Source organism: Fontibacter flavus (genome assembly GCF_042432905.1).
Taxonomy (GTDB): Bacteria; Bacteroidota; Bacteroidia; order Cytophagales; family Cyclobacteriaceae; genus Fontibacter; species Fontibacter flavus.
In genome coordinates this window covers 1-42622 of sequence record NZ_JBHLWI010000019.1, presented here as the reverse complement: position 1 = coordinate 42622, position 42622 = coordinate 1, and the positions used below count along the sequence as shown (strand labels likewise).

At 39.9% G+C, this 42622-nt stretch carries 30 protein-coding genes and 2 tRNA genes; 14 read left to right on the top strand and 18 right to left on the bottom strand.

The window, feature by feature from the left end; all coding sequences use genetic code 11:
* Positions 1-123 precede the first annotated feature (123 nt).
* Positions 124-480 carry a hypothetical protein gene (locus ACFFIP_RS07815; RefSeq protein ID WP_382387044.1) on the bottom strand — a complete coding sequence of 119 codons (357 nt, stop codon included), beginning with the start codon at positions 478-480 and terminating at the stop codon, positions 124-126.
* A gap of 91 nt (positions 481-571) precedes the next feature.
* On the opposite strand from ACFFIP_RS07815, the gene ACFFIP_RS07810 reads away from it, so the two are divergent.
* Positions 572-1714, top strand: coding sequence for a cysteine desulfurase family protein (locus ACFFIP_RS07810; protein WP_382387043.1), 1143 nt, complete (start codon positions 572-574; stop codon positions 1712-1714).
* Between the two features lie 88 nt (positions 1715-1802).
* Here ACFFIP_RS07810 and ACFFIP_RS07805 read toward each other — a convergent pair whose 3' ends face one another.
* Both ACFFIP_RS07805 and ACFFIP_RS07800 read right to left on the bottom strand, forming a co-directional pair.
* The gene (locus ACFFIP_RS07805) at positions 1803-2399 is read right to left on the bottom strand and encodes a nucleotidyltransferase family protein (RefSeq protein WP_382387042.1); all 597 of its coding nucleotides are present in this window, start codon (positions 2397-2399) and stop codon (positions 1803-1805) included.
* A complete protein-coding gene (locus ACFFIP_RS07800) occupies positions 2396-3517 on the bottom strand; it encodes an XdhC family protein (protein WP_382387041.1) in 1122 nt (373 codons plus the stop codon). Before ACFFIP_RS07800 ends, ACFFIP_RS07805 begins: the two co-directional genes overlap by 4 nt.
* 156 nt (positions 3518-3673) lie before the next feature.
* On the opposite strand from ACFFIP_RS07800, the gene ACFFIP_RS07795 reads away from it, so the two are divergent.
* The 3 genes from ACFFIP_RS07795 (at position 3674) to ACFFIP_RS07785 (ending at position 5955) form a co-directional block, all read left to right on the top strand.
* The gene (locus ACFFIP_RS07795; RefSeq protein ID WP_382387040.1) at positions 3674-4132 is read left to right on the top strand and encodes a cold-shock protein; all 459 of its coding nucleotides are present in this window, start codon (positions 3674-3676) and stop codon (positions 4130-4132) included.
* Between the two features lie 202 nt (positions 4133-4334).
* Positions 4335-4823, top strand: a complete 489-nt coding sequence (locus ACFFIP_RS07790; RefSeq protein WP_382387039.1) for a hypothetical protein — start codon at positions 4335-4337, stop codon at positions 4821-4823.
* A 58-nt stretch (positions 4824-4881) separates the two neighbouring features.
* On the top strand, positions 4882-5955 hold the full coding sequence (locus tag ACFFIP_RS07785) for a hypothetical protein (protein WP_382387038.1): 1074 nt from the start codon (positions 4882-4884) through the stop codon (positions 5953-5955).
* Positions 5956-6050: 95 nt separating this feature from the next.
* Here ACFFIP_RS07785 and ACFFIP_RS07780 read toward each other — a convergent pair whose 3' ends face one another.
* From ACFFIP_RS07780 to ACFFIP_RS07760, 5 genes are read right to left on the bottom strand one after another with little or no spacing between them, the layout of a single operon-like run.
* Positions 6051-6935 carry a glycoside hydrolase family 17 protein gene (locus tag ACFFIP_RS07780; protein ID WP_382387037.1) on the bottom strand — a complete coding sequence of 295 codons (885 nt, stop codon included), beginning with the start codon at positions 6933-6935 and terminating at the stop codon, positions 6051-6053.
* Between the two features lie 2 nt (positions 6936-6937).
* Positions 6938-9271: an MFS transporter gene (locus ACFFIP_RS07775; protein ID WP_382387035.1), complete on the bottom strand. Its 2334-nt coding sequence runs from the start codon at positions 9269-9271 to the stop codon at positions 6938-6940.
* 49 nt (positions 9272-9320) lie between these two features.
* Positions 9321-10592 carry a glycoside hydrolase family 17 protein gene (locus tag ACFFIP_RS07770; RefSeq protein WP_382387034.1) on the bottom strand — a complete coding sequence of 424 codons (1272 nt, stop codon included), beginning with the start codon at positions 10590-10592 and terminating at the stop codon, positions 9321-9323.
* Between the two features lie 19 nt (positions 10593-10611).
* Positions 10612-12372 (bottom strand): glycoside hydrolase family 3 protein, encoded by a 1761-nt coding sequence (locus ACFFIP_RS07765; RefSeq protein ID WP_382387033.1) that lies wholly within the window; start codon positions 12370-12372, stop codon positions 10612-10614.
* Positions 12373-12397: 25 nt separating this feature from the next.
* On the bottom strand, positions 12398-15829 hold the full coding sequence (locus ACFFIP_RS07760) for a 1,3-beta-D-glucan phosphorylase, GH149 family (protein ID WP_382387031.1): 3432 nt from the start codon (positions 15827-15829) through the stop codon (positions 12398-12400).
* A 598-nt stretch (positions 15830-16427) separates the two neighbouring features.
* Here ACFFIP_RS07760 and ACFFIP_RS07755 point away from each other — a divergent pair.
* A complete protein-coding gene (locus ACFFIP_RS07755) occupies positions 16428-17897 on the top strand; it encodes an SLC13 family permease (RefSeq protein WP_382387030.1) in 1470 nt (489 codons plus the stop codon).
* 170 nt (positions 17898-18067) lie between these two features.
* Here the strand turns inward: ACFFIP_RS07755 and ACFFIP_RS07750 are convergent, their stop codons facing one another.
* On the bottom strand, positions 18068-18826 hold the full coding sequence (locus ACFFIP_RS07750) for a 3-keto-disaccharide hydrolase (RefSeq protein WP_382387029.1): 759 nt from the start codon (positions 18824-18826) through the stop codon (positions 18068-18070).
* Positions 18827-18947: 121 nt separating this feature from the next.
* Between ACFFIP_RS07750 and ACFFIP_RS07745 the strand changes: the two genes are divergently transcribed.
* Positions 18948-21488 carry a M14 family zinc carboxypeptidase gene (locus ACFFIP_RS07745; RefSeq protein ID WP_382387028.1) on the top strand — a complete coding sequence of 847 codons (2541 nt, stop codon included), beginning with the start codon at positions 18948-18950 and terminating at the stop codon, positions 21486-21488.
* Between the two features lie 130 nt (positions 21489-21618).
* Positions 21619-23823, top strand: a complete 2205-nt coding sequence (locus ACFFIP_RS07740) for a B12-binding domain-containing radical SAM protein (RefSeq protein ID WP_382387027.1) — start codon at positions 21619-21621, stop codon at positions 23821-23823.
* 114 nt (positions 23824-23937) lie between these two features.
* Here ACFFIP_RS07740 and ACFFIP_RS07735 read toward each other — a convergent pair.
* Together ACFFIP_RS07735 and ACFFIP_RS07730 are read right to left on the bottom strand one after the other, a co-directional pair.
* Positions 23938-24009: transfer RNA gene (locus ACFFIP_RS07735), tRNA-Glu, on the bottom strand.
* 39 nt (positions 24010-24048) lie between these two features.
* Positions 24049-24120, bottom strand: a tRNA-Glu gene (locus tag ACFFIP_RS07730).
* A 194-nt stretch (positions 24121-24314) separates the two neighbouring features.
* On the opposite strand from ACFFIP_RS07730, the gene gap reads away from it, so the two are divergent.
* Complete coding sequence (gap, locus tag ACFFIP_RS07725; protein ID WP_382387026.1) at positions 24315-25307, top strand: type I glyceraldehyde-3-phosphate dehydrogenase; 993 nt, start codon at positions 24315-24317, stop codon at positions 25305-25307.
* 8 nt (positions 25308-25315) lie between these two features.
* Here gap and ACFFIP_RS07720 read toward each other — a convergent pair whose 3' ends face one another.
* The 3 genes from ACFFIP_RS07720 to ACFFIP_RS07710 are packed head-to-tail and all read right to left on the bottom strand — an operon-like array spanning position 25316 to position 28451.
* Positions 25316-25681 (bottom strand): hypothetical protein, encoded by a 366-nt coding sequence (locus ACFFIP_RS07720; protein ID WP_382387025.1) that lies wholly within the window; start codon positions 25679-25681, stop codon positions 25316-25318.
* Positions 25682-25689: 8 nt separating this feature from the next.
* Positions 25690-26904 carry a BaiN/RdsA family NAD(P)/FAD-dependent oxidoreductase gene (locus tag ACFFIP_RS07715; protein ID WP_382387024.1) on the bottom strand — a complete coding sequence of 405 codons (1215 nt, stop codon included), beginning with the start codon at positions 26902-26904 and terminating at the stop codon, positions 25690-25692.
* Positions 26905-26909: 5 nt separating this feature from the next.
* Positions 26910-28451 (bottom strand): helicase HerA-like domain-containing protein, encoded by a 1542-nt coding sequence (locus ACFFIP_RS07710; RefSeq protein ID WP_382387023.1) that lies wholly within the window; start codon positions 28449-28451, stop codon positions 26910-26912.
* A 98-nt stretch (positions 28452-28549) separates the two neighbouring features.
* On the opposite strand from ACFFIP_RS07710, the gene ACFFIP_RS07705 reads away from it, so the two are divergent.
* The 4 genes from ACFFIP_RS07705 to ACFFIP_RS07690 are packed head-to-tail and all read left to right on the top strand — an operon-like array spanning position 28550 to position 32787.
* Complete coding sequence (locus ACFFIP_RS07705) at positions 28550-29641, top strand: DUF2891 domain-containing protein (RefSeq protein WP_382387022.1); 1092 nt, start codon at positions 28550-28552, stop codon at positions 29639-29641.
* A complete protein-coding gene (locus ACFFIP_RS07700; protein WP_382387021.1) occupies positions 29638-30861 on the top strand; it encodes an Nramp family divalent metal transporter in 1224 nt (407 codons plus the stop codon). The genes ACFFIP_RS07705 and ACFFIP_RS07700 overlap by 4 nt, the downstream gene beginning before the upstream one ends.
* A gap of 56 nt (positions 30862-30917) precedes the next feature.
* Positions 30918-31307: a hypothetical protein gene (locus ACFFIP_RS07695; protein WP_382387020.1), complete on the top strand. Its 390-nt coding sequence runs from the start codon at positions 30918-30920 to the stop codon at positions 31305-31307.
* Between the two features lie 40 nt (positions 31308-31347).
* On the top strand, positions 31348-32787 hold the full coding sequence (locus ACFFIP_RS07690; RefSeq protein WP_382387019.1) for a glycoside hydrolase family 30 protein: 1440 nt from the start codon (positions 31348-31350) through the stop codon (positions 32785-32787).
* On the opposite strand, the gene ACFFIP_RS07685 is transcribed toward ACFFIP_RS07690, so the two are convergent.
* Positions 32788-34152 (bottom strand): exonuclease domain-containing protein, encoded by a 1365-nt coding sequence (locus ACFFIP_RS07685; RefSeq protein WP_382387018.1) that lies wholly within the window; start codon positions 34150-34152, stop codon positions 32788-32790.
* A 187-nt stretch (positions 34153-34339) separates the two neighbouring features.
* Between ACFFIP_RS07685 and ACFFIP_RS07680 the strand changes: the two genes are divergently transcribed.
* On the top strand, positions 34340-35536 hold the full coding sequence (locus ACFFIP_RS07680; protein ID WP_382387017.1) for a Gfo/Idh/MocA family protein: 1197 nt from the start codon (positions 34340-34342) through the stop codon (positions 35534-35536).
* Between the two features lie 214 nt (positions 35537-35750).
* Here ACFFIP_RS07680 and ACFFIP_RS07675 read toward each other — a convergent pair whose 3' ends face one another.
* Both ACFFIP_RS07675 and ACFFIP_RS07670 read right to left on the bottom strand, forming a co-directional pair.
* Complete coding sequence (locus tag ACFFIP_RS07675; RefSeq protein WP_382387016.1) at positions 35751-37331, bottom strand: NAD(P)/FAD-dependent oxidoreductase; 1581 nt, start codon at positions 37329-37331, stop codon at positions 35751-35753.
* A 219-nt stretch (positions 37332-37550) separates the two neighbouring features.
* Positions 37551-38513: a tryptophan 2,3-dioxygenase family protein gene (locus tag ACFFIP_RS07670; RefSeq protein ID WP_382387015.1), complete on the bottom strand. Its 963-nt coding sequence runs from the start codon at positions 38511-38513 to the stop codon at positions 37551-37553.
* A gap of 118 nt (positions 38514-38631) precedes the next feature.
* Between ACFFIP_RS07670 and ACFFIP_RS07665 the strand changes: the two genes are divergently transcribed.
* Positions 38632-39840 (top strand): acyl-CoA dehydrogenase family protein, encoded by a 1209-nt coding sequence (locus tag ACFFIP_RS07665; protein WP_382387014.1) that lies wholly within the window; start codon positions 38632-38634, stop codon positions 39838-39840.
* Positions 39841-40551: 711 nt separating this feature from the next.
* On the opposite strand, the gene ACFFIP_RS07660 is transcribed toward ACFFIP_RS07665, so the two are convergent.
* A partial coding sequence (locus ACFFIP_RS07660; RefSeq protein ID WP_382387013.1) for an MBG domain-containing protein occupies positions 40552-42622 on the bottom strand: 2071 nt, incomplete at its 5' end.

Genomic DNA, 42622 nt, shown 5'->3' with positions numbered 1-42622 from the left:
AGTCGACCAGTATTATACGTGTCAAGGAAAAAATCTAATCAAAAATCCCCAATCATGACTTTAGATTTTCAAAATCAAAAAATTGCAGCATAAAAAAGGCTGCCCTTTTCGGACAGCCCCTTTTTAAATGTCATCCATTTCCCTTTCTGGCCAATAGGGACCCTTCAGCTGAAGGCTAGAATTTTCCTGTTTTATCTCAAAATTCAAGTCCATTTTCTCCTTTTTTTGATCATGGATATTCAAGCAGGCATTGAAATGGACCAAATCAAATTCCACTGTAAATTTTCCAGTGAACTTGGAGATAAAATCAATACTTCCATCTAATATCACATTTTCAGCAACAGCCCCTTCCCTTTTGTAATAATAGGAGAGAAAAATACCGAGTTCTTTTTTGTTTTTTTCTAAAATTGAACGAATAAAATTTTCTGAACATTGTTCAATTTTATTTTCTGCTAAGATAAATTCCCATGATTCCTGCATAATCAAAATTAAACATTTTGTGTTTCATATTTTTTCTGTTTGGCAGAAAAGCTGAAAGCACTTACCTTAGAAATGAAATGATTTGAAGATTATGAATTATCCCATCTACCTGGATTATAATGCCACTACACCTTGTTTAGAAGAAGTTGTTGAAACCATGTTGCCCTGGTTTGGTCAGCATTTTGGCAACGCATCAAGCAAAAGCCACCCTTATGGCTGGGTGGCAGAAGAAGCCGTAGAAGCAGCTAGAGAACATATAGCCAATTTGATAGGTGCAAAATCCAAGGAATTAATTTTTACATCAGGAGCAACAGAGGCGATCAATTTGGCCATTAAGGGCATTTTTGAATATTATCATCCTGAACACCAACATTATATCACCTGTCAAACGGAACATAAAGCAGTATTGGATACCTTTAAAAGTCTGGAGAAAAAAGGAACTGAAGTTACTTATCTTCCTGTAAATCAATATGGTGAGATCAGTGTTGAAGAATTAGAGGCATCCATAAAGCCATATACCAAAATGATAGCTTTGATGTGGGCGAATAACGAAACAGGGCTAATCCATCCCATGGATCAAGTCAAAAAAATTGCTGAAAAACATCATTTGATATTATTGACAGATGCGGTGCAGGCGGCAGGGAAAATTCCAATTGATGTGAATGGCGTACATTTAATGGCTATATCTGCTCATAAGATGTATGGTCCAAAGGGCGTAGGCGTTTTATATATTAGACATAATCATCCTTTACCCAAACCTTTGCCACTGATTGAAGGAGGAGGGCATGAAAAGGGCTTTAGGAGTGGTACTTTGAATGTACCAGGGATAGTCGGAATGGGGAAAGCCGCCGAAATAGCAGGTAGGAAGATGATGTCAGAAAGTTTACGGACTGAAAAGTTGCGGGAACAGCTTGAGCAAGGCATTCTGATGATTCCCGGGACAAGCTTGAATGGAAGCCCTGCTAGTCGATTGCCTCATGTAAGCAATATTGCATTTGAGGGTGTCGAAGGGGAGGAACTGCTTAGAAAAATCAATAAGTTCGTTGCAGTGAGTTCAGGTTCTGCCTGTAGCAGTATTTCTCCAAAACCTTCTCATGTACTTACTGCCATGGGTTTGGCTTCTGAATTGGGTAGGTCCTCTATTCGTTTTAGCTTGGGGATGAATACCTCTGAACAGGATATTTTAAATTGTATCGAACATGTTCAGAAGGTGATGCAGGAATTGAGAGGGTAGGAAAGAGGGGAAGACGCAAGAAGGAAGACTCAAGAGCCAAGTTGCAGGACGCTTGATGTTCAGGAATATTTTAGAAATTTAAGATGTTTTATTGGCTATTTATCAATTTTGCATAGTCTTCAGGAGTATCTATGTCCACAGCTCCTTTTGGAAAATCAACCTTTTCTATATCGTCTAAATGTTTATAGATAATCTTTTTAGCACCTTCCTTGCTTTTGAGTTCCAATAGTTCATTAAAGTACTTTTGATCAAAAAGTACCGGTACACCAAATGTATCCTGATATGTAGAAGTGATGATTCCTTTTTTTGAATTTAAATACTTGTTTATTAATAAGTTGATTGTATTTGGTTCGATAAAAGGTTGATCTGAAATCATCAGAATGACTGCGTCAAATTTCTGTTGTTGAAGCAGGTGTCTCAAGCCGGTTTGCATGGATGAAGCCATTCCAGAATTCCAATCATTATTGATAACTACCTCATATGGAGCAAGGTTGATTTCTTGCTGAATTTGATTCAGGTTAGCTCCAAGTACCAACACCATTTGATCAGCCATAGAACCATGAGCAGCATGCAGTGAAATTTCCAGTAAGGTTTTTTCTTTGAATTTTAGTAATTGCTTAGCTTGTCCTAAGCGGGAAGAGGAACCTGCAGCAAGAATTATAATTCCTATTTTATTGCTGCTCATCTTTCTTCTTCATGAATTGGACCTTCTTTTTCCCGTAGATGCATCCCTGTCTTTTGGGAAAGGACAGCTTTGATTTCGGCAATGGCAGAGAGCGCGATTTCTTCAGATCCTTCAGCTCCGATATCAAGGCCTAAAGGACCGTAAATATTGGATTCATTTATTAGTAATCCTTGATTTTTAAGTCTCTCAAGGAGTTTTAATGTTTTTTTCTTTGGTCCCAGGATACCAATATAGGGAAGGTTTAAGTCTTGGAGATCCTTTAAAATAACCGCTTCATATTCAAAATTGTGGGTCATCAATAAGGCCACGGTGTTACTGTCTGCTGAAATTTGTTTCACAGCTTCATCCGCAGGAGCTACAATGATTTTGGAAGCCTGAGGATATCTTGATTCAGTGGCCTGGTTTTTCCTCCCATCAATCAAAGTCAAAGTCCATCCTAATAAATCCGTCATTTTAGCAATGGGCAAAGTGTCGTTGCCCGCACCAAAAAGCAAAACCTGTACAGGTGGTTTGATACATTCATAAAAGACATAAATATCGTCCCATTCTGGATAGTGACAGATTAATTTCGTGGTTTGTGCAATATTTTTTTTCAATTCTGACTGAATAAACTCAAAAAGATGATGGTCCAGTACTGAAGAATTCCCTAAAAACTGACCGTTTTTATACAAAATAATGGTTCCTATTTGTTGGGATTTGGCATTTTTTAAGGAAAATAGGGTTGTTAGAAATGTTGTTTGTCTATCCTCCAAAGCCTTTTTGAGCAATTCAATCGGGTTATTTACATCATCCTTGTTGATAGGCTCAATCAATACCTGAATAATGCCGTTACAGCCTAGACCGATTCCAAATTTCTGATCATCTTCATCAGTGGTATCATAAGTAACCACCATTGATTTTTGTTGAAAGATGACAGATTGTGCTTTTCTCAGGGCATCTCCCTCAAGACATCCACCACTGATCGCTCCTGTGAGTTCTCCGTCTTCTGTTACGAGCATGCGGGCACCGGGACGTCTGTATGCAGAGCCATCTACCTTCACTACTGTAGCTAAAGCAGCTTTCTGATTTCTGGAAACACATATATAGTAGGCCTGAATGATCTGATATAATTCTTTCATAATTGGTATGCTTGGAGACGAAACTACTTAAAAAAATGAAAAGCTTAAAGGGGAAAGTGCCAGAAGTCCATGATTTCAATCAAAAGGAGTGATGCTGAAAAATTGTTTGGGCGATAAAATAGGAATTTCTCAAAAAAACCTAGTATTTTGTATTATATGGCAAAATCAAGAGAAACCTTTAACAAAAAAGAGAAGGAAAAATTAAGACAGAAAAAGAAGCAGGAGAAAATTGACCGAAAAGAATCCCGTAAATCAAACACAGATAAATCCACAGATTTTGAAGATATGATTGCTTATGTGGATGAATTTGGAAACATTACCTCAACGCCTCCGGATCCTACCAAAAAGAGAAAAGAAATAGATGCGGACAGCATTGACATCGGAGTACCTAAAGCCTCTAAAATTGAAGAGGATGCAGAAGGAAGAAAAGGCAAAGTGACTTTTTTCAATTCCTCAAAAGGATATGGATTTATCAAAGACGAACAAACTCAGGAAAGTATTTTTGTACACCTTTCCGGATGTATAGATCAGATTAAGGAGAATGACAAAGTCACTTTTCAAACTGAAAAGACACAGAAAGGCCTGAGTGCTATTGAAGTCAAACTGGTAAAGTAATTCAAGTCTCCTTACCCTAATATTTCTCTAACTTTCATGTTTTACAATTGATCATTATCCTCAGGGATACATGATCAATATGTAAACTGAAATGCATGACTATCGATTCATGAAAATGATTCTGATGGTCTTTCTTTGTCTTTATTTTTTGAATACTATCCGATTTGTAGCTTAACTTTATAAGTTCAATGCACTCTATTTTATGAAAATTGCAAGCCTTTCGGAAATCAAAAAAGAACTGAGTTACCTTAATGAACAAGAGTTGATGTCGATGATTCTTGAGCTTAGTAAATTCAGTCGTGAAAATAAAGCCTTCCTATATTTCAAACTATTTGAAAGGAACAATCCGCGATTATTTGTTGAAATGGTGCAGGAAGAATTGGAGATGGAGTTTATGAAAGCCAATACCAAGCACTACCATTACGCTAAGAAATCTGCACAGGCAATACGTAGAAAACTTAATAAAAACCTGAAACTGACCAAAGACAAGACCGCTCAAATTGAACTGATTATTTATTTTTGCCAACAGATGAAGCTGTATGGGTATCTTAATTTTCATCACCCTGTGATTGACAACCTATACAAAGTTCAGATAGGCAAGGTGGAAAAATTGATCTCAGGATTACATGAAGACCTTCAATATGATTTCCAGTTGATGCTTGAAGAACTAAAGGCTCCTATGGTAAATTGATGTTTAGAACCAATTAGTAAGATTTGCTGTATATACTATTGTGAAAATCTTTATAGTAATGTTTACCTTTTTTTTGGTCTTGTATCAACCCGCTTTTGGGCAAAAGGTGTATGTTGGTTTGTCATCTCAGTCAAAAGAAATTTCCGATAAGCGTTATCAGATCGATGAAGTGATTGACCTTAGAATCAAAAAAGGGAAAATAGGAGATGTACACGATATTAACGGTAAACTTCAGGCGGTTGAATTGAAGGAAGGTTTAGATGATGAAGCCAGGCAATTTTTTAAACGTAGAGTTAATCCCCTAGGGCAAAATGTTCAAAATATACAGGTCAGAATTTTTGAATTGAACCTTGTTGAAAAAGCTGGTTTGAAAAATAAAGTTTATGAAGGTGATGTTCAGTTAGTGATTGGATTTTTTAAAAAGGGAGAATTTGAACCTTTCCATTTGGTGGATTTTACGGGTTCCATTCAGTATAGAAGATCTCCAAACCGGTTGGATATAATACCAGAGGTGGTCAATAAGATTTTTCTGAATGCTTCGGAATACTTTGATACCTGGATGAATATGCAGGTGATGAACAATCCCAATTTGGCTACAGAGGTTCAGTTGGAAATCATCGATCGTGTTAAGGCCAGTCATCAGGACACCGTTTATTATGACCCAAACCACCCTTTGGTTTGGGAGGATTTTGCTGATCAACCCAGGGGTAAAAGCAAATTCAATGCATCAATTTTCACGAGTTTCGCAATTCAGGGAAAGACCACAGTAGAAGCTGGAAAAATCATTCAAATCCTTGAATTTGATATTTACATGTTGCCAAATCAATCTTGGGTGAAATCCCCAAGTGATTATTCTCTGAATCATGAACAGCGTCATTTTGATGTGGTCAGGATTGTGGTAGACCGGTTCATCCATACATTAAAAAGTTTGAACCTGGACCCTGATTGGTATGAGGCTACCTTAAATGACACCTATCTGGATGCTTACCGGGAAATGAACCGCCTTCAGGAGATTTATGACAAGCAGACCCGGCATGGTATGGATACCGTAGAGCAGGAAAGGTGGAACAGGATGCTGGATGAGGCTTTAAAAGGAAATTGGAGTGAGATTGATCGGGTTTTAAGCAAATGATTCGAGCTAACGGAAAAAAAAGAAGGCTGATACTTATAGCTAAGGTATCAGCCTCTTAATTAGGCCATAGGTAATGTTATGGTTTCATGTATCAATTAGTACTTCAACTGTTCATCCTTATCCCAGATTCCCCAATAGGCACCCACATCGCCTTCAGTCCCCACTTTCCAAGATTCATCGAAAGAAGAGAAGTAATGAATGTCTATTTTTTCTTGGTTTGCCCAGGTTTGGATGTTGATGAAGTATTTCATAAAATTTTCATCAGAAGGGACTGCACCATAAAGAGGCGTACCTTGGCTGGGCCAACCTGTTTCCGAAATGATTACCTTTTTACCCTTTCCGGCTCTTAAAGCTCTTTGATACATATCTTTGATATACACCAAGGAGTAATCCTGCATACAGCCTTCCCAATATGGATAGCAATTGGCCAGTATCACATCGCAGGCATTGGTGATTCTTGGCTTCAGTTCAAACTCATAATAGGCATCCACATATCCCACCGGTACTTTTGGGACCGCCTGCTTGACATGTTCAATAAAGCCCAATAGTTGGTCTTCTGTCAAGTCTTTTCTGTACATGACCTCATTGCCCACAGCAGCGATATCCACATACCCTGCTTTTGCCAACTTAATCAAACCAGCTACTTCTTCTTGATTGATCTTATCATCTTTTCCCAGCCAAGCGCCCACTAGGGTTTTCATGCCGAGTTCTTTGGCAATGATAGGAATCAATTCATTTCCTTCGGTACAGGAGAAGGAGCGCACCCATTTGGTATAAGGACGAATGATTTCCAATCTTCTTCGTACTTGTTCTTCAGAAAGTTGATCTCCTGGTTGTTGACCCTCTACGTATGGACTAAAGCATAATCCGTGCATTCCACCTTCCAGCACTTCATTGAAGAGTTCAACAAGTTCTTCCTTCGAAAGTCTCTCAAAATTACGTCCTGTAAGCGCCAGGACTTTGTCAGCATTAAATGACATAATTATAAGTATTTTAGTTGTTCATTTTTATTCCATAACCCCCATGACTCACCTACATTACCTTCATGCCGCACTTTCCAGGATTCATCAAAAGACGAGAAATAGAACATTTCCACCTGTGAGTCCTTAGCCCACCGCAGAGTGTTTATAAAGTAGCGCATGGCATTTTCAGCGGTTGGTTCCGCTGCATGTAATGGGCTTCCTTTATCCGGCCAGCCAGTCTCCGTAATAATCACTTTTTTTCCATTAGCAGCATTTTTGGTCAATTCATACATTTGACTCAAGTGGCTGCTAGCTTGAGAGATATGTATACCTTCCCAGAATGGGTAGCAATTGATAAGAATTACGTCACAAGCATCGATGAGTTCCGGGTGAGAAAGGAATTGATTGTAGGTATCTACATAAGCTACAGGTACATTCGGAATTTCCTTTTTTACTTGATTGATGTAGGAAATTAGCTCCTCCAAAGTCAATTCTCCGCGCATGAGCACTTCATTTCCTAACACAGCAATATCAACCAATCCTTCTTTTGCCAGAGAAATCAAGGAATTGATTTCGTGCGTATTCACTTCTTTATTTGAGTCTATCCAAGCCCCAGTCATGGTTTTCAGTCCATAAGTGCGAGCAGCCTTGGGAATCAATTCATTACCACCCGTACAAGAAAATGATCGTATCCACTGTGTATGAGGAGCGATAATTTCCATTCTTCTAAAAATCTGTTCTTCACTCAATTGATCGCCAATCTGTTGTCCTTCCAGATAAGGACTGAAACAAATGCCATGGAGACCAGTATTCAATGTATTACTGAATGCATTTTTTATATCAGAGGCAGAATTATTGGTGAAATCAAAATCTGTTTTTAGGGTTTCTTTTTCTCCTATAAAAATGGAATCATTGTTTTGGTAAACAGTGGTGACTTTTATTGGATCAGTATTTTTGCGTGCTTGTAATTCTGCCCGGATCTCATTAGCCCTTGCTTCATCTACATCATAGTCGTGCATCAGGTACATAGCCGCTATGGTTCCGAGCATGGGCAGTCCGGAGAAGAACAACCTCAGACCGGTAACGGCCCCTTCGGGCTGTACGGCAGCATTTCCATCGAAACCTACAACAGTCAGAATCAACCCGCTCAATCCACCTGCAATGGCGAATCCGAACTTTACCATGTACCAATAGATGGCCCCAAACACCCCTTCACGGCGTACACCATAATTCAATTCGTCCAGGTCGATGACATCGGCCGTCATGGACATCATCAGTACAAAAAGACTGCCGATTCCAAAAGAGTGGAAGGGGAGAGAAAAAATAAACATCCAGGGCTTTCCAGGTACAAACAGGAACCATAAAGATGCATAGCCTATCAAAGCGATGCCCTGAGAAACCATGAAAGCATTTTTCTTGCCAATCTTTTTGGACATCCAGGCCACTATTGGGATGACTATAAAGGTGGTGACCAATGCACCCACACTACCGAATATAGGCGTCCAATATCCTGCAGCGCCTGCATCACCGTTGAACAAATGCCAAACCACAATAAAAAAGACGAAGCCTGCCACCGTGTTGAATGCATTGAAGATAAAAAATGTAGAAATACAAAGTTTTCTAAATGGTCTTGAAGAAAATGCCTCTTTAAACCCTCGAATGATTTGTGAAACACTATCTCCTATGGCATTGAAGGTGAGAGGAGAGAAGTTTTCGTTTTTGGTGGATTTACTGCGAATGAAAATAGCAGGAACCATGGCACAAATGGCAAAAATGACGCCTACCCAAATTGCAAGCTGACGGGTAGCCGCTTCAGGAGTTGTGAACCAGTTAGGCTCATACATAATCACCCAAAACCAAGGGGCAATTACCCAAGCCCATTGCCCAATCCACTGTGCAATAGCCATAATTTGAGTGCGCTCGTGGAAATCCTCACTCATTTCATAGCCCATCGCTACATAAGGCACACTGAAAATGGTAAGCCCGATATAAAAAGCAAAAGAGCCGAGTAGAAAATAAGTGAAGTTGTAAGTCACGCTGTTTTCTCCGTAAAGTTGCCACATCACAGAGAAGGTCACACCCATGACAATGGCGCCGAGAAACACATATTGTCTCCGTCTTCCCCATACTGATCTGGTGTTGTCAGAGATGAAGCCCATGATAGGGTCGGTTACAGCATCGAGGATACGGGGGAGAAAATAGACGATTCCCCACATCCAGCCAGGGAATCCTAAATTCTGCACAAGTACCACCATGAATATTCCAAGTGAAGCTGGGAACATCTGGTTGGCTAGCATTCCGACACCAAAGGCAATTTTCTGTCCCATGGGGACTTTAGCTGTGGCTGTTGACATGGTTTTTGGGTTTGGTGGTTAATTGAGCGTTTGAAATTTCAGAATATGTTTATTTAAATGGAGGTGCCATGACTGTTTGTAAAAGTTTTTCACTATCACCACCAAAGGACTTTCTGATCGGATTGCCATCCCTTGTTAAGCTTTCAAAAACACCCTGATCGACTAAGTCCCATATGGCATATTTTGCTTCTCCTATTTCCGTGAATAAGCCAAAATGATTTTCCGAACCGATCGGATTTCCGGCATCCTTCCAAGGTTCATTAAAACCTTCAAAAAAGAAACAGGAAATACCCGCCTTATTTGTCCATTCACGCATGAGTCGGTAATAAAGGGCCTGTTTGTATTCATCAGTTGCCCGGGATCCATCAGGGCCATATAAACCGTCTGATATGGTCGCCCAACCTGTCTCACCGATATGCACCGGTTTGTTTACTCCTAGACTTTTCATATAGTTGGTGACCGAATCATATTGGGACTTGGCAAATTCCAAGGCTCGCATCATAGCCGCATCGACTTTTTCTATCTCAGACCATTTGGATTCTTCTACAGGGACTCTCCAAAATTCTGGATTATAGTGAGAATTGTGATACGGGTAGGTGTGCATGGATATAAAGTCCACTGAACGAATCAGTTCATTCAGGTCTTCTGTATGATATTCATGACCTCCGCCTCCCCAAGAGGAAAAATCATCCGAACTGGTAATCCAAAGATCTTTGGGTAATTTCCCTTCTGCTTTCAAGGATTGTAAATAATTGACCCATTTGAGGATCACAGAAGGCTGAACGTAGTAACTGGTGGCCCACTTCACCATGGCCTCATTGCCAACAGCCAATACTTTTACGATATCCGGATATTGATTGGCCAAGGCTACGGCCCGGTTGATCTCTTCCTCATTTTGCTCACTTTCCACATCGTGGTCAGGTTCAAGACCGGTCCAGGCATTTTTACAATCTATCCAAGCACCTAGCATCAAATACATTTCGAAAGAAGGGTCTTCTGCCTTAATTTCGGAGATTGCCTTGAGCAGATTGGAGGCATGGGCAAATTGTACGTTGTAAGTCCGAAGAAGTCGAATTCCCATCGCATGTAAGATTTTTACATCTTCTTTCAATTGTGCTACTGTAGGCTGTATCTCTCTTGATTTAGCTCTGTATCCTTCATAAGAAATGGCCTGATAAGCCGGATTGCCTAATATATCTTTCGCTGTCACTTCTTTTTGTTTAATTGTGTTATCTGAATCTTCTCTTTTTTTACTGCTGCATGAAAAAGCCGCCGTCAAAGCCATTCCAATGCAAATTGATTTGATGAGGGTTGAATTCATAGTAAAGTAATTTTTATTATTAATGCCATAAATTATTATTTAACAATGTTTTATAATATGTTAGTCCAAACCCTAAAGGGAAAAGTGGCTCTATAGAACTGTCCCAAAAATTAGGGCCATACTTACCTGTGTAGTCCTCTTCTGACTTTGGCCAGGAGTGGGGGAGTTTTCCTTTGAAATCAAATTGACCAAACAAAACCTCAGCGATTCCATCACCTTCAGACCCAGGCAACCAGGCCGCAACAAAGGCATCGCTTTGCTCAATTTGACGGGTGACTACTAAAGGTCTTCCTGAAATCAACAGTACCACTGTTTTGATTCCTTTCTCTGCATAGGCAGTGATATAATTTTGATGGGCTTCGGTAAGCGTCAGTTGATACTTATCCATTTCTCCACCAATGTCTCCGAAAAACTCAGCATAGGGAGTTTCACCTACCACTATCAAGGCCACATCAACATCTTCAATAATACCGGTACCATCGGGATCAAACCTGACTTCATGATCGGAAAACTTTTGGATTCCCTCAAGAATAGTCGTGGCGCTTTTATAGTTTTCTGTGGTTCCCTGCCAATTGACCGTCCAACCGCCCGATTGGAGACCAGAGTTGTCTCCGAATTCGCCAACCACGACGATCCTTGCTTGCTTATCCAACGGCAAGACATTGTTTTCATTTTTAAGCAAAACCAGGGATTCCCTTACAGCTTGCCTTGCAATACCCCGATGTTCTTTTTTCCCTATTTCCCCAATTATGCTTTTATCCGGAAAAGGGTTTTCAAAAAGTCCAAGCCGGAATTTCTGTCGCAAAATTCTTCGTACAGCATCATCAATTCTCTCTAGGGCAATCTCCCCATTCAAAACACCTTCTCTAACACCATTTTGAAACAGATCCAGATCCCCATCTACCGCCATCACCATATCAATACCTGCATTGATAATATCATTCTTTCCAAAGCGGGAGTAGGCCTTCCAGTCTGATACGACAATCCCCTCGAAACCTAATTTTTCCTTCAGGAGACCAGTGATCATCTCTTGATGTGCATGCATAGAAATACCATTCAGGGTATTGAATGAAGCCATAATGGAGCCCACTCCTTCCTCTGCAGCAGCCTGATAGGGTGGAAGTAATCGTTGGAGCACTTCTTCCAAGCTTAAAGAAGCATTGCCGCCTTCTACCCCAAAATCCGTAGCTCCATCTCCAATAAAATGTTTGGCCGTCGCCATGACTTCCATTTTTTTTCCCTGACCTTGATATCCTTTTACAGAAGCACGGGTCAATTGGGTAGTTATTTCGGTGCTTTCAGAGAATGCCTCGTAAACACGGCCCCATTTTTCATTAAAAGGAATGGCCACGCAAGGGGAGAACACCCAGTTAAATCCAGTGGCCTTTGACTCGATAGCTGTGATGGCAGCTGCTTTTTCTACCAAATCAGCGTTTCTTGAAGCACCTAAACCAATATTATGAGGAAAGATGGTAGCGCCATCATAGGTGTTTTGACCGTGTACTGCATCTACCCCAAAAAGCAAGGGAATTCCCAGTCGGGTGTTCAATGCCTCTTGCTGCATTTCGGTGAATTTGGCCTGCCATTCTGCTGCATCATTACCAGGAAGAGGACCTTGGGTATGGATCACCGAACCGATGAATTTGGTTTTGACATCTTCCAAACTGATATCATCAAAATGGCGAACCTGGCTCATTTGACCGATTTTCTCATCTAGTGTCATTTGAGAAAGCAGTTCCTCAATTTTATGCTCAATCACTGTGTCCAATTTGATTTTCATTGCCAATGGGAATTTTAATAAAAAATTACCTTAACATGGTCTTATCCAGCTGAACCACCAACTGACCTACTTCGCCTGTCCGATTGAATATTTTCTCACTTGTTTCCTTGTCCAGATTTAACCTTTCATGGACGGCTTTTACGCCATTTCCGAAACTTACATGTATGCTGTTTTTATCACTTATTTCATAAATTACAGGTACCTGACAGTAGGTGAAGCAGAGAGAATTTTCTCCAATAGGAAACTGAATCGTTTTTCCATGTACATCAACATAGCTAAACACCTGTCCTTCGGTCAGGAATTCTGATTTTCGCAGCATACAAGGATTGAAAGAAAGGCTACCCTCTTTCACAAAAACCCCCAATTCTCCAAAGCGGGAAATAATGTCTTCTTTAACTTGACCGGTCATCCCTGGCTGCTGCACGCCTTTATTGGCTGGAGTATGGGAATAGGGATCTGTAGGAAAAGCACCGTAAAGGGTAGGGGACTTATGTACACCGATTCCCTCATTGATCTCATAGTAATGCGCCAACAGCTTATCAACCAGTTCCTCATTTTCCCCATCTTGAATGGCTTTCAGGCAACATTCCATTACTGCCAATTGCAACTTGGAAACCATGTGCCAATAGATGGAACCCAAACCTTCATATCCATAGAAAGTTCCTGATCTACCGGTAAATGCCTTGTGGTTAAAAACCTTTTCGAAAATCTGTAAGACTCTTTTTTTGCTTTCTTCTGTCAGAGGATAAAGTTTACTATCCAGTGCATCAAGTGCAATTTTTAGATCGGATACGTTTTTAAAATTACCGTTGAAATGAAAGTCGCCATTGACATCTTCTTCAATGATACTTTTGTTACCTGCTTTCAGCAAACTATTCAGGAGATTTGATTTTGCCACCTCTGTGGTTGGAATATTATTCTTTTGGAGGAAACCAGGTAAGTTTTTGTTGGGATACAACAAATAACTATACTGATCCTCTCTGAAGAGCGCACTTGCCTTGAGGCTGTCAAGTGTTTTAAGCACTTCTTCGGAAGATAAACAGCCTGAACTCAAAACAGCCACTTGTCCTTCCAGCATTTCACTCAGATAAGAAATGCTGACTTCCTCATCATTTTCAATAGTCATCAAATTATAAGCATGATACAAATTGTCAGCCCGCTTGTTGGCCTGAGTTGAATGGTCCAGGTAATTAAGACAAAGGCTTGAAAATTCGCTGAGCTCCTTTATAGTTAGTGGACTTCTTTCGTTAGAAAAGGATTGCTCATAGATAAGGGACCTGTAATTGCTCCCGGCAAGACCTAAACCATCAAGGATTGTTTTTCTGTCTTTGTCAGAAATCGGACCTTCAAGTAAATGCTTATGCTTCGATAGGACTTCCCGGGTGTTTTCAAAGAATGACCTTAATTCATCTGAAATCCTGACTTCCTGAATTGTACTCTTTTCAAGGATTTCATGGAAAAAAGTCATGAACCTTCTTAAGTAATAGAGTGTGACCATGGAGACTCCATTGCCCACCAGGGCATTGTTGGCATCATTCCATTCTGGCCTCTGTGTATTCATCCAGATACCTCCCTCAGGAATGAAATTGGAGATCTTGGCCAAAACTGTAGTCAGGATTTTTTCAATAAAATTCACATGATGGATATGTCTTTCCCTGTTTTGAAGTAGGGCAGCATCAGCGCCAAGTTCAGACCAACGTTTCTGAATAACCTGGTCGAGTTGGTGATCAAAATCAATCGTATCCTTTGGATTTTCAAGTATTTCTCTGTAAGGCTTGATTTTATAAGGAACGTTGGCATATACAAAAATCTCCTCATTGAAATAGGAGGCAAGTCTTCCTGGGGTATGGTTTTCAGAAAACTCCAAAAACTTCAAAAGGTAAATGATCTGATGATCACCCCAGTAACCAATATAAGACCAGGGATTATCTGCTTCGATTCTTTCCCAATCAATCCCATGTTTGGTGACTCTGTAGGGATTATAACCATCAAATGTTGAGGCATTTAAGAACTTAAAAATCATGCCATCAATGAACTCAGGGTAGGAGTGGGCCAAAGCTTCCCAGTTCTGAAAAATATCTCTCCAGTTTCCCGCATAGTCCAGCACTTTCGATCCATCCTGTTCATTCCGGGTATTGATCGAAAACTGGTTCCATGGCCGGCTGGGGTCTCCATGCCTCCGACTGAATTTAAGAGGCAGATACTCTAATATCAATCGCTTTAGATCGTTGTCTTCAGTTTTTGATGCAAAACCCTTTAGTTCAAAAAGCGATAATTCTTGCGGTAGGGCATCTACACGGTTTTTATGTTTTTGAAAGACAAGTTTGTTCGCTTTGGAGAGATAGCTTTTAAGATCTACTTTTTCTAATTGGTAATTGTTATCAAATATGCCTCCTCGCATGATATTGAACATGGCATTGGCAAAATGACGGGTATCCCGTAGGCGATCAGCAGTCAATTGTATACCGTCAGCTCCAGCATTCAATTGAATGAGTTGCTGTGTTCCGGTTTCAATGTCTCGTTTTATTTTTTCAATCAGCTGCTTATCACTTCTGATGGCTTTGGAAAGGGCAGCAACTTGGGCAGCATTTTGGTTGATATCAGCTATCAAGAGCCATTCTTTCTTTTCTTTAGCGGACAATTTAATATCGGCTTGGACAAAATAGGCGCCTTTTTCCGCTTTGACGTCTGATTCTTCTGATATAGTTTTTCCGTTTCTGAAAGCTTTTAGTTGAGAGGAGGAGAGGAGGTGCCTGGCATTTTCCATCCCCAATGACCATGCCACTGTAGCCTTCAATGCTTCACTTGGTTCCGCCTTGTCAACAATGATGGCGCTTAGGGCAAAAATACCAATGCCGGATTCTTTTTCCAGTTCATTTCTTTTGTATGCATCGACAAGATTGCTTCGCTGACCTTGAAGTGCAGAGCCTACACCATAAGGCATGATGTTCTGAATACCGTCCAGCAAAGAAAGTTCGATCTCACTGGTTCCGTTATTAATTAATTTGCTGGTTTTTACAAAACCATATCGGTCACTGGAACACCATTGGTACTGGAAGCTGATTTTTAAATCATGGTTGATTTCTTCAAATAAAATCTTGTTGCCATAGGAATTTTTATAAAGATTTCTTTGTAATTGATATAGATTGGCAAATTGTATGGAAAAAGGCTCCCAAACATGAAGTATTTCATCTTTCAGAACACGAATGATGGATTTCGAGCCTGTGATTTCTGAAGATTCTATGATTTTGTCATCCGTGTAGTAAGGAAATAATGCATTTTCAGGATCCTTTCTACCGGCACTCAATCCACCGTTGCTTCCAATAAAGAGCCAGTGGTTTGAATTGCTGATGATGCTCATGAAAAAAGTGCGCATGTGGTCTACATTTGAAATCTGGTAATAGATTTCATTGTCAATATGGACCTGGCTTAATTGTGGAGTTTCATTTATTTTCACTTAATGATAGATTTGGGTTCGATAATTAATTGACACAATTATTCTGGCTCAGTTTTGAAGCGGATTATTTTTTTTTACCAGAGGATCAAAACATCAAATCAAGATGAGGTTATTGCGTTGGAATTAAAAAAAAATTAATACATCATTTCTTTCTCATCTATACTACAAAAATTCTAATATTATACATTAGTTTAGGTAAAATCTCTTAAATAGGCCCAATTTCAAATATTTTTGTATTACTAGTAAGTTTTACGTTTCACTTAAAAATTCTTTTTATAAAAATTAATTATGTTTAGAATTCATTGGTGTCTGATAGGTTTAACTTTTAGAAACGTTTCTCTTGAGATTTTTTACTGGAATTTGAATCATATATATTTCCATGATTTCATTGTTGCTTTACAGTCGTATGAAAACTTCCAAATCTCCTTTTTATATGAACCATTTCTATTTGTTATATAATTTACATTATGTTAAATAAAGAAATGTAATCTCTTTCAACCTGATATTACCTTTCAAATGATTAAGTCCCCTTCTCATTCATCTGGTATTTGAAATTGTGAAAAAAATCACTAAGCTTAAAACTTATTAGCTTCTTCTCATGACCCAAAATAAAACAGCAGTTTTTGGCCGCATTTTAGGACCAGTAATATTTCTTATCGTGTTGTTTTTTTTGGAGCCTGCAGGAATGTCCAAGGATGCCTTGGCCATGTTGGCTGTAACAGTTTGGGTGGCAACATGGTGGATTACAGAAGCCATACCAATAGCAGTTACGTCTTTATTGCCTCTGGTTTTACTGCCTACCCTTGGAGCATTACCTATGAGTAATACAGCTTCCTCATACTCTCATCCTATGGTCTTGTTGTACATGGGAGGATTTATGATTGCTATGGCAATAGAAAAATGGAATCTCCATAAGCGAATTGCCTTGAATACCATCGCATTAATTGGTACTAATATCCAAAGAATCATTTTAGGTTTTATGCTTGCCACCGCATTTTTGTCAATGTGGATATCCAATACAGCCACTTCCCTGATGATGTTGCCCATTGCAATTGCTGTGGTAAGCCAGCTTTCCGTTACGTTAAAAGAGGATTCGACCATCGATGACCACAAAATCGGTAAAGCCCTGATGTTGGGAATCGCTTATAGCGCCTCAATTGGAGGAATGGCTACTTTAATAGGGACGCCCACAAATATTATTTTGGCAGGAGTTGTCAAGGAAATGTATAATTATGAAATCAGTTTCTCTTTGTGGATGCTATATGGTTTACCTATTTCAGCATTGCTTTTATTCATTTGCTGGGTTTATTTGGTCAGGTATGCCTACCCTTTTGGAAAAGATTTTTCTATAACCGGTGGTAAAGATGAAATTGAAAAACAGCTCCAACTTTTGGGACCAATATCTGTTGAAGAAAAACGTGTAGGCTTGGTTTTTGGTCTTGTCAGTATTACCTGGATTATTCGCTCTTTTATTCTTCAGGACCTTATCCCTGCTTTGGATGACACCATGATTGCCATTGCTGGGGTTATTTTGCTCTTTGTTGTCCCCTCTTCTGATAGTAAAACTAAGTTGTTAGACTGGAAAACTGCCGAGCGTATACCTTGGGGTATTTTGTTGCTTTTTGGAGGTGGTCTATCCTTGGCCGAAGGTTTTAAAGTTACTGGTTTGGCTTCTTGGATAGGCAATCAATTTGTTTTCCTGGATTTCATCGCTTTTGTTTTATTTTTGTTAATTATCATTGCTGCAGTTAACTTCTTGACTGAAATCACCTCTAATGTGGCCACAGCATCCATGATACTTCCAATTCTGGCGGCGGTGTCTTACTCGATGGGTGTTCACCCTTTTGGCTTGATGGTGGGTGCTACGATGGCAGCTAGCTGTGCTTTTATGCTTCCAGTCGCTACACCTCCCAATGCGGTAGTATTTGGTTCTGGTTACCTGAGTATGCCGGATATGTTTAAAGCCGGTTTATGGATGAATATTATTTCGATTTTGATCATTACATTATTCACTTACTTTGTCCTCCCTTTGCTATGGGGATTGGACTTAGACACCTATCCCTTTTAAATTCTATATTTTTGGCCTAGAATCTTAGGGTTTGGTTATCCATTAATTTACGTTGATTAATATTTAAGTAATACTATAAAAAAATGCTGATTAATTATTGATAATCAGCATTTTATATATTTAATTATTGTTATTAACTCTCTTATGATCTGAAGATGATAGTTTTCAACTTATAACTTTCTAACCCAGATATTGCGAAAGCTGACCAAGTCTCCATGATCCTGAAGTTTGATGGGCAGTTCATTGGGATGCGCTTTGTAATTTGGGATACCGATATATTCTGTAGGACCTTTGATTTCTATATTGTTTTGGACTAAGATCCCGTTGTGTACCACGGTAACTCTTGCTGGGGAAACAAGCATTCCATCCGAATTGAACCTTGGTGCTGTAAAATAAATATCATAAGTATTCCATTCTCCCGGAGCTTTCATTGCATTCACTAATGGTGGATATTGTTTGTATATACTCGCTGCCTGTCCATTTGAATAAGTTCTACTTTCATAAGAATCCAGGACTTGAACTTCATAGTGGGACATGAGGAAAATCCCCGAGTTGCCCCTACCCTGTCCTTCTCCTTTGATGACTGTTGGCGCCGACCATTCTATATGAAGTTGCATGTCTCCAAAGCCAAGTTTGGTTTCAATATCACCTTTTCCTGGTGCTACTGTCATGACCCCATTTTGCAAAGTCCATTCAGGATTTTGACCTGTTTTTGAACTCACAAAATTGCTTAGACTGCTTCCATCAAAAATAACAATGGCATCAGATGGGGCTTGATGATTTTCATTTCCAGGCTGCACTTTTCTAACAATTGGCTCCCAGAACTCAGTCGCCTGAGGTGGAAGTTTGATTTCCTGTTGCTGCGCAAAAACAGGGAAAGCCAGCATGACAGCTACAAATCCCACTGAAGTGGTTAAAATTTTTCTCATAGGTTTAATGGATTTGGTTAATGATTCCAAATTAAGCCATTTCCCAAGCTTTCAAAAACCATTGATGGATTTTCATTTTTTTGATCAGTATTTTAGGAGTAAATTTCTCAAAATTTCGACCATGAAGAAAACGCTACTCCTCTTGTTCCTGCTTGTTCTTTCTTTTGTACAGGTTAAGGCCCAAAACACCTATTATTTCCCCGGCGAAACTTTCTCCGAAGAAATCCCCACACCCGAATCTTTTCTGGGATATGAAATCGGTGAATGGCACACCCGATATGACCGCTTAGTAGCCTATTTTGAAAAATTGGCTGAAGTTTCAGATATGGCGGAATTGCATACAATTGGCTATACCAATCAGCGCAGACCTTTGGTCGTGTTGGTGATCAGTAAAGGCCAAAATATCCAAAACATAGAATCTATCAGATCCAACCATCTCAAGTTGGTAGATCCTCAAGCACCGATGCCCGATGTTTCGAGTATGCCAGCGGTAATCAATCTGGCCTATAGTGTTCATGGAAATGAGCCTTCAGGAGGTGAAGCATCTATATTGACTGCTTACTGGTTATTAGCATCCAAAAGTGAGCTAGCAAAAGAAATCAGGGAAAATGCGGTTGTTTTGATCGATCCCGCCATTAATCCAGATGGCAGAGACCGTCATTCCAATTGGGCGAATATGCATAAAGGCACTCCTCCAGTTGCGGATCCTTTGGATCGCGAGCACAATGAGATTTGGCCATCAGGAAGGGTCAACCATTATTGGTTTGACCTGAACAGGGATTGGTTGCCATTGGCGCAGGTAGAACTTCAAACCAAAATAGCCTGGTACCATACCTGGTACCCGAATGTTGTTGGAGATTTTCATGAAATGGGTACAAACAGCACTTATTTCTTTGAACCGACCAAGCCTTTTGGTAGTGAAAATCCTGTCATTCCCAGAAAAAATTACGAAGACATCAACAGTAAATTCGCGGCCTATTTTGCAAAGGCGTTGGATGATATAGGTAGCTTATATTGGACCAAAGAAGTTTTCGATAACAGCTATCCCGGCTATGGTTCCACCTATCCGGATATTCAAGGAGGGCTTGGATTGGTGTTCGAACAAGGTTCTTCAAGGGGCCATATTCAAAATTCCCAAAGAGGGCCTATCACCTTTGCCTTTACAATTCGCAATCAGTTGAGAACCTCAATTGCGACTATGGAAGGGGGTGTTAAGGAAAGGGAATACATGCACCGCTACCTGAGGGAATATTTTCAAACCGCCATATCTGAAGCAAATAGTAGCAGAACAAAGGCTTATGTTTTTGGAGATGAATTCGACCAGTCCAGAAATAGATTGTTTCTCAAGTTATTATTAGATCATAAGATTAAAGTATTTGAAAATGATAGAGAAATAAATGCAGAAGGTAAGTCATTCAAAAAAGGTAAATCATGGGTTGTACCGACTTCTCAGCCACAGTATAGAATGGTCAGGAGTATGTTTGAAAAAGTAACGGAATTTGCTGACTCTGTATTTTATGATGCTTCTTCCTGGACCATGGCCCTTGCTTACGGCATTCCCTATTCCTCACAGACAGTTGCAAGTACTGGAAAGGAGTTAACCACTCTACCATCTTTGGAACTTCATTTTCCTCAAGCTGGCAAGTATGTTGCCTATCTCGTAGATTGGTCAGATTATTTCGCCCCAAAATTCCTTCATCATTTGCAGGCATCTGGGGTTCACGTAGAGACCACTGCACTGCCATTTACTTCAAATACTGATCAGGGATCTAAAGATTTCCCTGCGGGTTCCCTGGTTATTCCAACAGGATTTCAAAAATTATCAGCTACTGAACTCCATGAGGCAATTGCCCTGGCTGCGAAAGCCAGTCAACAGCATGTTTATGCTACTACTACTGGTTTTAACTTAAAAGGCATAGACTTAGGAAGCAATAATATTTCAGCAGTAAGAGAACCTAAAGTGCTGATGTTGGTGGGACAAGGTACTTCCCAATATGAAGCCGGAGAAATCTGGCATTTGATGGACACCAAAGTGGGCATGTCTATTAGCAAAATTGATCTTGGCTTATTCGGAAGGGTTAACTTGTATGATTACAATACCCTTATCCTGACTTCAGGTAGTTACAATTCATTAGGAGCGGCTCAGATTAATCATTTAAAAGATTGGCTAAATAGAGGTGGGACAATTATATCCCTTAGGATGGCCAGTCAATGGCTACAGTCCCAAGAAATTGCGAAAGAGGAATACCTGACTACTGAATCTGCCAAAGGACCTGATTTTGTTCCTTTTGCTTCAAGAAGAGACTTTGAAGGAGCACAGGCTATAGGGGGAAGTATTTATTTAGGCCATTTGGATATTACCCATCCTTTGGGATTTGGTTATAGAAATGTTGAAATCCCGGTATACCGCAACACAACGATTTTCTTTAAGCCTTCCAAAAACAAATACCAAACTCCTGTAAGGTATACCCAAAACCCACTTTTGGGCGGTTATGTATCATCCAATAACCTAGAAAAAGTTAAGCAAAGCGCTAGTGTTCTGGTTTCACAGGTTGGTCAGGGAAGAGTGATCCATTTTGTGGACAATCCCAACTTTAGGGGGACTTGGTTCGGAACGAACAAGCTTTTCTTCAATGCCATTTTCTATGGTGATAAAATGTAATTAAGGTTAAAGAGCCAAGTAAAAGGGCAAAAGGTAAAAGTTGGATTACCTTTTGCCTTTTTATTTTTTACTTTAAAACTTTTCCCCTTCTAGATAAAAAATCACCAACTTTGTAACAAATTCAATTTCAGTGTCAAAATCGATCCTACTTTTAACGCCCCCATTTACCCAGCTCAATACCCCCTACCCTGCGACAGCTTATATTAAAGGCTACCTAAACACACTTGGTAAAACTTCCTTTCAAGCTGACTTGGGAATCAAAGTAATACTGAGGATTTTTTCAAAAAAAGGGCTTCAAAAGGCTTTTGACAGGATTGCAAAACAAGATATCAGTCAACTGTCGTCTAACAGCAAAAGGATTTTCAAATTAAGGGATGAATATATCCAAACTATTGATCCTGTGATCAAATTTCTTCAGTTCGATAATCCCACTATTGCCTACAATATTTGTGAAGGAGATTTTTTGCCCCAGGCTTCCAGATTTGAGCAAATTGATGATTTGGAATGGGCTTTTGGTACCATGGGAATCCAGGATAAAGCCAGACATCTGGCCACTTTATATTTAGAAGACTTGGGTGATCTGATTCAGGAAGCGCTGGACGCTAACTTTGGGTTCAGTCGTTATGCCGAACGTTTGGGAAGGTCTGCGGTATCTTTTGATCCTCTTGATGAAGCTTTGGAAAAAGGACTCTCTTTTACGGATGAGTTTTTGATTGAAGAACTTGAAAAGGAAATCCAAAACGCCAATCCCTCGCTGGTATGTTTTTCTGTTCCCTTCCCAGGCAACTTATATGGAGCCTTACGCTGTGGGGATTATATCAAAAAACATTTTCCCAACATCAAGGTCGCTATGGGAGGCGGATATCCCAACACAGAATTGAGATCGCTACAAGAACCTAGGGTCTTCCGTTATGTTGATTTCATAACGCTTGATGACGGAGAGAGGCCTTTGACTTCCCTTCTTGAATATTTGGATGGTGAAATTGATGTTTCCCAACTGAAAAGAACTTTTCTTCTTCAGGATGGTAAAGTAGAATATATCAATGGTTCACCTTTAACAGATGTGCCTTTCAGCAAAACAGGGACACCTGATTACTCGGGATTGCCTATTCATCAATATCTTTCAGTGATTGAAATTGCAAATCCCATGCACAGACTATGGTCTGATGGCAGGTGGAACAAGCTTACCATGGCCCATGGATGCTATTGGAGAAAGTGTACTTTCTGTGATATCAGCTTGGATTATATCAGAAATTACGATCCTATCAGTGCATCTTTGATCTGTGATAGAATCGAAGATTTAGTGGCCCAGACAGGCGAAACAGGCTTTCATTTTGTAGATGAAGCTGCGCCGCCTGCTTTGATGAGAGAGCTGGCATTGGAGATTCTAAAAAGGAAACTCAAGATTACCTGGTGGACGAATATCCGCTTTGAAGAGCGCTTCACTTTGGATTTGTGCAGGCTGCTTAAAGCTTCAGGGTGTATTGCTGTGTCCGGTGGCCTGGAGGTGGCTTCCGATAGACTGTTGGAAAAGATGCAGAAAGGCGTTACTGTCTCCCAAGTGGCCAGGGTTGCCCATAATTTTACAGAATCAGGGATCATGGTGCATGCCTATTTGATGTATGGATTCCCTACCCAGACAGCACAGGAAACCATTGACAGTTTGGAAATGGTACGTCAGCTTTTTATGCACAATGTATTGCAATCAGGCTTTTGGCATTTATTTGCCATGACTTCACATGCCCCGATAGGTTTGGATCCAATGTCCTATCAGGTTATCAGAACTGGGCCTGAAAAGGGACTATTTGCAGACAATGACTTAAGCCATGAAGATCCATTGGGTGCAGACCATGAAATGTTCAGCGATGGTTTGAAAAAAGCATTGTTTAATTATATGCATGGGATAGGTTTCGATTTTTCACTTCAGGATTGGTTTGATTTCAGGATTCCGAAAACCACGGTTTCTCCTAACTTTATTTTTCATGCCATTCAGTTTGAAGGTTATCAGGTAATGAAGCCCAATGCAAAAATGGTTTGGCTTGGTAATTCCCCGGAAATGAATACTTACCAATACACCAAAAAAGGTAAAGTTATAGAAGCTGCAAAATTGGTCTTTGAAAACAAATCCCATAAAGCTGAAATCAAGTTGAGCTTGAAAGAAGCAGAATGGTTGATGAAACTGTTACCTCTATTGATACCGCAGCAGAATAAAAAAGAAATGACGCTCAAGGATTTTCAGGAGCAGTACTCAGATGAAGGATTAGGCAATTTTAATCAGTTTGTACTATCCAAAACCTGGCAACAATTGCTGCAAATTGGCCTTGTATTGGTATAAAATGAAAAACCCAGCCTAGAAGACTGGGTTTTCACTCACTTTAACCACTAACAACCATAAAACAAATTCATCATGCTCAAAGCAATCTGAATGATGAAAAACATCAATTTGTCGTAGTCTGTACGGGAATCGAACCCGTGTTTTATCCGTGAAAGGGATACGTCCTAACCCCTAGACGAACAGACCATTCAAAAAGAAAACACTGAAGTTTTTCAGTGTTTTCAGTAGTCGATACGGGAATCGAACCCGTGTTTCATCCGTGAAAGGGATGCGTCCTAACCCCTAGACGAATCGACCATTTTTTGGTTTGGGGTACCCGTTTTCTTAACGGTGATGCAAATATAGAGGGTTAATTTTACATTGCAAAAAATGACAAAAAAATATTTGGTTTAACTTTTCAAAACCCTGAAAATTAGAGAAAAAAATATTTTTTAGCCTTTGACAAACAACTTTATTAATTTCGCAATCACATTTTGACATCAATTATAGAGATGAGAAATAAACGCGTTGCCATAAATGGATGTGGCAGGATCGGGAGGTTAACGATAAAGTTATTGATGGAAAAAGAAGGGGTTGACCTGGTAGCCGTCAATGACCTTACAGATCCTCATACCCTTGCCCATTTGCTGCAATATGATTCAGTACATGGTAAATATCCATTTCAGGTCAAGGTTGTGGATGGTGATATACTGATTAAGGATAAAAAACTTAAAATTTTTGCAGAGAAGGATCCGTCTATGATTCCTTGGAAGGATTTGGATATTGATATCGTATTAGAATCCACTGGCCGTTTTACGGAAAAATCCCAAGCTGAAGGTCACTTACTTGCAGGAGCCAAAAAAGTTATCATTACCGCACCTGCCAAAGGTGATGGAGTACCTACGATTGTATTAGGTGTCAATGACCATATCCTGACCGGTGAAGAGCAGATAGTTTCAAATGCATCATGCACAACCAATTGCCTGGCTCCCATGGTGAAGATTTTAGAAGAGAATTTTGGTATTGAAAAGGGCTTTGTTTCCACGGTGCATTCATACACCAATGATCAGAACCTGCACGATGCGCCTCATAGAGATTTGAGAAGAGCTAGGGCTGCGGCATATTCCATCATCCCTACAACCACCCACGCGGCCAAAGCTATGGAGCTAGTGCTGCCGGATCTACAGGGTAAAATTGAAGCTTCTGCCATGAGGGTTCCCGTACCTGACGGTTCTTTGACTGATTTGATAGTGGAATTAAAAAAGGAAACTACTACGGAAGAAATTAATGCGATTTTCAAAAAAAGTTCAGAAAATGAGCTTAAAGGAATATTAGAATATGTTGAGGATCCAATTGTTTCAATTGATATCATAGGCAATCCTCACTCCTGCATATTTGATTCAGGACTTACTTCAGCTAAAGGAAATCTCGTGAAAATTGTAGGCTGGTATGATAATGAAGCCGGTTATTCCAACCGGTTGGTAGATTTGGTGGATAGACTCTAAGCTAAAGTCTATTCACCGTTTTCTATTTTTTTAACGTGAGGAATTAAATAATCGATTGTTTTGTCCACAGCATCCAAAAATTTTTCCAAATGCTCCAAAAATGCCGGGCCAAAGCCTTGGGTTTCGATGATATCTTTTCCTTCTGTTACAAGGTCATTGAGTAAATGAATTTCAAACAATGCCAAAGAAGGTTTAACCTTATGTCTTATTTCCTGAATGATTTCTTCATCCTGCAGTTCAGCGCCTTCCAGGTACTTTTCTTTTAACTCCAATAAAGAATTATAGATAGCCATTACCAGTTCTGCCCTGAAGTCGGCATCACCATCTATCATTTCCTCTATGCGCTCAAAGCTAACGGGTGGATTATTTTGCATGCTCAAAATCAGTGTTTTGCATTTTTGCCAGCAAGGTAACCTGTACTCCAGGCTGCCTGAAAATTAAAACCTCCAGTGATACCATCAATATCCAAGACCTCACCGGCAAAGAACAAACCATTTATTAATTTGCTTTCCATTGTTTCTGGGTTGACCTCTTCCAATTTTACCCCACCTGCAGTCACAAATTCCTCCTTAAAAGTGGTTTTTCCTTCAATGGTGACAATATAGCAAAAAAGATTCTGAACTAGTTTATGGAATTGTTTTTTTGCGATATTTTGCCAGATACTGTCGGGAAAAATTTCCGATTTTTCAGTCAAATGTAACCATAGTCTTTGTGGTAATCCAAATAATGGATTGCCTGCTATTTTTTTCTTAGGATGCTGGTTTTTAAAGTTTTGCAAATTTGAAATTAGACTTTCTTCCGTCCACTCATGATTCCAACGGATATGGGCTTTTGCTTTATAATTTTTTTCATAGAGCCATTGTGCACCAAAAGCTGAAAGCTTCAAGACTGCCGGTCCACTGATTCCCCAATGTGTGATCAACAAAGGACCTCTATAAGACATCTTAGTGCCCTCAAGTCGTACATGCGCATCAGGAACTGATATTCCCATTAATTGTCTGATAGGTTCTTGGGGCGTATTGAAAGTAAATAATGAAGGAACAGGCGGATTGATACTGTGCCCAAGTTTTTGGAGAAAGTTAAAGCCATCAACTTTGGGACTGCCTCCAGTACACACAATCAGCCTGTCAAAAACCAATGTTTTATCCTTGGATTGTATCTTAAATTGGCCTTTCTCAACATTAATCGACTCAAGACCAAAGTTGAACATGAGCTTAATCCCAAGGTGGTTTGCCTCTTTTTGCAAAGCATCAATGACACTTTGAGATTGATCACTTACCGGAAACATTCTGCCATCACTCTCAACCTTCAAAGGAACTGAACGTGATTCAAACCAATCAACTGTGTTCTTGACGGAGAAATGTTGGAATACTTTTTTAAGGAATTTTTCTCCCCTAGGGTAATTTTTAACCAGTTTGGAAACCTCAAATGCTGCATGGGTAACATTGCATCTTCCTCCCCCAGATATTTTTACTTTGGATAAGGATTTTGAAGTCTTTTCCAAAATTGTAACCTCTGTATCAGGACCAGCAGCGTGGATAGCTGCAAAATACCCTGATGCACCTGCCCCTACTATCCCGATTTTTAATTTAGTCACCTCTCCTATCTTTTCTTTCCTGATAATGACCCCATAATTCCTCTAGCCAATTCCCTAAATATCGTCCTTCCAATTTGTCTGACCATGGTATTTTTGGACAAATCCTCGATCATCGAAGTTTCTTTTGGAGGCCTACCAGGACTTCTTCTTTGCGCAGTGGTACTTTCAGCTGCTTGCTCTGCGGCCATTTGTTCAGCTCTTGTGATCTTTTCATCCAAGATTTCAAAGGCACTTTTACGGTCAATTTCTACATTATATTTTCTTACTAAACTGGATTTGTTGACCAAATCATTTATTTCTTCAGGTGCCAAAATATTCATTCGGGATTCAGGAGATCTGAGCAAGGTGTGGGCCAATGGTGTAGGGATTCCTTTTTCATTGAGTGCAGTGACAAGTGCCTCACCAATTCCCATGGAAGTCAGGATTTCATCAGTTTTATAAAAATCCGTCAAGGGGTAATTTTCAGCTGTCTTTTTAATGGCTGTTCTATCCTTGGCTGTAAAAGCCCTCAAGGAATGCTGTATTTTTAAACCCAATTGACCCAAAACCTTTTCCGGTACATCTGTAGGTGTCTGCGTACAGAAATAAACCCCAACCCCTTTTGATCTGATCAATTTTACGATAGCTTCAATTTTGTCGATCAGGTCCTTTGATGCATTTGAAAACACCAAATGTGCTTCATCAATAAAAAGACATAGTTTCGGTTTGCCGGTATCCCCTTCTTCAGGAAAAGTCTCATAAATCTCAGAAAGCAAAGAAAGCATGAAGGTAGAGAATAACTTTGGCCTGTTTTGAATATCGGTCAAACGTATAATCGAAATAACTCCCTTACCATTTTCAGTCTGTACAAAGTCATTTACATCAAAGGACAATTCTCCAAAAAAGTTCTCTGCTCCTTGCTGCTCTAGTTCTATGATTTTTCGCATGATGGTATTCACCGTAGCAGGAGAAACAGCACCAAATTCCTTCATGATCTCTTGTTTACCTTCATTGATCACATATTGCAGGACTTTCTTCAAATCCTTTAAGTCCAACAAGGGCAAATGATGGGTATCACAATACCTGAAAACAAGTGCTATTACTCCCCTTTGTGTGTCATTCAGTTCTAAAATCTGTGATATCAGTACCGGTCCAAACTCAGAAACAGTGGCTTTGAGCTTTACTCCTTTTTCGTTGGATATGGACATCAGCTCAACAGGAAATTTTGTCGGTTCATAATCTATTCCAATCAGACCGATTCTTTTCTCAATGATTGGGTTCATCTGACCTGCCTGGGCAAGGCCAGAAAGGTCTCCCTTAAGGTCCATCATCACAGATGGGATACCGTGGTGTGAAAGTTGCTCTGCCAAAACCTGTAGGGTAATCGTCTTACCTGTACCGGTAGCGCCGGCAATCATTCCGTGCCTATTGAGAGTTTTGAGTGGTATTTTGATCTGGGCTTGCGGAATAGGCTCATGGTCAACGATTCCCGTACCTAATATGATTGAGTCGCCTTTGAAAGTATATCCTTTCTCTAAATGCGCTTTGAATTCATCTGTTTTGGACATGGTAAAAATGATTTTATTTTATGCTTTACAAAATAAGAAAACATTTATGTGTATCCACAATTTTCCGCTTATCTTCAAAAATTAAAATCACTACATGCATGAAAAAATTCTTATTTCTTGTTTTTGTTCCTTTGATAATAGCAGGATGTACTAGTCATGGTAAAGAAGATGTCATCAACTCCTCCCCTGTCCGCTTGACTCTGGAAGAAGCTAATCGATTAGCAGCCCTACCGCTACATTGTATGCAAGTAGAATATCCCAATAAACTCAACCAAACACTTGATAGTGAGGAATATTTGAAAGGTCCAAAGGCACTTCATCCCGCCTTTTACGGTTGTTTTGACTGGCATTCAAGTGTACATGGACACTGGATGTTGGTCAGTTTATTGAGGCAATTTCCTGATCTTGAAAACCAGGAGGAAATTAAGATGAAGCTTTTGGAAAACATAAGTGCTGAAAATATTGCAGCCGAGGTAGAATATTTCACTTTTCCTCAGAACAGTAGCTTTGAAAGGACTTACGGATGGGCTTGGGTGCTGAAATTGGCTGAAGAGTTACATGTATGGGATGACCCTTTGGCAAGGACTCTTGAGACCAATCTTCAGCCGCTTACTGACTTAATGGTGGAGAAGTACCTGGAATTTTTACCCAAATTGATTTATCCTATTAGAGTTGGAGAGCATTCAAATATTGCTTTTGGGCTCACTTTTGCCTACGATTATGCCAAAACATTGAACAATCAGGCTTTGGAAGAAATGATCCGAACCCGTTCAATGGATTGGTTCCTAAAAGATGCCAATTGCCCTTTGACTTGGGAACCTAGCGGTTTTGATTTTTTATCCCCTTGTTTTCAAGAATTGGATATCATGAGAAAAATATTGCCTAAAGAAGAATTTAAAAGTTGGTTAGTACAGTTTATGCCAGAGCTTTCAAAGAAGCAATTTTCTTTGGAACCTGGGAAAGTGAGTGACAGGACAGATGGTAAGCTTGTCCATTTGGATGGCTTGAATTTTAGCAGGGCTTGGGTTTTGTATGGATTGATAAAAGACTTTCCCAATGAATATGGGCACTTGATGCCCATGGCCAATGAGCACATTGAATACTCCCTTCCTTCAATCGTTGATGATAACTATGAAGGCACTCATTGGCTTGGTTCTTTTGCTGTATATGCCTTGCAACAGGCTCCATGAAAAGAGAGTGGTCAAAATATTTTGGTCCAGGCCCATTGATTGCTGCGGCCTTTATTGGTCCTGGGACTGTTACAGTTTGTACACTTGCTGGAGTTAATTTTGGTTATGACCTGCTTTGGGCATTGGGATTATCCATCATCACTACCATAATCCTTCAGGAGTCAGCTGCACGAATTGGTTTGGTCACTCAGTTGGGACTTATACCCAATATTCACAGAACCATTCAGAAAGCAGGACTGAGGTATTTTTCAATTTTTTTGGTTTTGATGGCCATTGTATTGGGAAATGCAGCTTATGAGGCCGGAAATATCAGTGGCGGGTCCTTGGGTGCAGAACTGTTTTTTGACTTAGGTTCAATCCGTTTCCTCCAGCTTGAAATTAACCTGATGAATTTAAGTATTGGTATCATTGCGCTATTTCTGCTTTACAGTGGGAGTTATAAACTGATTACCCGTGCTTTAACGTTTTTGGTTATTCTCATGAGCATGGCATTTCTACTGAGTGCAATGATGGTCAGACCTTCAGTTCTTGATTTGATAAAAGGAATGGTACCTACAATCAAAACGGACAACATCCTTACTATTGTGGCTTTGATCGGTACAACGGTGGTTCCTTATAACCTGTTTCTTCATTCAAGTTTGGTGATTGAAAAATGGAAAAGCATTAAGGATCTTAAATTTGTGAGGTTTGATACTTTTCTATCAGTAGTGCTTGGAGGTGTAGTTTCTATGGCAATTGTCATCGCAGGGGCAGCTGGTTCCGCCTTGGAGGTCAGCAGTGCTTCGGATCTGGCAAAAGGTCTAGAACCCTTAATGGGTTCAATGGCTAAATATTTTATTGGTTTTGGGCTATTTGCTGCTGGCATAACTTCAGCAGTAACAGCACCTTTAGCAGGCTCATTGGTGATCACCGGCTGTTTTGGATGGACTTCCAATATTAGCGGAAAGCCTATGAGATGGAGTATAGGGCTTATTTTGGGTCTTGGATTGATATTTGCATCTCTTGGAATTCGCCCTGTCCAACTCATTACGATTGCTCAATTGGCCAATGGCATTCTTCTCCCCTTACTTTCCGGCTATGTAATTTGGCTGGTCAATAAGAAATCTATTATGGGAGAATTTAAAAACACCATATTTATGAATGTACTCAGTTTAATGGTATGGCTCATCACCTTATTATTGGGCGTATTGAGTGTTATGAAAGTTTTAGGTTTACTTTGAATCACTGTTTATTTTAATTACCTTTTTATTCTTAGTTAACATTAAAATTTGAAATCATGAAAAACCTGCTATTTCTTGCTGTATTTGTCTTTGGAACTTTTGTGTCTCATCAGGTTGAAGCCCAGATACCAAGTCTTCCTAAAATTGATTTACCTACACAGGTACTTGGTGCCCTTAATACTTTTGATGGTCTTGGACTTTCATCTGATCAGGAAAGCAAGTTGAAAATCAATAATCAAAGCTTTACCAATGACATGTTTAAAATATTGGATAGTAATGCCACTGATGCCATCAAAAAAAATCAGTTTCTAGATTTAAAAAAGACCCGTCAGAATATTTTACTTGGTTTGCTGGGGCAACAGATTTTGGGTAAATACAACAACAGTGTCACCAATTTGATCAAGCCTTTCAAAAAACAATTAGGACTTGCTGCGCTTGCCTTTTAGAAAAGTTTCAAGAGATATTTTCGATAATTATATTTAAGCCATGGGAATTTTATTTAATTTTCATGGCTTAAATATGTTTGACATGCTCATGAAAAGACTTCTCCTTCCATTATTTATTTTTTTACTCGGTGCCTGTTCACAGGATAATTTTGACGCAAATATTTGGTTGACTGATCCATCTTCAGATATTTTATTTCAAGAACAGAATAAAATAACCTTTTCAAGAAGTAATTTCTCAGTCCCTGTCATTGAAATTAATCCAGAAGTGAGTTATCAGGAAATGGATGGATTTGGATTTACCCTAACCCAAGGAAGTGCTAAACACTTATTGGGTATGACTGAAGAGGCAAGGGCTGCATTATTACAGGAATTATTTGGTGATGGCGCAAATGACATCAGGATTAACTATTTAAGATTGACTATTGCAGCTTCCGATCTGAATGAAACCGTTTTTTCCTATCATGACTTGGAAGAAGGTGAAGAAGATCCATTATTGGAAAAATTCGATCTTGGACCTGACAGACAGGATGTGATCCCTGTTTTGAAAGAAATTATTGCCATCAACCCAGATATCAAGTTAATGGGCTCTCCTTGGTCTCCCCCAGCTTGGATGAAAGACAATAAGGATACGAGAGGAGGAAGTTTATTGCCTGAATATTATGAAGCCTATGCGTTGTATTTTGTGAAATATATCCAACAAATGGCTGAAGAAGGTATCATCATTGACGCTATCACTGTTCAAAATGAACCCTTACACCCAGGAAATAATCCAAGCTTATTGATGCTGCCGGAGCAACAGGCCGAATTCATCAAAAATCACTTGGGTCCGATGTTTGAAAAGAATGGTATTCAGACTAAAATCATCATTTATGACCATAATGCGGACCGCCCTGATTATCCTATCAGTATTTTGGATGATCCAGAAGCCAAAAAATATATTGATGGATCGGCCTTTCACCTTTATGGAGGAAAGATAGAAGCACTTTCTGAAGTCCATTTGGCACATCCTGATAAGAACCTTTATTTTACTGAGCAATGGATTGGTGCCCCAGGAAACTTGCCAGGTGACCTAGCGTGGCATGTCAAGAACCTGATTATCGGAGCAAGTAGAAACTGGGCAAAAACTGTTCTAGAGTGGAATTTAAGCTCTGCACCTGATCTTCGTCCTTTCACAGATAGAGGTGGATGCAGCTTATGCTTGGGCGCAGTGACGATCAAAATCAATCAGGTGTACAGAAATCCTGCTTATTACATTATCGCCCATGCTTCAAAATTTGTAGATGCTGGTTCTCTTAGAATAGACAGCAATGAACCGGAAGGTTTGGCCAATATCGCATTTCAAAGACCTGATGGTAAAATTGTCCTGATCGTGCTGAATGAAAGTAAAGCTGCCCAATCATTTGGGATTAGACTTAATGATCAAATAGCTTTGTATGAACTGAATCAAGGTGCTGTGGCTTCTTTTGTCCTGGATAATTGATCATACAATCATAATGTTTCGATGGTGAATCTTGCCTACAAAAGATCTAAGAATATACTTGGTCTCAGGTAAAGGTTTCACCATGGTTATCATATTGATGATATCCGTATTCTCTTGAAAGAAATCATCATGGTCAAAAAAGCCATACCCCCGAAAGACACCATTTTCAAAATACAATGCGCAGCTTTCACCTGTATTCTTGCCTTTCTCTTTGATAATGATGGAGCCATGCTGACCTCCTAAGGAGTTCAGCAGTTTTTGTGCTTTCAGGTTATAACCTTCAACAGTCTCTTTGTTACAACAAGCTCCCGAACACTTTTCAATTTGGTGATCATAACAAGCCCCGGTAGTTTTTTGAATACCGGTCAATTTCGGGCAGAGGTTAAACTCTTCTGTTTTATCCAGGATGAATTTCCATCCTTCCGAATGGCTGTCGAATTCATAGATACTTTTTAGATTGCCGGTATTTTTTCCAACTTGAAAACGGATAAAACCATTGCTGTCCTCGTATTGAAACAGGCCCCAACTACTGCTCTTGAATTTCAACGCTTTGTTGTATTTCGGCCAAAACTTTTTAATTTCTGAAACTTCAAGTAGGTAGGCTAAAAATTCAGATCCGGTTAATTCCCAGCTGACATCATATATTTCGGATTTCAGTTGTAGTTTTTCTTTTGAATTGCCTGAAAAATGGCTCTTGAACCTCGCTTTGATGTTGTTTGCCTTACCCACATAGATGACTTGACCTTTATCATTGTGGAAGTAATATATTCCAGTCTCTTCAGGGAGTTGTGCATATGTTTCTTTGCTAATATTGGGAGGCAGAAAAGCTTCTCCGTTATTCTTTTTGAGGTTTTGAAAAATCAAATCAGGAGATTGATTATAAATTTTTTCAAACAATATAGCTGTGGCCTGTGCATCGCCAAATGCCCTGTGCCTATTTTCAATGGAAATGGATAACTGCTCACAAAGTCTACCTAACCCATAGGACCCAAAACCAGGGAATGCTTTCCGGCTCAATCTTACAGTACAAAGTTTCGGCGGGTTGAAATCTATGCCATGTGCTTTAAATGCTTCTTTGATAAAGGAATAATCAAAATTGACATTGTGGGCAACAAACACCCGGTTTTTTAAAAAATCATACAGTTCTTCAGCTATTTCAATGAAAGTGGGGGCATCTTGTACCATGTTTTGATTGATGCCGGTCAATCCTATGATAAAGTCAGGAATATGCCTTTCCGGGTTAATCAATGTTTGGAACCTGTCAAGAATGCTATTGCCATCAGTGACAATCACAGCAATTTCAGTAATTCCACCCATATTGGGATTACCTCCTGTTGTTTCAATATCGACAATAGCAAACTCCATTTTGATTAATTTTCTTCAATTTTAGTGAACTTCTAGATCAAAACAGATTTTAAAGGTTTTTTGTGTCAAGGATTGTCAACTTTTGTGATTTTTCTTTTATAATTCTCAGCCTCCATTGGTAATTTTCTTGAAGTGATTTTTTAAAAAGTTTTTTATATTCAAACATCAACCTTAAAACCCACCTATTTTGAACAGAAGAGAATTTGTGAAATTAGGCGCTTTGCTTTCTGCTGGTTCTGCACTTCCTATTTCATTTTCATCAGCATACAAAGCAGATAAAGCATATACTGTTGGCATCATTGGTTATGGTGACAGGGGATCTGGTTTGCATCATGTGCTCAATACCATGCCGGATAAATTCAAAGTTGTCAGTATTTGTGACAATCTTGAGTTTAGGCTAACTCAAGCCAAAAAAAACTACTCAGCTGGCGTTTCATTTTTTGATGATTATAGGAAATTTCTTGAGCAGAAAGAATTGGATATCGTCATAGTATCTACTCCATTGTATCTCCATTTTGAGCATGCTTTAGCTGTTTTGGAAGCTGGTAAACATCTTTTTTTGGAAAAGACAATGGTTTTCAATGTAGATGATGCCCTCAAATTGAATGCTTTGAGTAAACAATATAAGAATCAGATTATCCAAATCGGACACCAATACCGATATTCTCCACTTTATTTCAAGGTAAAGGAAATGATCCAAAATGGATGGTTAGGCAAGGTGACCCAAATCGAGGCAAGATGGGACCGAAACCATAACTGGAGAAGGCCTGTTCCTTCACCCGAGCTGGAAAGGCAGATCAATTGGCGTATGTACAAGGCATATTCAGGAGGTCTTGTCGCAGAATTGTTGTCCCATCAAATGGATTTTATCCATTGGGCTTTTGAAACATCACCAAGCTCCATTTACGGAGTTGGTGGGATTGATTATTTCAAAGATGGAAGGGAGACTTTTGATAATGTACAAGTCTTGCTACGTTATGATAAAGAGGGTATGATTGGAAATTTTGGAGCAACATGTGGGAATCAGCAAGAAGGCTATTCTTTCAAAATAAAAGGTACTAAAGGAATGATTTCTTTATTGACCAACGAGGGTGTATTTTACCCGGAACCTGAAACTCAAGCTGCTCTTCAGCAAGTCGATGGGGTTTCCGGAGCCACTAAAATCATTTGGTCAAATGACCAAAAAGCTGTAAGAATATTGGACCAACCGACTAAGGATGGTTCTATTTATGCTTTGGAGGATTTTTATAGGTGCTTGGTCACCGGTGATCAACCCCATTCCAATGTTCAAAATGGAGGCAAGACAGCCATTGCAGTGGCTTTGGCCAATAAGTCGCTCTATAATGGTACAAAAGAGCTTTGGAAGCCAGAATATGAACTCTAAAGTTTTTTTCATGAAAAAGGGAATGGTTTTATTTAAAAAACAAAAAACCGGCAATCATTTGCCGGTTTTATGAAGTGTTTAAATTATAAGGGTAATATCGTTTAACTTTAAAGTATTCTTTCTTTAACTACAATGTAAATTTCTGAAATAATGGACTAGATTAAAATACCCCAAAAGGGGTATTTTTCACTTTTTATGATGAACTGCATTTTGTTTATTTTATGACATATTGCTCAATCAGCTTTTCTGCACATCGCTCGCCATCCATAGCTGCAGATACAATGCCCCCGGCATATCCAGCACCTTCAGCACAGGGATATAATCTTTTAATGATAGGATGTCCGAATGAATCTTTGTCTCTAGGAATCCTCACAGGAGAAGAAGTCCTGCTCTCTACACCAATGATCTGAGCTTCATTGGTTAAATATCCCTTCATTTTATTGCCAAATGCAATAAAACCTTGCCTCAATCGCTCTGCAATAAAATCTGGTAATACCTCGTACATATCAACGGACCTTAAACCGGGTTGATATGAGGTGTCCAGTAAAGATTTACTTACTTTTCTTTGTGTAAAATCCATCAATCTTTGGGCTGGAGCTGTCTGGGTCTCCCCTCCCATCTTCCAGGCTTTTTGTTCTACTTCCGATTGAAACATCATAGCGGCCAATGGGCCATATTTTTGGTATTGCGGCAGGTCTTCCAATTCGACGGCAACTACCATACCTGAGTTGGCATATTTACTGTCCCTTCTACTTGGACTCATGCCATTGACAACAATTTCGCCTGGTGAAGTTGCAGCTGGGACAATAAATCCACCAGGACACATGCAGAATGAAAAAACACCTCTTTGTTTCCCTTTGAAGAGGGTTTGATGAACCAAGGCATAAGAAGATGCCGGTAGATAAGGGCCTCTATCTATCTCACAATGGTACTGGATTCTGTCAATTAAATTTTGACTATGTTCTACCCTTACGCCTAATGCAAATGGTTTGGCTTCTATCAGAATATTTCTTTTATGGAGCAAATGGAAAATATCCCTAGCCGAGTGGCCGGTGGCCAAAATGACACCCAGACCTTTGATTTTTTCACCATCTGCAGTGATGACACCTTTCATTTCATTGTCTTCAAGAATGAAATCAACCACTTTGGTTTCAAAAAGGACTTCCCCTCCGGCCTGAATAATGCTTTCTCTTAATTCAGCTACCAGTTTGGGTAATTTATTGGTCCCGATATGGGGATGGGCATCGACCAAAATTTCTTCAGTCGCACCATGGGATACGAATATTTCCATGATTCTCCTGATGTCTCCCCTCTTTTTCGAACGGGTATAAAGCTTACCATCGGAATAGGTTCCTGCTCCTCCTTCACCAAAGCAATAGTTGGATTCAGGATTGACGATATGGTTCTTGTTGATGGCTGCGAGATCCCTTCTTCTTGCCCGTACATCTTTTCCTCTTTCGATGAGGATAGGTTTCACCCCCAGCTCAATGGCTCTCAGCGCTGCAAAAAGACCTGCAGGACCAGCTCCCACAATGATGATCGGATCTTTTCCGCTTACCTTTTGGTAAGCATGGGGAGTATTGATAAGGGGAGTCGGGGTTTCATTAACAAACACTTCAGCAGTAACATTCACTTTGACCTGCCTTCCACGGGCATCAATGGAACGCCTTACCTGCCTGGCAAAGGCTTGTTGGTTATCAGTGTTGATGCCTGCTTTTTTCAAGGCTACCTGCCTGAATAGGTTTTCATCATAAGCCTCTTCCGGGCTCAATTGTAATTGTAGTTCTTTTTTCATTTGGTAAGGTATTTATCCTTAAAATTTAGATGCGAGATGCTAGAAATTAGACACTAGACTCAAGACTTTTGATGTCGGAAGTGGGAAGGTGGATTTTGGGTTTTTTCACCATTAAGTAATTAAGAGAGTGAAGAATTTCATTTAGACCTTAATGAAAACCTTAATGCCTTAACTTCTTAATGGTTCAAACTTCCATTTCCCACTTTCGAAATCCGACTTTCATTCCTCATTTCCGAAAACCTCCTTCACCACCCAGCCTTTTCCCCATTCATCCATTTCACTCTGGCTCCAAAGTTCGGGAAAGAAAATGACTTTTTGGAAGCGTGGTGGGAGATACTTTTGCCAATTGGTACCACCTGTAGCAGCGATATCCACAGGGTCTCTCTGTAAATATTTTACCGCCGATTTGTAATGTGCCAAAGGCCAAAAGACATTAGCTTTGATATCTAGTGTCTGCATTAATTTTACCAACTCACCGTCCTTGTCGGCACATTCCTGATATTTCTTCCAGATATTTTTTGATCTATATGTTTCAATAAGCTCTTTTAGTTCTTTTCTATATTTTTTCTCAAAGGATTTTAATGTTAATGTTTTTTCACCGGTGGCCAATTCTTTAGCCCCATGTTGCCAGTATAAATGGTCAAAAATAACATCTGTATCTTTTTCATTGTGAAGCGCTTCTCTCCTATCAGTATGGATCAATTGATGGACATCTGTTGACAGGATTTCAATAACCCTATATTGGGCACTTTGAAAACCACTGGAAGGTAATAATGACATCCTAAACTTTAGAAACTGTTCCTTTTCCATACCTTTCCACATGACTTCAAAAGATGAGATTAACTGATCAAAGTACATGATTACCCTACCAAGCCTCTCTTTAAAAAATTTGCTGTCTATTGGTTGCCTTTCCGCAATCTGCTCAAGTTCCCAAATGATGAGCTTAAAATAGAGCTCTGTTATCTGATGATAGATAATGAAGATTTTTTCGTCTTTAAAGGAAGTTCTGGGCTGCTGCAGAGAAAGGAGAATATCAAGGTTGATATAATCCCAATAGGTCATATAATCTGCGTACAATAAGCCTTCCAGATAAGAAGATAAGTCCTGTCCGGATGCTTTGAATTTTTCCTGAAGTAGCTCTATCTTCTCTAAAACGTCTTTTGGGTAATTTGCTGGGTCCATATGTTAATTTTTTGAGCGATAAGGTAGTATTTTAACCTGCTTCTTATTTATTTCAGGGCAGGAAATGAGCCTTAGTGCTGTAAAATTCCATTTTAATTAGCAATAAACCAAAATACTTATGGAGCATACTTCCAACGCCCACAAATCTTTGAAAAAGGATCTTTTTGAAGGAGTGGATTTTTATCAGGTTGATGACCTGTTGACTGAGGAACACAAACTGATCAGATCTTCCATCAGAGACTTTGTCAAAAAAGAAATCAGCCCGTACATTGAAGATTGGGCACAACGCGCGCATTTTCCATATGAAATCGTCAAAAAGTTTGGTGACGTAGGTGCTTTTGGCCCGCAAATTCCAGCTGAATATGGCGGTGGTGGTATGGATTACATCGCCTATGGACTGATCATGCAGGAGATTGAAAGAGGTGATTCGGGCATGCGTTCCACCGCATCTGTTCAGGGTTCTTTGGTCATGTATCCTATCTATAAATTTGGCTCTGAGGAGCAAAAGAAGAAATACCTCCCCAAGTTGGCTTCAGGTGAAATGCTAGGTTGCTTTGGACTGACTGAACCTGACTTTGGTTCAAACCCTTCCGGCATGGTGACCAATTTCAAAGATATGGGAGACCATTATCTCTTGAACGGTGCCAAAATGTGGATTTCCAATTCTCCAAAAGCGGATATTGCCGTAGTATGGGCTAAGAATGAAGCAGGCAGGATCCATGGCCTGATCGTGGAAAGAGGTATGGAAGGCTTTTCTACCCCGGAGACTCATGGTAAATGGTCTTTGAGAGCTTCTGCTACAGGTGAACTTGTTTTTGATAATGTAAAAGTTCCAAAGGAAAATTTATTACCGGGTAAAAGCGGTTTGGGTGCACCGATGATGTGCTTGGACTCAGCCCGATATGGTATCGCCTGGGGAGCTATTGGTGCGGCCATGGATTGTTACGATTCCGCTAAAAGATATGCTCTTGAAAGGATACAGTTTGATAAGCCTATCGGTTCTTTCCAGCTGATCCAAAAGAAATTGGCCGAAATGTTGACAGAAATTACCAAAGCACAGTTGATTACCTGGAAACTTGGGGTCATGATGAATGAAGGGAAAGCCACTACTGCCCACATTTCATTGGCTAAACGCAATAATGTGGCCATGGCGTTGGAAATTGCACGAGAAGCAAGACAGATCCATGGTGGTATGGGGATTACGGGAGAGTATCCGATTATGCGCCATATGATGAACCTGGAGTCTGTAGTCACCTATGAAGGCACCCATGATATCCATTTGTTGATCTTGGGGCATGATATTACGGGAATTCCGGCGTTTAAATAGACTATTAGAGGCGAGAAGCGAGCTTGTCTACCTTTAGGTAGGATCTAGATACAAGACACAAGATACAAGACTCAAGACTCAAGAGAGAGACCGCTGGGGGATTAGAACCTCGGCGGTCTTTTTTGACTAATATTCAAATTTGAAGGGGATAAAAAATAGGATTTCAGATTTAGAGGGTTGAACTAATCAGAAGTTAAGAAATTAAGGGTTTCATTAAGTTTTATTCGAACCACAAAAGATAACAAAGGACGCAAAAGTACTTTTTGGATATTTCAGGATTTTGGAGGAACGGATTCATGGAATATTGGTAATTGATAATTTTTGAGTTTCTCCCAAAGTACCTTAATGTTTTTCTTCATTTCCTTAAATCCTAAATGGTGAAAATAAATTCCAAAATGGCTATTAACGCATTGTGCCAACGGAACAATCCATCGATGGCCAAGAGACATCTTCGCTCTCCCACCGTCTTTTAGGGACGGACCCTAATTTCAGGAAATTTTAGAATCATCGCAAACGGTCTATTCCAATCAATCAATAGGCAATCCCCAGAGGGATTGATGGGTATAAGTTCCCCCTTTTTCCTACCGATATGCAATTCCTAAAGGGATTGGTATAAAGACAACCCGGCAACTTTGACAACCTGATAACCATGACAACAAAAAAAGCTACCCCAAATTGGAGTAGCTTTTTTAACTATTTACTAATGCTTATCTATTGTTTCACCAACCTTCCTTGAATATAATGATGATTGACTTTCACCACTACATTGTAAAGGCCTTGGCTAAGCCCATCTAAGTCGATGTTTCTGACGAAGCTGTTTTTCTCAAAAGAATCTTCAGTGAAAACTAACCTTCCGGCAGCATCAAAGATTCGGATTTCCACATCAGCTTCCTCAATCAGGTTTACAAGGATATTAGTTTCCTTCAAGGCTGGATTTGGATAAATCAACATGCTGCTGGAACCTGTTTCCCTAAACAATTGGATTTCCCTACTGATAGTTTGTCCTGCACGGTCGGTACTGTGGACTCTTAAGGTTGCTGTCACAGGTGGTATACCTTCGCCCTTCCAAGTTACAGCATTACCTTCAAGACCGAAGTTGGAATCCTCGTCCATAGAATACATATGGATATCATCCAAGCTATCTACTGTGTTGAGTTTCCCTACAACAGCTCCTACCTGTAAAGTTGTGCCAACAAGGTTGTTGTCAATAAGAATATCCTCAGGCAAAGCTTTACTTAATACCATTACAGGAACAGGTATGGTCTCTTCTCTAGCAAACCATGGGTTGTTTTCAAAATATCCACTTACTTGATAGAATCCTGGCTCCAATGGGTTGTAATCTACCGGATCAAGCGAAATTTTATAATTTTCTCCATCAAACCAGTCAGTAGCCATTTTTTGCAGTTCTTTTTCAAGTTGATCAACAGGTGTGTTCCAAGGTACTTCAATCAGACTTGCCTGGATATTTTTATTTGGACCTTTACCTTTGACTTCATGAATCACGATAGATCCACCGCCTGTTCCATTGTTACCCAAAATGGTGGCATCTTCAGTATTTTCATCTGATCCCATTTGGTTGTCGTAGATGATTGTTCCTGAAGTGGTGGTTAATCTAATTCTGAAACTGTCCGGATTTTTCTGTCCGTTCCAATCTCCGTCTATGGCCACTACCATAAATCTGAATCCTGACTGACCATTGATGGTTCCTGTGCCACGATAAGTGGCTCTTCTTCCGGAAATCACCAAGGAACCGGATTCATGCAAGGTGGATTTGAAGTTCAGGTCTCCAGCATGGAACTGGAATTCGGTATTGCCATCCACTTCCTCGGTAGTCATATTGTTTTTACCTTTTTTGTACCTGGAGACAAATCCAAAGTTGGCTTTACCTACTGCCTGCGGTTTTTCCGGCATGGCACCCTCAGGTGAGTTGAACCAACCGCCACCGGTCACGAAGCTTGCAGAAGGATCAAACACGCTGACATAGGCCTCCATCACTGCATCACAAGCACTGCTTCCTGCCATGACATCCACTTTATAAACCCCGATTGTTCCAGGAGCAGTCCAATTTACGCTTGCCACTCCGGAAGCATTTGTCATTCCTGATAAGGTTACTTCTACGTCTATATTGTTTTCTTTATATATGGTAAATGTCACCGGAACATTGGCTATTGCCGGTGATATGGTAGCTGACAATTGGCCTGTATTATTGATCTGAATATTCACAAAAGTTTGCGTTGCATCTATAGATGAAATGGCATTGATGGTAAATACCCCTTCAATAACCGTCAAGTCATAATTGCTTCCCAAGGTCAGGGTGCCTTGGATGATTTTATATGTCTCGGCAGCATCACCGCTTTCTCTTTCCAAACTTCCTGAGAAGGTATCACCATTTACCAAAGCTCCACTGGTAATCTGGTAAGTTAATTCAGGTTCATCTTGACCGCAGTAGATGGATTGGTTGTCGGCGGTAATGGTGATTTCTCTTGGATTGATCAATATTTCCACCGATCCCTCATCATCGTTATAGTTGCCCGTCACATCTGTGAACTTCCAGTTTGCAGTTCCTCCCGGTACATTGGTGAAGGTTGCGCCAAGGTCAAGTCCTGTGAGGTCCTCACCCATTACGCCTTTTGCAGTACCGGAGGCACCGTGTGCTGATCCGTCATAAGTCACTGTTTTGCCCTGAACATCGATGGTGGCATTAGCCTTACCGATCTCAAAAGTCTTGCTGTCACTGCTTCCCAGGTGGTTTGCAGATTCGGCATAGGTGTAGCTTGCCGTT

Coding starts and splice junctions, on each gene's coding strand:
- ACFFIP_RS07720 (WP_382387025.1), bottom strand. CDS start 25,681: ATGCAAAATAATCCACCCGTTAGCTTTGAGCGCATAGAGGAAATGATA.
- ACFFIP_RS07695 (WP_382387020.1), top strand. CDS start 30,918: ATGAAAAACCTGCTATTTCTTGCTGTATTTGTCTTTGGAACTTTTGTG.
- ACFFIP_RS07675 (WP_382387016.1), bottom strand. CDS start 37,331: ATGAAAAAAGAACTACAATTACAATTGAGCCCGGAAGAGGCTTATGAT.
- ACFFIP_RS07745 (WP_382387028.1), top strand. CDS start 18,948: ATGAAGAAAACGCTACTCCTCTTGTTCCTGCTTGTTCTTTCTTTTGTA.
- ACFFIP_RS07770 (WP_382387034.1), bottom strand. CDS start 10,592: ATGAATTCAACCCTCATCAAATCAATTTGCATTGGAATGGCTTTGACG.
- gap (WP_382387026.1), top strand. CDS start 24,315: ATGAGAAATAAACGCGTTGCCATAAATGGATGTGGCAGGATCGGGAGG.
- ACFFIP_RS07670 (WP_382387015.1), bottom strand. CDS start 38,513: ATGGACCCAGCAAATTACCCAAAAGACGTTTTAGAGAAGATAGAGCTA.
- ACFFIP_RS07805 (WP_382387042.1), bottom strand. CDS start 2,399: ATGAGCAGCAATAAAATAGGAATTATAATTCTTGCTGCAGGTTCCTCT.
- ACFFIP_RS07705 (WP_382387022.1), top strand. CDS start 28,550: ATGAAAAAATTCTTATTTCTTGTTTTTGTTCCTTTGATAATAGCAGGA.
- ACFFIP_RS07815 (WP_382387044.1), bottom strand. CDS start 480: ATGCAGGAATCATGGGAATTTATCTTAGCAGAAAATAAAATTGAACAA.
- ACFFIP_RS07765 (WP_382387033.1), bottom strand. CDS start 12,372: ATGAAAATCAAATTGGACACAGTGATTGAGCATAAAATTGAGGAACTG.
- ACFFIP_RS07795 (WP_382387040.1), top strand. CDS start 3,674: ATGGCAAAATCAAGAGAAACCTTTAACAAAAAAGAGAAGGAAAAATTA.
- ACFFIP_RS07755 (WP_382387030.1), top strand. CDS start 16,428: ATGACCCAAAATAAAACAGCAGTTTTTGGCCGCATTTTAGGACCAGTA.
- ACFFIP_RS07690 (WP_382387019.1), top strand. CDS start 31,348: ATGGGAATTTTATTTAATTTTCATGGCTTAAATATGTTTGACATGCTC.
- ACFFIP_RS07810 (WP_382387043.1), top strand. CDS start 572: ATGAATTATCCCATCTACCTGGATTATAATGCCACTACACCTTGTTTA.
- ACFFIP_RS07750 (WP_382387029.1), bottom strand. CDS start 18,826: ATGAGAAAAATTTTAACCACTTCAGTGGGATTTGTAGCTGTCATGCTG.
- ACFFIP_RS07685 (WP_382387018.1), bottom strand. CDS start 34,152: ATGGAGTTTGCTATTGTCGATATTGAAACAACAGGAGGTAATCCCAAT.
- ACFFIP_RS07800 (WP_382387041.1), bottom strand. CDS start 3,517: ATGAAAGAATTATATCAGATCATTCAGGCCTACTATATATGTGTTTCC.
- ACFFIP_RS07785 (WP_382387038.1), top strand. CDS start 4,882: ATGTTTACCTTTTTTTTGGTCTTGTATCAACCCGCTTTTGGGCAAAAG.
- ACFFIP_RS07790 (WP_382387039.1), top strand. CDS start 4,335: ATGAAAATTGCAAGCCTTTCGGAAATCAAAAAAGAACTGAGTTACCTT.
- ACFFIP_RS07710 (WP_382387023.1), bottom strand. CDS start 28,451: ATGTCCAAAACAGATGAATTCAAAGCGCATTTAGAGAAAGGATATACT.
- ACFFIP_RS07700 (WP_382387021.1), top strand. CDS start 29,638: ATGAAAAGAGAGTGGTCAAAATATTTTGGTCCAGGCCCATTGATTGCT.
- ACFFIP_RS07780 (WP_382387037.1), bottom strand. CDS start 6,935: ATGTCATTTAATGCTGACAAAGTCCTGGCGCTTACAGGACGTAATTTT.
- ACFFIP_RS07665 (WP_382387014.1), top strand. CDS start 38,632: ATGGAGCATACTTCCAACGCCCACAAATCTTTGAAAAAGGATCTTTTT.
- ACFFIP_RS07775 (WP_382387035.1), bottom strand. CDS start 9,271: ATGTCAACAGCCACAGCTAAAGTCCCCATGGGACAGAAAATTGCCTTT.